The following is a 56,501-nucleotide window of genomic DNA, read 5'->3' on the forward strand; positions in this document are numbered from 1 at the left end:
GCCATCGGCTATATCAGCCCGGTCGAGATGGAGCTAAAATCGGCTTGATCCATGTCCACTTTTTTGGGGGAAGATCAGGATTGCTTCGCTGCGCTCGTAATGACGAGGAGAGGTCTGTCCTCTCGCGGAAACAGCATTTATGGCGGCGCGAAAGCGGCCTCCTCCACCGCACCGGATCCCTTGCATTTTAACGATTGGCTTGAAGGAAATTTCGCGTCTCGCGGCGCAGGGTCAATTGTTTCCATATGTGAGGATTTGTGGATGAGCGTTTCTACCGTTTCGCCGCCGCCGATCGCGATCGTGGTGCCAAGCTACGACACGACCAAGCAGCAGGACGATCAGATCAAGACCAAAGACAACGACCCGACCTATAAGCCGCCGCCGCCTGCGCCGCTGCCGCCGGGTCAGGGTACGCGGATCGATCAGCTCGCCTGATCAGCCGCGTCGAAGATGAAATGCCCGATCCGGTCGATCGGGCTTTTCGCGTGTCCGGCCGCAACTTCGCCGGATAGCGGGGCCAATATTGTGCGCGGCTACCCTGAGACCTGCGCATGATCGCAAGACTCCTGTTGCAGAGCACGATCACCACCGCCGCCATGGGCGCGCTGCTGTTCGCGTCCGCGGGCACCCTGCATTGGCCTTCGGCCTGGGTGTTCCTCGCGACCTCCGCCCTGCTCGGCCCGCTTTGCGGCTGGTGGCTTTACCGGGTCGACCCCGCACTGCTCGCCGAACGTCTGCGGCCGGTCCTGCAAAAGGACCAGCCCGCCGCCGACAAAATGTTCATGACCGTCTTCGTCGTCGCGATGCTGGTCTGGCTGGCGGCGATCGGGCTCGACCGGCGTACGCTGTCCTCCGACGTGCCGATGGCGCTGCAGATGCTCGGCTTCGCCCTGTTCCTGCTCTCGACGCTGTTCATCCTCTGGGTTTTCCGCGAGAACTCGTTCGCGGCGCCCGTGGTGAAGCTGCAGGCCGAGCGCGCGCAGCACGTGATCTCGACGGGGCCTTATGCCCATGTGCGCCATCCCATGTACAGCGGCATGATCCTGTTCTTCGCCGGCGTGCCGCTGCTTCTGGGCTCGTGGTGGGGACTTCTGATGGTGCCGCTATTCCTCGTCTTGTTTGCGATCCGCATTCGCATCGAGGAGCGCACGCTGCGCGAGGGCCTACCGGGCTATGCCGACTATGTGACGCGCGTGCGCTATCGCCTGCTGCCTGGCCTGTGGTGAGCGCGCGCATCACTCTGCTGTGCTTTAACCATCCAACTCGCGGTAGCGGCGGAAGATGCCCTGCTCGTTAAAGACAATGCGGCGCCCGCTATCGAGATAGGCCTTGATGTTCCGCCGCTCCGCGACGCGGTCGTGCAGGCCAACGAGGCCTGGGATATCTGTCTCGAACGCCTTCATCCGCTTCGGAAACGCATAGCGTAGTCCCGCGACGAGCTGGAACAGCGAGAGATCGACATAGGTCAGCCTGCGGCCCGTGACGTAGGCGCCGCCATTGTCCTCAAGGAGCTGCTCGAAATAGCCGAGATATTTCGGCACGCGCTCGCCCCAGAAGTCGGCGGTGCGCTTCTTTGCCGGCGGTTTCTGATCTTCGTAGTAGAGCGAGGGCCCGAGCGGATGATGGGTGTCGTGAATCTCGACCACGAAATCGGTGATCGTCAGTTGGAGCTGATGGACCCAGAGTTGACCGGCCTCCGACTTCGGGGCGAGGGCGTGGCGGGCGCCGAGATAGAGCAGGATGTTCGCGGTCTGGCCGATGACGAGCTTGCCGGCTTTGAGGAACGGCGGCGCAAAGGGCGGCGTGCCCTTGTGCGCGTCCATCATCTTCATCATCGCAGCTGTGCCGCGTGGGCCGCGCGCCACGTCGACGTATGCCGCGCCCGCCTCCTCCAGCGCCAGCCGCACATATTCACCGCGGCCCTGGATCTCGGGCCAATAATAGAGCTCGTATTTCATGGAAGGGGTCCGTGAGCGTGGAAGCGACAGGACCAATTTATCACGCGCGACAAGGTTCCGTAAGGATGAGGTGGAACGGCGGCACCACACGCTCCGTCATTGCGAGCGCAGCGAAGCAATCCAGACTGTCACCCTGGAGCGACTCTGGATTGCTTCGTCGCTGCGCTCCTCGCAATGACGGCAGCCTCAATTCGACGCGAAGCAATACAGCAGCCCGTCGCCGCCGGTGCTCTTCAGGTCGGCCTGCGAGCAGCCGCCATCAGGGCCGCGTGAGGGATGCGAGCTGTTCCACGATTTCGACGGCTCGTCATCGCGCAGGCCTTGACGATCGGCATGGCCCACGACCGCCGCGCCTTGCGTGCTCGACGTCCAGTTCTTGCAGGTCTTGTCGTCACCCGCGGGAAATGCGCTGCCGTCGGCTTGCGAACCCGTGAGGATGTCGTGCCGGTTCGGCGTGTCGCCGCGGCCGTTGATGACCTCGCCCTTCTCGCTGAGCGCGGTCTGCTTGGTCAGGTTGTTGGCCGCACCGTGCAATTCGGCAACGTCCTTGGCGATCACAGCGCCCTTGGCGTTCTGCCACGGTCCCTTGCCGATGCGGTCGCGCGCGTTGACGGCCGGCTTGCCGTCGGCGGCCTGCGTGGAGAGATAGGCGCGCCAGGTCTTACTGCCGGCGCCGCCGGCCTGGCCCAGCTTCTGGCACTGCGCATCGGCCCCCTCCAGGCCGCCGAGATCGGCGCCTCTGCCAGGACCATTGGACGTCACGAAGAACGTCATGTCGGCCGACTGCGCTCGCGCCGATGGCGCCGCAAGCAAGGCCGCAGCGAGCGCGAGGCCTGTAATCGTCGCGGATCTCTCGATACGGATCATCCTGTCCTCCCTTTGTGTTTTTGTTGGCCGCCAGATTTCAACCCGACGCCGGCCCGCTTATTCCAATGCCGCGATGCGAGACGCCCTGGTTTTTCATGTCGTCTGCGATCAGTTGGTCAGCGGGATCGCCGACGATTCCCAGCCGCTTCCCGACTGCCATGTCGATTAATTGCTTCCCGGGACAAGGGTGCCGGGCGAGCATACCAAATGGGCCGATCCTCAAGTGATCGTCCAGGGGAGGACGCGGGGGACTGTGGCGGGACCGTTCAGGGCGGTATCCGCGATCACATCGGGGCTGCGCAGGGCGCGGCGCAAGGGGGAGATCGTCATGCACCGGACCACCATCCGCCCAATCACGACAATTGCCGGCCGTGCCACCCTTTGCTGCCTTGCCATCGGTCTTGCCATCGGTCCGAACTGCGCCTTGGCCGCGGAACTGCTCAAAGCCCGACTTGCGCAAAACCTCGGACCGATCTCCGGCATTGCGATCGTCGCCAAATCGAAGGGAATCTTCGAAAAGAACGGACTGGACATCACAGTCTCGAACTTCACGTCCGGCAAGCAGTGCCTGGACACGGTGATCGGGGGCGGCGCCGACATCGCGACGACGGCCGAGGCGCCGGTCACCGCTTCGGCGATGGCAAACCAGCCCATCGCCTTCGTCGCCGGCATGGAATATTCCGACCTCAAGACGGTCGTCGCGGCCAGGGCCGGCGTCAAGACCAAGGCCGATCTTCGCGGCAAGCGAATCGCCTTCACTGCCGGCACCGGCAGCGAGGTTTACACGGCGACCTTGCTGAAGTCGGTGGGATTGACGCCCAAGGATGTCACCCTCGTCAACCTGCGGCCCCAGGAAATGCTGCCGGCACTTGCAGCCGGAAGCATCGACGCGATCGACACCTGGGAGCCCCACGTCGCCAACGCGAAGAAGGCCCTGGGCGAAGCCGTCGCTGAGCTCGATACAACGGGCACTTACTCCGAGACGTTCAACATCGTCGTCATGAGGCCCTATCTGGATGCCAACCCTGCGCTGGTCGAGAAGTTCATCGCCGCACTGATCGATGCCGAGGTCTGGATGAAGGAACACCCGGATGAAGCGATCACGACAGTGGCGGACGCGGTTGGAATGAAGCGGGACGAACTCGCGCCCATCTGGGCCGACTATGTTTACCGGGTGCGTCTCGACGACCGGCTGATCGAGATTCTCAAGACCCACTCCGCATGGCGCCTCGAGAGCGGCAACCATCCTCCGGGAGCGGCGATGCCCGACTTCAGCAAGGTCGTCGTCACCGAGCCACTGAAAAAGGTCGATCCCGCACGCGTCACCCTGTCGTGGAAATAGGCACCCGCGCGGCCATGCAGGAAGCCACTTCAGCGGGACGCGATATTGCCATCCTCACTGGCGGTCGCGCTCGGCGGCCGAATTCAGTTCGGCTTCGCCGTCTCAATATTCTGGTCGGGGCGCTTTCGCTTCCCTTGTTCATTGGGCTCTGGGAACTTGTCTCCCGTTCCGGAACCGTCAACATGGTGCTGTTTCCGCCGCCCACGGTGGTTGCTGCGGCCGTGCTTGAATGGATCCGAAGCGGACAGTTCTTTAGCGATCTGTTGGCCAGCCTCTTTCGCGTCACCACGGGATTCATCATAGGCGGCGCACTCGGCATCCTGCTCGGTGTTCTCACCGGCCAATTCCCCGTTATCTCGAGCTTGCTGTCCCCGCTATTCCATATCTTGCGGCCAATTCCGCCGATTGCGTTCGTGCCGATCGTCATCCTCTGGTTCGGCCTGTCGGAGGCGGGAAAATTGTTCCTCGTCGTATGGGGCGTATTCTTCACGGTATGGCTTTCGACTCACATCGGCGTGCAGAAGGTCGACCGTGGCCTGATTCGGGCGGCGTTGATGCTCGGCACGCCCCGACGGCAGATGCTGCAGGAGATCGTGCTGCTGGGCGCGCTTCCCTACATTGTGGTCGGGTTGCGCACCGCCGTCAGCATCTCCTTCTATACGCTTGTCGCGGCTGAACTGGCCGGCGCTTTCGCCGGCATCGTCTACAGGATCGAGATTGCGCAGCAGAATTTGCAAACGGGCCAGGTCATGGGCGGGCTCGCAGCGCTCGGGTTGATGTCGTTCATCGCCGACCGGCTGTTTGCGGCTCTTGCCGAACGTATCGTCTGGTGGCGCTGATGTCGGGATCTCGATCGGGCATGAAACTGGCGCTGGCAAGTTCGCCTGCCTCCGTCGAATCGGCGCGGAAACAACCGGCCATTCAAGTCTCGAACCTGAGCATCGTCTTCGACACCAAGCGCGGGCAAATGATTGCGGTCGATCGCGTTTCGTTTGACGTGGCGCCTGGCGAGTTCGTTTGCATCGCCGGGCCCTCCGGCTGCGGCAAGTCGACGGTGCTCAATACGATCGCCGGGCTGGAAGTGCCGTTCGAAGGCGAGATCCTGGTCGAGGGCGCGCCCGTCTACAGTCCGCGTCCCGATGTCGGCATGGTGTTCCAGCAGCCGCATCTCTTTCCCTGGAAGTCCGTCCGCAGCAACATCGCCCACGGCCCCCGGATGCTCGGGAAGTCCAAGACGGAAGCGTATGCCATCGCCGACGATCTGATCGCGATGGTTGGCCTCAAGCGTTTCGCCGACGCTTATCCGAACACGCTGTCCGGCGGCATGCAACAGCGCGTGGCGATCGCGCGAGCGCTGGCCAATCAGCCCCGTGTGCTGCTGATGGACGAGCCCTTCGGGGCGCTCGACGCGCAGACCCGCGCGGTGATGCAAGACAATCTGCTGGCGCTGCGCGACCGGATCAAGGCGACAATCGTATTCGTGACGCATGATATCGATGAAGCCATCGTGCTGGCCGACCGCGTTCTCATCATGAGCGCGGGACCCGGCCGCATCCTGCGCGAAGTCGCGGTCAAGCTGCCGCGCCCACGGTCGAGTTCTGTCATGGTCGAGCCAGCTTATCTGTCGCTCAAGAAGGATTGTCTCGACGTCATCCGCGCAGAAGGGTTGCGGGCGTTCAATCAGTCGGACGCGGACTGATGACGCGGAGCCCGCGGGTCTGAGGCGGACGCAGCGGGCTGGCATGGTTCTTGAATATTCGATGCCGGGTCTCACATGCGGAGCCGGCCATGCACAGGGCGAACAGCGCGATAGCGGCAGGTGTGATGCTCGCGGAGTCGGACGATCTCGTCAGACCGCTGCCCGGCTTGCTGGATGGTCTCAACCGGGCTGATTGCAATCGCTTGCGTGCGATCGGACGCGAAAAGATCCTGGAAGCCGGCCAACTGGTTTGGTCTCAGGGCGACGCACAGGCCGGGATCTACCTGATCAGCGAGGGACGCATACGCAGCTACTATGCTGCACCGTCGGGGCGCGAAGTCACGCTCGCCTATTGGTTTCCCGGCAACTTCGTCGGCGGGCCCGACATATTCGGGACGGGCCCGCACATGTGGACATCGGTTGCAGCCGAGCGCAGCCGGTTGACGTTCATGCCCGGACCGGCGCTGCGGCGGCTTGCGCTGGAATCGCCGACGATTGCCGTCGCCTTGCTGGATGCCCTCGCATTCAAGGCGCGATGCTATTCGGCGATGGCCCAGATGCTTGGGACGCGCTCGGTGACCGAGCGGCTGCACAGCCTGCTGATCTTCCTGTCGCACGTCTACGGCGTGAAGCGCGACAACGAGGTCGTCGTCGGCATGCCGTTCACCCACGGGGATCTCGCCAACCTCATCGGATCCACCCGCCAATGGGTGACCGTGCAACTCGCGCGGCTCCAGGACGAAGGCGTGATCAGATACGAAAGATCCGTGATTTCGATCCTGGATATTTCTACGCTCGGGCAGGCGATGGGATAATGTCCGCCCTTTAGCCGCCAGACTTCAATTCGAACGCCGATCCGTCTGCGCCGGCCTCGAACCGCCGCGCCAGTCCGATCAGCGCGCGATCGTGCCAGGCCGGCGCCAGCAGGGTCACGCCCATGGGCATGCCGTTTGGCAATTTCGCATTCGGAACGGCGACGCCGCAGAGATCGAGTAGATTGGCAAAGTACGAGTAGTAGCCCAGACGATTGTTGAGGGTGATCGGATCACGATGCATCTCCTCCAGTGTGAACGGCCGCGGTGCAGTCGGAACCACGAGAGCATCGATGCCGGCAAAGATTGCTTCGGCGTCGCGGCGAAGCCGGTGCAGCCGGTGAATGGCGCCAAACGTGTCGATCGCCGAATAGCCGGCGGCTGAGCCCAGCACGGTCCTCGTGACATCAAGCAGGGCGCCGGATTCGATGTCGATGAGAGAAGCGATGGCGGAGTGCCGCTCCGCGACCCAGGGACCGCTGAACATCAACTCCCCCGCTTGGCGGAATGGGGCAAAGTCCACCTCGATCGCCGTTCCTCCGATATGAGCAAGACGTTCGCAGGCGCTCTCGTAGAGTTCGCCGCATTCCGACATGCCGAAGCATTCGAGATCTGCTGGCGCAACGCGGCCGAACCGGAATGATGCCGCCGCCCCGTTGGCGGAGAAAAAGGTTCTGGGCAGGCGGCTGTAGGGATCTTCGAAATCAAACCCTTCGATGATGTCGAGGATTGCTTCGCCGTCGCTGACGGTATTGCAGAATACCGACACGCAATCGATCGTCGGACAATTCGGCACCAGGCCACGTGATGACACCAGCCCAACGGTCGGCTTGATTCCGACGATGTTGTTGAACCCGGCAGGTATGCGCCCCGAGCCGCCGGTATCGGTGCCGAGCGCAAAGGCGACGTGCCCCGCCGCCACGGCGACCGCGGAGCCGGAACTGGAACCGCCCGCAACATAGCGGGCATCGGCAACCGACGCGCAGGGGCCATGGGGCGAGCGCACGCCGGACAGGCCTGTGGCGAACTGATCGAGATTGGTCTTTCCGAGGCAAATTGCGCCGGCTGCGGTGAGGCGTTCGACGCTATGCGCGGAATGCCAGGGCGTGTAGCTGAACGCCGGACATGCGGCAGTGGTCGGCATTCCCGCAACGTCGATATTGTCCTTCACACCAAAGGGAATGCCGAGCAGCGGAAGATTTTCGCCCGTCCGCGCGCGCGCCACCAGCTTATGGCATTCTTCGAGTGCCTCCTGCCGTGGGCGAAGATAGATCCAGCAATTGCGGTCGCGCTCGGCCTCGATCCGGTCATACGCCGTTCCGATCGCCTCCAGCAGCAGGGACGAACTCCTGGCAATGCCTTCGTAGTTTGTCCTGAGGCGCGCGACACACTGGCTCACGGAATATCTCCTCATCCAACCGGCAGGCGCGAAATTGCGGCAGCTCTGCGCGGCCAACAAGCAATTAAGTGCTTCGCCCAAATGGCCGCCTGACCGAAACGCGCAGCTCAAACAAAAAGGGCGCCGTGCCGAAGCACGACGCCCTCGTTTGTCGCTATACGCGCGATCAGTTGGTCTGCTGGATCGCCGACAGTTCCCAGGCGCCGCCCGGACGTCGGGCAAAGGTCCAGACCTCGGTGGCCTCGCCCGGCTGCTCGCTGCCGGCGACAATGGCGCCGGTATTGCGGTCGAGCGTCTTGTCGGTGAGCGCGAAGCGCAGCGCCACCGTCGCGTAATCGGTCTCGCCTTCGCGCCAGGATTCCGCGAGGTCGCCCTGCAACAGCTTCACGCCGCTGACCTTGTTGACGACATTGCGCGCGCGGTTCTGGCCGAGGTCCTGCTCGAAATAGGAGACCATTTCCGGCGTCGCCAACGTGTGCAGCTTGGCCACGTCCTCATTCGACCACGCGGTCTGGACATCGCCGAGCAGGCGCTCGAACGCTTCATAGTCGTCCGGCTTGATCTCGAGCGGGGCGTTGTTGGCGCCGAAGCCGAAGCCGCCGCCAAGACCGCCACCAAGACCACCACGGTTATTCGCCTGCGGTCCCGGACCGGCACCGGCGTCAGCGTTGGCATAGGCCGCCTGCGGGGTGTGCCGGCGCTGCCACCAGGACATCGCCAGCCGAACCACGAGCACCACGAGCACGATCTGGATGACCAGGCCGATGATCGACGACAGGCCGCCGAGGCCGCCGAACAGGCCACCGCCGAACAGCATGCCGAGCAGGCCGGCGCCGAGGAACCCGGCCGCAAGGCCGCCCAGGAAACCGCCACCGCGGCCGAACAGGCCGCCACGCGCGGGTGCGGCGGCAGCCGAATTCATGCCTGCGCCCGGCTGGGTGTAGGTCCGATTGAACTGCGAGGTCGAGCCCGGCGCGGTCGTGGTCGACGGCGGGGCCGAATAGGTGCGCGAACCGCGCGAACCAGACGACATGCCGCCACCGACGCGCGCGTCGGCGGACGAGATCGCCAGCGCAGTCGGCAGCGCAAGCGCCAGCACGACGGCAATCGTCTTGAAGAGGCTGCGGGAGCGTTGCGAGAAATTCATGTTGGTTTCCCAGATCCCCGGCATGGGGACGTGCCCCTAAGATGGGCAGCCTTCCGTAAAAAGGAAGCCACTATCGGAACTTATGGCTGCGGCCCTCAGTCGCGGGGATGTGGCAAAAGCCCATCTTTGGCGGCAGCTTGGCCGGGCGTGCGAAGGAGCCGCGGTCGCGGGTTACCGGTCACTTGTGCGACGGGAGTTCCGGTTTCCCGTCGTCATGGCGTCGAGGCCCTCACCCCGCCTTCGCCATCGTCTCCTTCACGGCCGCCACGAGCTGGCTGAGCGTGAACGGCTTGGGCAGGAAGTCGAACTGCTGGCCTTCGGGCAGGCTCTTCTCGAATGCGTCTTCCGCGTAGCCGGAGACGAAGATGAACTTGATGTCGGGATTCTTCTCGCGCATCGCCTTGAGCAGTGTCGGGCCGTCCATCTCCGGCATCACGACGTCGGACACGACGAGATCGATTCCGCCGCTCTGCTCTTCCAGTACCTCCAGCGCCTCGACACCGTTCTCGGCCTCGACCACTGTGTAGCCGCGCGAGCGCAGACCGCGCGCGTTGAGCGCGCGCAGGCCCTCTTCGTCCTCGACCAGGAGGATGGTGCCCTGTCCGGTGAGATCGGTGCGGGGCTTGGCGTCCGTCACGGACCCGGCTTCCTTCGCGGCACCATTGCTGGCGCCAACGACCGGCGCCGGCTGCTCGACCTGCACCTCCGGCTCGGCATGATGGCGCGGCAGGAAGATCTGGAACGAGGTGCCCTGCCCCGGCTCGGAATCCACGTAAATGAAGCCACCGGTCTGCTTGACGATGCCGTAGACGGTGGAGAGCCCGAGGCCGGTGCCCTTGCCGACTTCCTTGGTCGAGAAGAACGGCTCGAAGATCTTGTCGCGGATATCGGCGGGGATGCCGGTACCGGTGTCGGCGACCTCGATCCGCACGTAATCCGCTGCCGGCATGCCCTTGTAGGCCAGCCTGGCCGCTTCCTCGGTGGTGACGTTGGCGGTGCGGATGATCAGCTTGCCGCCGTCGGGCATGGCATCGCGCGCGTTGACCGCGAGGTTGACGATGACCTGCTCGAACTGGGAGACGTCGACCTTGACCGGCCAGAGATCGCGGCCGTGGATGGTCTCGTGCTTGACCTTCTCGCCGATCAGGCGACGCAGCAGCATGGCGAGATCAGAGAGCGCGTCGCCGAGGTCGAGCACCTGCGGCCGCAGTGTCTGCCGCCGCGAGAACGCCAGCAACTGCCGCACCAGCGTGGCGGCCCGCGTCGCGTTCTGCTTGATCTGCATGATATCCTGGAACGACGGGTCGGTCGGCTTGTGCGCGTTCAGCAGGAAGTCGTTCGCCATCATGATGGCGGAGAGCACGTTGTTGAAGTCGTGGGCGATGCCACCGGCGAGCTGGCCGACGGTCTCCATCTTCTGCGACTGGTTGATCTGGTTCTCCAGCGCGCGCCGCTCGGTGGTCTCGAGCATGTGCACGATGGCGACTTCGGCGTCGTTCTCGGCCGCGTCCACGGGCGTGACGAAGAACTGGCCCCAGCGCTCTCTGGTTCCTTCGAGCGCCACTTCGACCGGCGCGACGTCGGCCTGGCCCTCCGCGGCCTGGTTGATGGCCGCGATCAAAAGATGCCGGTCGCGCGAATTGACCGCGCGGAAGATCGACTTGCTGGCGCTGTCGAGCCCTAGCGCCTGCCCGAGCTTGGCGTAGCGCGCATTGGCGCGCACGACGTTGCCGCCGCGGTCGACGGTGGCGATCGCCATCGGGGTATGGTCGAAGAAGCGCATGAAGCGCACTTCGGCGGCACGGTCCGGATCGCTGCGCTCGTCGCGGGCACGGCTGATCACCAGCGTGCGCGACGGGCCCGGCGCGCCGTCGGCGCCGAAGGCGAGCTTGTGATAGAGCCGCACCGGCATGGTCTTGCCGGTACGCATGCGCAGGTCGATGTCGAAGACCTCGGTCTTCACCTCGCCCGGCACCGACACGATCGCGGTCAGCAGCGAAGCGCCATCGCCGGAGACAATGTCGGTGAGCTTCAGCCCGCCCGAGCCGATCTCGGCAAGGTCGTAGTCGAGCCAGTTCGCCAGCGTCGCGTTGACATAAGCGAGCTCGCCGGCCGGATTGACCGAGAAAAAACCGCAGGGCGCGTGATCGAGATATTCGATCGCGTGCTGGAGTTCCTGGAACACGTCCTCCTGGCGCTCGCGGTCGCGGGTGATGTCGGCGATCGACCACACCGCATATCTCGTCTCGCGCTTGCCGGTGCCGAGAGGCCGCACCCGCATGCGTAGCCAGCGGCCCTGGCTGCCGTCATTGCCGGAGATGCGCACCTCTTCCTGCTGCCGCTTGCCTTCGCGCGCGGCTTTCAACAGGCGGAACACCGCCTCGGAGACGTCGGGGTTGCCGATGAAGACGCGCTCCACGGGACGCACGTCCTGTGGGCCGGCGGCGCCGGTCAGCGTCAGATAGGCCGCGTTGGAATAGACCACATGGCCGCGCGGGTCGGTCACGGCGAGGCCGTCAAAGGCGTGGTCGGCGATGCGCCCCATCACGGGATCGTCGAGATTGCGATCGACGAAGCGGATGATGCCGGCGGCGAAGGCGAACAGGTTGAACAGGCCGACCATCGCCAGCACGGCGAGGATGCCGAGGATATAGGGCTGGGCCTGCGCGCGCCCGAGCGTCATCAACCCGACGGCAACGGCGACGAGGCCGGCGGCCACCAGCAGCACCAGCGCAATGCTGCCCGAGCGCGGCGACGGCTCGTGCGCCGCAACGGGCTCGCGTGTGAGGTCGTGGTCGGTCTCGGCAGTCATCTCAAGCTGGCACAGCCTGTCGGCAGAGAATCAACGCGCTACACGGCGCGCAGGGTCCTCCCTGCCTGAATCGGACCCGCAGACGCAAGGGCAGCAGGGGCGAAAGGTACGCTGATTCCCAGATTACGGCCATTTCCAGTACTTTTCAGGGGTATTATTGCCGGCTGGCACCGAATCCGCTCTTCAGACGCATGACGTAGCCGATGACTTCGGCGACCGCATGGTAGTGCTCGGTCGGGATTTCCTCGTCGATCTCGACGGTGGCGTAGAGGGCGCGGGCGAGCGGCACGTTCTCGACGATCGGGATGTCGTGCTCGCGCGCGATCTCCCGGATCTTGAAAGCGAGGTTGTCGACGCCCTTGGCGACGCAGATCGGCGCCGACATGCCGCGCTCGTAGGACAGCGCGATCGAGTAGTGGGTCGGGTTGGTGATGATCACGGAAGCCTTGGGAACCGCCGCCATCATGCGCTTCTTGGAGCGCTGCTGGCGCAGCTGCCTGAGCTTGCCCTTGATGTGCGGGTCGCCTTCGGACTGCTTGAACTCTTCCTTGATCTCCTGGAGCGACATCTTCTGCCGCTGGAACCAGCTGCGATACTGGAAGAAATAGTCGCCGATGGCGATGATCGCGAGCGCCGCGACCACCGCGCCGAGCAGATGAATGGTCAGGCTGGTGGAGGCGCCGAGCAGGGCGGCCGGATCGAGCCTGACCATCGCCTCCATGCGATGCCGCTCCGGCCACAGGATCATGGTCATGACCGCGCCGAGCACGATCAGCTTGCCGAGACCCTTGAGGAAGTTCGCCGCCGCTTGCTTGCCGAAGATGCGCTTGAGGCCCTCGGCCGGCGACAGCTTGCTGAACTTGGGCTTGAGAGATTCGGCCGACCAGACCAGGCGGTGCTGCAGCACGTTGCCGGCAATTGCAGCCAGCACCAGCATCAGCAGCGGCACGCCCACCGCCGCGAGCACAGCGACTTCGATCTGCTGCATCAGGGCGAGCAGCGCCCTGCCGTCGGTCTTGATCATCCAGGAATTGGCGAGCAGGTTGCGCATCGGCGCCAATAGCCCGCTACCGACCGATCCTGAGAAGCTCGAGACCACCAGCGTGGCGCCCGCAATCATGAACCAGGTGTTGATCTCCTGACTCTTGGCGACGTCACCGCGTTCGAGCGCCTCTTCGAGACGTTTTTGCGTCGGGTCTTCTGTTTGACTCTCTGGATCGTTGTCTTCCGCCATCGATCACCCGGTCACTTGAGTGGCATCATCTGGTGCATGACACCGATGAAATAGTCGAGATAGGTACCCATCATCGCCGTGAGCACCACGGCGAGCACCAGGAAGCCGGCGAAGATCGAGAGCGGCACGCCGACGAAATAAACTTGCATCTGCGGCATCAGCCGCGCCAGCACGCCGAGCCCGATGTTGAAGACGAGGCCGAACACCAGGAACGGGCCGGAAAGTTGCAAGCCCAGGCGGAACGCGGCGGCAAAGGCGCGCGTCGCCAGCGCGGCGACATCGCCGCTCGACACGGTCTCGCCCGGCGCGAAGATCGTGTAGCTGTCGTTCAGTGCCGCGATCACCAGATGATGACTGTCGGTGGCGAACAGCAGCGTGACCCCCAATATCGTCAGGAAGTTGCCGACCAGCACGCCCTGCTGTCCCTGCGTCGGATCGACCGAGGTGACGAAGCCGAGCCCCATCTGCTGCGCGATCACGGCACCGGCAACCTGCAGCGCCGACAACGTCACCCGCGCGGTCGCCCCCAGCACGATGCCGATCACGATCTCATGCAGCATCAGGACCAGCAGCGGCGCGATCGAACCCATGTCGACCTGATAGGCGTTGCGATGCAGCGGCAGGATGATCAGCGTGAGCAGCAGCGCGATCGACAATTTGATCCGTGTCGGGATATTGGTCTCGCCCAGGCCCGGCAACAGCATCACCATCGCGCCGACCCGGGCAAAGGCGAGCATGAAGGAGGCGGCAAGCGCCGGCAGCAGCGAGACGTCGATGCGCATGATGGGCGCATAGTGCCTCAGCCGCCGATGATTCGCGACGATATCCGCAGCATGTGGGAATGCAGTGCGTCGGCCATGAACGGCAAGGCCAACAGCATTGTGGCAAAGATGGCCAGGATCTTCGGCACGTAGATCAGTGTCTGCTCCTGGATCTGCGTCAGCGCCTGGAACAGCGACACGACGACGCCGACCACGAGGCCGACCAACATCAGGGGCGACGACACGATCACGATGGTCCAGATCGCATCACGCGCGACGTCGAGTGTTTCCGGTCCGGTCATTGCACAATTCCCTTGTCTTATTCCTCGCCTCCCACCGCTCTTGCGAGCGATGCGAAGACCTATCCCCCGTCATTGCGAGCGTAGCGAAGCAATCCAGACTGCTGCTTCGGAAAGACTCTCTGGATTGCTTCGCTGCGCTCGCAATGACGATTGGGGCGGGCGCGAGCGCCAAAAATCAGATCGGCATCTTCATGATGTCTTCATAGGCCGCAATCACACGGTCGCGGACCGAGACCAGCGTCGACACGGCGACGTCGGTGTCTGCGACCGCCGTCACCACGTCCATCACATTGGCCTTGCCGGCGGCCATCGCCACCGTCTGCGCATCGGATTTTCGGCCGGACTCCAGGACGCTGCCGACAGTGTCTTTCAGAAGAGAGGCGAAGGACTGCCCGCTCGGCTCGTTGCCCTTGCTGGCACCGCTGTTCTCCAGCACGCGAGCGAGGTTTGCATAGGCGTTGGCGGCAATTGTCGGTGTTGCCATGGTTCAAATGTCCTGTTCAGCTCTTGAGGATGTCGAGGGTGCGCTGGATCATCCGGCGTGTCGCGCTGATGATGTTGAGATTGGCCTCGTACGACCGCTGCGCGTCGCGCATGTCGGTCATCTCGACCACCGAGTTTACGTTCGGATATTTGACGTTACCGGTCGCATCCGCCGCCGGATTGTTCGGCTCGTATTTGGTGCGGAAATTGGACTGGTCGGGCTTGATCCTGCCGAGGGTAACGACCTGCGCGTCGAGTGTACGGTCGAGCGCCGAGGAGAAGGTCGGCACCTTGCGCCGGTAAGGATCGCCGCCGGCGGTCTGCGACGTCGAATCCGCATTTGCGATGTTCTCCGAGATCACCCGCATGCGCCCAGCCTGCGCCCGCAGACCGGAGGTCGCGATCGCCATCGAGCGGGCAAAGTCGCTGCTGTCATTCGCCATGATGCGCTTCCTCTAGCTCTAGCCTTTGCCGATCGCGGTCTTGAGCAGATGCAGGCTCTTCGAATAGAGCGAGGTCACCGCCGCATAATCCATCTGGTTGCTGGCGGCCTTCATCATCTCCTCTTCGAGATTGACGGCGTTGCCCGCGGGGCGGGTCTCAAAACCCGCATTCTTGTTCTGGTCGAATCCGGAGGCCGCGCCTGACGGCGCCATGTGGGAACCGCTGGTGCGGGTGAGCGCCAAGGGGCCCATCGAACCCGTGACGGCACCGCTCTTGTCCAGCTTCGGCTCGACCAGGTCGCGCGGCCGGAATTTGGGCGTGTCGGAATTGGAGACGTTCTCGGAAAGGACGCGCTGGCGCTCCTGGTGCCATTGCATCTTGGTGCGAAGCGCCGATAGCACCGGAAGATCGTTGATGGACATCGTTGCGGCTCCTTCCGCCTCGCAGGACCCATGGGTCCGAAGCTAGGCAGAATTTGCCGCCTGTATGGTTAACAGCTGGTTAAGGAGGTCGCAGGCAGTTGTCCCCGCCGGGACACGAACGCGCACGCCCCGTGATTCTACGCCTCCAAAAGCGGCATTAACCCAACCGCTTGGCGGCGCATGCACAGGCCAAGAAGTCGTTTTGGATCGAGCGATTCATGGGTTATTAAGAGTTGGGGACGGCAAAACTTGCCGTGGGACGTTAAGAAATCGCAGTTTGGGGCAACGTAAGCCAGTGGTTGGCGCATCTGACCACGGGCCCGAGACAAGCGCCATTTGTCGGGGACAAGTATGCAAGGCAGTCCTATCACCTTCATCGTCGCGTTCATCGTCGTTCTGGCGTTGATCGGCGTCGCTGCATGGCTGGTTCGCCGATTCGCCACCAGCCGGCTCGGCGCCAACACCCAGCGCGGCCGGATGCCCCGGCTCGCCGTGATCGATGCCGCCGCAGTCGACGGCCGCCGCCGTCTGGTGCTGGTCCGGCGTGACAATGTCGAGCATCTTCTGATGATCGGCGGCCCCACGGACATCGTCGTCGAACCCAACATCGTGCGCGCAGCGCCCGGCCGCGACCAGCTCCCGCAGCGCTCCAACGCTGCCGAGCCGCCGCGTCTCGCGCCGATGCCTGATAGCAGCAGCTGGGCCGACGAAGTACCGCGGCCCGAGCTGCTCGATCATCCCGAGCCGCAAATGCCCGAGCCGCCACCGCGGCCCGCGCGCCCCTCCTTTGCCGACGAAGTGCGCCGGCCCGCTCCTGCGCTGGCCGAACGCCGCAACGAGCCGCCACTGGCCGGCTTCACCTCCGAGCCGATCGCGCCGCGCCCCGAGCGCGAGCTTCGTCCCGAACCTGTTCCGCCGCGCGTTGCGCGCAACGAACCCCCTCTGATGCCGCGTCCGCCGCGCCAGAGCGAGCCGGTGAAGGCGCCGCCAGTGCGCGCCGAGCGCGTCGCCGCACCACCTCCGCCCGTGCCGCAGGCTCCGCCCGTTCCTCCGCCGGCGCCCGCTCCTGCGGCGCCATCGAGCGCCGAGCAAAATCTCGCGGAGATGGCGCAGCGACTCGAAGCAGCACTCCGCCGCCCCGCCGGCGAGACGCTTGCCCCTCCGGTCGCCCCGGAGCCCCCGGCCGCTCCTCCGCGTGTGGCCCGCAGCGAGCCGCCGGCACCCCCGGCCCCTCCCGCAAAGCCGGCTCCGGAAAAGACCAGCTTTGAAAATCTCGAAGACGAGATGGCCTCGTTGCTCGGCCGTCCGAAGCCGTCTTCGTGAGGCTGCCGGCCCTCCCGCGTAGAGTTTTTCTTCTTTCTGTCCTGATCGGCGCGGCTTCGCTCGCGATGCCGGCGCATGCGCAGGATATCAGCATCAATCTCGGCGGAGGAGGCGCTGGCGGTGGCGGCGTCACCGAGCGCGCGATCCAGCTGATCGCGCTGCTGACGGTGCTGTCGATCGCACCGTCGATCCTGATCATGATGACGTCGTTCACGCGCATCGTGGTCGTGCTGTCGCTGCTGCGCACCGCGATGGGCACCGCGACCGCCCCGCCGAACTCGGTGATCATCGCGCTGGCGATGTTCCTCACCTTCTTCGTGATGGGACCCGTCCTGCAAAAATCCTACGACGAAGGCATCCGTCCGCTGGTCGCCAATCAGCTCGGCGTTGAAGACGCGCTTCAGCGCGCCTCCGTCCCCCTGCGCGGCTTCATGCAGAAGAACGTGCGCGAGAAGGACCTCAAGCTCTTCCTGGATCTCTCCGGCGAGCCGCCGCCGGCAACCCCCGACGAGCTCGGCTTACGCATCCTCGTCCCCGCCTTTATGATCTCGGAGCTGAAACGTGCCTTCGAGATCGGCTTTCTGCTGTTCCTTCCCTTCCTGATCATCGACCTCGTCGTCGCGTCCGTGCTGATGTCGATGGGCATGATGATGCTGCCGCCCGCAACCATCTCGCTGCCGTTCAAGCTGATCTTCTTCGTGCTCGTCGACGGCTGGTCGCTGGTGGCAGGGAGTCTGGTACAGAGTTACGGAGGTTAGCGGGCGCGTGCCCAGGGGCGAACTGCGGAGCCGGCCTTGCATCCCTCCCGCACTCGACTTGGCCCTGCTATCTCCCCGTCATTGCGAGGAGCTCTTGCGACGAAGCAATCCAGGCTGCCGCCGCGGACAGACGCTGGATTGCTTCGCTGCGCTCGCGATGACGGAGAATGGGGCGACCAGCAGCGCTTCGCGCGATACGGCAGCGCCCGCCCTCCCCCTACACGTCGTGCTGCTTGCTGAACTGATCGCCAATCAGCACCAGCATGCGGTGAGGTCGCATTGACCTGCATCACGCTGCCGAAAGCCTCACATGCATCTTGCTGCCTGTCGCCTCGGCGAAGCGCAGAAGCGTTTTGGTGCTGGGCAGGGTCTGGCCATTTTCGAGCCGGGCAATCGTAGATTGACTGGTGCCCATCCGAGCCGCGAGTTCCGCTTGCGAAAGACCAGCACGCAAGCGGGCCCTGAGCAGTTCGGCAGCGATCTCGAACTCGGGCGCCAGCGCGTCATACTCCGCCTTCACCTTCGGGTTGGCGAGCAGACGCGCCTTCAGCTTCTCAAAAGCGATCGTCATGAGACGTCCTTTGCTCTTCGCAGCGCGAGCTCGATCTCGGAACGCGGCGTCTTCTGTGTCTTTTTCACAAACGCGCGCACAACGATCACTCTGCGTCCGATCGCAGTCACGTATAATGCGCGGGCAATTCCATCGCGACCGGCCAAGCGCAGTTCCCAGAGCTTCCCCTCTAGATGTTTCACGTGTGGCTCGCTAAGGCTCTCCAGCCTGCTGAAGCGATGCGCTCTGCGAGCCGCAGAAAACGTGCCTGCATATCGGCCGGCAGAGCTGCAATCTCTGCGGCGACGGCCTCATCGAGAATTTCAACCCGCCAGGACACGGATCGACATTATCTCATTTTTGAGATTTTGAAAAGCGCAAAGAACCGACGCCGTGGCGGATCCGCTGTGCTGCTGGCTAACGATCTTGCAAACTACCGCGTCATCTTGATCTGCCGCACGACGGGAATCGTGGGCAACGAGCCGGTGTGGTCGGACTCGTCCTTGGCCTGCGGAGAGGCCGGCGCGCGGGCGGTGGCGTCGGGGAAGCGCTGCTTCATCTCGCGCAGGAAGCCGTCGAGCGTGTCGACACTGGCAGCCAGCTTCGCGATATCGGCAAACTCTGCGCTGGAGGCGCCGGTCGGTTTGCTCGCGATGTCGAAGGCGAGCCGATCGGCGCTCTCGCTCATCAGCGGCGCATATTTCTCGCGGAAGCGCGACATGCCGATCGAGTCGTCGGCGAGCGCATAACCGACAGCCGCGCGGATGATGTCGCTTTTCTCCACACTGTTGAGCGGCTTGAAGTCACGGAAGCGCTCGCCGTAATAAAGCTCGATCTGCTCGGCGGATTCACGCCAGCGCCGCGCCGCCCAGAAGATGTCCGAGCGCAGCCGCAGCACCTCGCGTCCTGTAACGTTGGAGACGATGTCGAGCGCGAGATCGTGGCGGCCGACGTCGCTCTGCGCACGCGCCTCCAGCAGCAGCCGTTGCTGCCTGAGCTCGCCCGAGAGGTCGCTGATACGGCTCGCGCGCAACGCCGTGATCGCCATGTCAGGTCTGCGGTTGGCGAGATAGATCATGGAAAGGCGCGCGGCGACTTGCGCACGCGCCGCGCCTTCGAGGCGGTGGTCGACCTGGTATTGCAGGAGCTCGGCGGCCTGGTCGAGCAGATCGATCGAGGCGAGCCGGTCCGAGAGGCGCCGGATCAGTTCGTCGCCGCGGCGGCCGATCGGCGTCAGCTCGCGGAACTCGTAGAACATCCCCAGCGCTTCGATCGGCGGCAGCTCGTCGCCCTTGGGTCCCAGGAAGATCTGCGTGAACAGGTCGGAGGCGAGGTCCTGCGCCTGGCGCGAGGCTTCCGCGTTCGGCTGCAGCTTTGTCGCGGTACGCGCCGCGGTGAGCGCATCCCGGTAGCGCCCGTTCTCGGCAAACATCTGCGACAACATCTGGAGCGTCTTGACCTCGATCGAGTCGCCGCGCCAGGTCATCGCGAGCGTTTCGAGCTCGCGCAGCGCGTCTTCCTTGCCGATCTCGTCGCGCTTCTGCCGCAGCGCGACTTCGAGCTGCTTGGCCTCGGCCGCGGCCGGCCGGTCGGACGAGCCGACCGCGAATTTGTAGTCGTCGAGCGCGTCCTTGTCGTGGCCGAGCGCTTCGGCGAGCCGGCCGCGCAGCACCGCGAAGCCGGGCGCTGCCTCGGGCGAGACGCCGACCACCTCGAGCTCGCTGCGGCGCTTGGAGGCACCGGCATAATCCTTCACCTCGAGCGAAGCGCGCATCGCCTCCATCGTTACGATGCGCTGGATGTCGAGCGGCAGCGAGGCGATGGCGAATTCGACGTTCTTGAACTTCTCGCGCGCGTCCGCCCATTTGCCCTGGCGCGCATAGGCGAGCGCCTTCCAAAGCTGAGAATCGTGACTGTTGCCGATCACGGGGTTGGCGAGGTCCTTCAGGCCCTGTGCCGGCCGGCCGATCAGGATGCTCGCGATCGCATGCATGATCAGCGCACCGCTCTCCTCCTTGTTGAGGGGATCGGCCAGCATCAATTCGGTGACGGCCTTGGCTTCGTGATACATCGCGCGCGACATGTAGAATTGCGCGAGGTCGAGCCGCGGCAGCGAACGCATCGCCGGTTCGACGTTGGAGATCGCCGTGATCAGCTCGTTCTGGCGCGCTATGAAATTTTCCGACTGGCCCTTGCGCCAGGCTTCGGGGCTGAAGACCGGCCGCACTGCGGTGGGCGCGCGCTCGGCCGAGATGTCGACCGGCGACAGCGTCAGCCCGCCCTTCTTGCCGAGGATGACCTTGTCGGCTCCCACCTCGACGCCGACCTCGTCGGAATTCGGCCGGATCGCGATGCCATGCGCGGACTCCAGCAGCGCGAGGTCAACGAGGTCCTGTCGCTTGATGAAGCCGCGCACCGGCCGCTGCGCGGTGACGACATAGAGCGTGTCGCCGGCATCGGGATCGGTAAGCTTGTGCAGGAGGCCCGGATTGGCAAAAGGAATCGCGATGTTGGCGAGCGCCGGGTCGGTAATGTTGCGCGAGATCATTAGCGGCAGCGGCGTCGCCTGGATTTTGTCGGCGAGGGTCAAGAGCCAGTTGGTCTGCTTGCCGACCTCCTCGCTCGTCAGCGAATAGACCAGGGGCCGGGTGAGACGGATGCGCACCGCCTGTCCCTTCTCGAGCGGGACGCGGCCGACCTCGCCGATCATCGCACCGCCCTTGGTGCGGATCGCCTCGACGTCGATCGGCTTCGCCGTATCGAACACCAGCCAGACGGTGTCGCCGCGGCGAAACGCTGCCGCAGGCGTTGCGACCTGAAGCGGGAAGGTCACGCGCAGGCCGTCGCTGTCGCGGCGGACATCGACGCTGGCAACACTCGGCTGTGGTGGCGCGGCGGGCGCCTCTGCCGGCGCAGCTTTGACGGCTTCCTTGACCGGCTCCTTGACGGGCTCCTTGGCAGCTTCCTTCACGACCTCTTGAGGCGCTTCGGCCATGACCGGCTTGGCAGGCGCGACCGCAGTTTCCGCAGCAGGGGGCGCAGGCTTCGACATTTCTTTGGGCGCTTGTGCAACTTCGGCCGCAGGAGCGGGCATGGATTTCGGCGCTTCAGAGGGCGGCATGGCGGCGGGCGCTTCCGCCTTCACCTCGGGTTTGACGTCGATCCTGGCTTCGCGCGCGATCGCCTCGGAGGTCGGCGGCGCGATCTCGCGCTGCGCGTCCTTCGGCTTCTCGGCCGCCGGCTTTTCGGGCCCAGGCGCCGGTCCATGAGCGGCGGGCTTGGCCTGCGCGATCGCAGCCTCGGCCGAATTGGCCATCTTGCCCTTGTCCGGCTGGAAGGAGATGTCGACGACGTAGTTCTTCTCGTCGCGGAAGGAATGCACGTCGGAATCGCCGATCAGAGCGATCTCGACACTGGTCTGGTCGATGTCGGCCTTCTGCTTGATCGAGGCGACGTTCGGCGGCGCTGCGACGACCGCGTCCGCCAGATCGAAATTCAGGTTGGCGTTGAAAGCGAGCGTGAGCTTCTGCTCGTTGAGCACGGAGGACACACCGACGCCGTCGGGCATCTCGAACACGAAGCGGACGAAGGTCGGCTGCACCGAGGCGCGCACGCGGATCTGCGGACGCTTCTTGCTCTCCGCCGCGGCGCGCTGGGCGCGCAGCGCCCGTTCGGCGACGCGCGCGCGCTCGGCGAGTTCCTTGACCACGTCCATCGGCAGGCTCGGCGGCGGTCCCTTCCACCCCTCCGGCAAGAGGTCGATGAAGGTTCGTTCGCCGGCATTCATGGTGTTGACGGTAACGCGCCGTGCCAGCGACAGGCGGATGGCGCCGCCATCGGGATCGCGGCGGGCGGAGTTGACGTAGTCGGGCGCGCCTTCCGGGACGCGGTCGACGGGCACGTCGACCGCCCGGTCGAAGCGGATGACGAGAATGGAGCCGGCCGTCGTCACCTCAGAGGGGACGTCCTCCCCGAGCTTGATCACGAGACGGGCAAAGCCGCCGCTGGCCGAGAAAGTCGCCTCGCCCCTGACAGCATCGGCCGCCCGGACAGGCGCCGTGAAGCCGATCAGCAGGCCGGCTGCCAGCAGCGGCGCCGCGCGGACATGACGCGACAGCCTCCGCGCCAGGGCGCGGGCTCGCGACACAAATCCAGCGGCAGCCTCTCGCGCCATTGGCGGCATTTCTTCCGGTTCGACGGTCCACGCCGGCATTGGTGCCGGCCCCTGCCCCAGACTGTAGATTTTGGCAATTAAGGACTTCTTAAGTATGAGCCCTCAATTCGGCTTTTGCGTCGGCTTGCCGTCGATCTTGGGCAGCTCGCCGGCCGAAGCGGACTGATCGCCGCCGCCATTGGCCCGGCGGGCCATCTCGACCGTCAGCCGCTCGGCGGCCTCCGGGGACATCAATCCCATGATGTCCGACATTTTTCGCGGCGCGATCTGCGAGGCGATCTCGATCAGCACGCCCATCTCGAGCCGGTCAAAGACCCGCGCGGCGTCCTTAGGCTTCATGCCCTCATACATGGTCACGAGGCCCTTCATGCGCTGGGCTTCGGCGGCCTTCTGCTCGGCCTGCGTCGCGGAGATACGGGTTTCTACCGCCTTCATCTCCTCGACCTTGTTTTCGATGCGCTTCTCGGCGGATTTCAACAGGCTCTCGCGGATGTCGATCTCGCGCTGGCGGGCCTCGATCTCCTGGCGGCGCGACTGCAAGCGTTCCAGGATCGCGCGCTCCGAGGCGGAGATCTGCGACTGGGCTTCCTCCTTGACGGCGGCGCCTTCGGACTTGGTGTCGGGTGCGGCCGGCTTCGGCGCCTCCTTCGGCGCGCCATGGGTCGAGCCCGTGATGTCGGGATCCTCACGGCTGGCCGGGAAGTTCAGATTCTCCTGCGCCCAGGACTTCTTGGTCTGGCTCGGCTTGTAGTCGAAGACATAGCCGCCGTTGATCACAAGACCCGTGACCTTCAGCGTGGCGAGGCCAGCGACGGCAACCAGCACGATCGGAATGACGCGGATGTTGCGAAAAGACTTCATACCCTGACTTTATGCGGCAAGACCGTTGGATCGTCGGCGCTCGGAGAAGGCTTCGGCCGCAGCCGCCACCGCCTTCGCCGACGAGGGCTTGGCTGCGGGCGCGGCGACCGTCTCCGGGTTCGTCACGGGGCGCGCGGCGATCGCGATCTTGGACAGGCGCCGCACCACGTTGTCGGCTTCGCCGAGCTGCTTGTAGAGCTGCTCGGACATCTGGGTCGCCGCAGCGAGCTGGCTGCCGAGGTTCTCGTTGACGTCGCGCACGGCGAGCTTCAGCCCGCCGATCGCGCGCTCGGCGATCTCGGTTGCGGTGATCAGCTCGCCGATGACCGCCTTCAGCGAATGCTCGTCCGCCTTCAGCCGCGTCAGTCGCTTGTTGAGCGTGACGCAGTAGACGATGGTCAGCATCAGCAGGATAGCCACCAGCGTCTCGATCGCCATTCCTAGGGAGTGGTTCATGGGGCCTCCATCATCTTGTTCTGCTCGTCGACCTTTTCGAACATCGCAAGTGTCGTACTTGGCTTGCGCAAGGGTTTCGTCACCCGTATCGCGACGCGATCGCCGACCCGGCCCATGCGTCCTTCGGTGATGGTGACGTCGCCGCAGCGAACGGTGACGTTGGCATCCGCGCGCATGTCCAGCGGCAGCGTGTCGCCGACCTTCAGCCGCATCAACTGCTTGAGCGGAATGTCGGCTTCGTAGAGCACGGCGTCGACGGAGATCTCGGCCTGGACGATCTCGGTGGCGAAATGGCCTTCCCAGATCTGGTCGCGGCCGAACTTTTCGCCCATGAACATCTGGAGCAGGACGCCCCGGATCGGCTCGATGGTCGCGTAAGGCAGCAACAGCTCGATGTTGCCGCCGCGATCTTCCATGTCGATGCGCAGGCGCACCAGGATCGCGGCGTTGGCAGGACGGCTGATCGCGGCGAAACGCGGGTTGGTCTCGAGCCGGTCGATGGTGAAGGTCACCGGCGACAGCGGCCGGAACGCCTGTTCGGCATCGGTCATGACGACTTCGACCAGCCGCTTGACCAACTCCGTCTCGATCGTGGTGTAGGGCCGGCCCTCGATGCGCAGCTGGCTCGAGCCGCGGCGGCCGCCGAGCAGCACGTCGATCATCGAGTAGATCAGGCTGGAATCGACCACGGCCATGCCGAAATTGTCCCACTCTTCGGCTTTGAAGACGGTGAGGACGGCGGGCAGCGGAATCGAGTTCATGTAGTCGCCGAAGCGCACCGAGGTGATGCGGTCGAGCGAGACTTCGACGTTGTCGGAGGTGAAATTGCGTAACGAGGTCGTCAGCAACCGCACCAGGCGGTCGAAGACGATTTCGAGCATCGGCAGACGCTCGTAGGAGACCATCGCCGAATCGATGATGGCGCGAATGCCGGAATGGTCGTCGAGCGTGACGTCGCCGACCGCGAAGCCGAGGAGGTTGTCGATCTCCTCCTGCGACAGCACCCGTTCGCCGGAATTCTTGCCGGCGCCGAGATCGCGGCTGCCATCCTCGACCATGGCCGCCCATTGCAGGGCCATGGTCTCCGATAGTTCATTTTCAGCAGCAGCCTTCGCGGCCTCGGCGGGATCCTCGGAATCAAGCGAGGCCTCCCATTGGGCGGCAATTGCATCCTGGTCTGGTTGGTCGGTGCCTGCCATGATCCCTAGCCCGTCATGCTCACTGGATCACGACTTCCTTGAACAGCACCGCGCTGACCTGGACCGGAGCGACCGCCGCGTTGACGCGCTTGGTCAACTCTTCCTTGAGGCGGAAGATGCCGGCGGAACCGTTGAGGTCAGAGGAGCGCAGCTCGCGCGCATAGGTCTGGAAGATGTCGGTGATGCGCGGCATCGTCGGCTTGATCGCCTCGACCTGCTTCTCTTCCTTCAGCTCCAGCACGATCTTGAGCTTCAGATATTGCACGCGCTCGCCCGGCGCGCCGGCGAGGTTGACCATGATGTCGGGAACCTCAACAAAAGCCGGCGGCTTCGGCGGAGGCGCCGCCTCGGCGTGATGCTCGTCGTCGCCGTGACGGAAAAAGAAGAACCAGGTCGCGGCGCCGCCGCCGAGAACGGCGAGCAGGCCCACCACCATGATCATCAGCTTGAACTTGTTCTTGGGCGGAGCGGCTTCCGCGCCCTCAGCGGCTCCGCCGCCTTCCGCTTCATTCTCTGCCATGATCGCCGCGCTCGCTCATCTCTCAAATGGGTCGAAAGAGCGAAGCTCCTGGCAGACAGTGACGCGATACAAATGCCCCAGCGCAGTGCTCCTCTTACGCGCAAACGCTACGGTAATAATGGTTAACGGAACCTTTCGATTGGGCCTTCACTAGGAAAAATCTGCCGGGCAAACATGGCTAACAGACCCTTTCTGCCGCCTCCCCGCGCCCTCGAAAAACAGACAAGAGACTGAAACAACACAATTTTCCAGCTTGGCACGAGTTTCGCTGAGAAAGGATCGAGACCCAGGGTTTGGGAGAACCCGAGGTCTCGTTCACGGGATCGGCCAGGGCGCTTGGGAGAGCGAGCTGGCAGATCTCACTCAGGGGAGATTTCCGATGCAGAACGCGCTTCTGATCGGGTTGTCGCGACAGATGACGTTGGAACGGCAGATGGATGTCATCGCCAACAACGTCGCCAACGCCAACACCAACGGCTTCAAGGCCGACCATTCGCTGTTCGAGGAGTACCTCAACTCGAACGCGCGTGAGGACAATTTCGTCGCCTCCGACCGCCGGGTCTCCTATGTGCAGGACCGCGGCACCTTCCGCGACGTCGGTCAGGGGCCGATGGAACCGACCAAGAATCCGCTCGACATGGCGATCAGCGGCAACGCCTATTTCGCGGTTCAGGCCAATGGCGCCGAGCGCTACACCCGCGACGGCAAATTCTCGCTCAACAACACCGGCCAGCTCGTCACCTCCGACGGCAACCTCGTGCTGGGCACCAGCGGCCCGATCACCTTCCAGCCGACCGACCACGATATCAACGTCGCGCCGGACGGTACCGTCACGGTGCTCGAGGGCACGGCCAAGAACGACTCGATCCGCGGCAAGATCCGCATGGCCTCGTTCGACGATCCGGCCAAGCTGACCAAGCTCGGCGCCAACCTTTACAACATCGGCTCCGCGGCTCCGCAGGCCGACACCAAGTCGACCGTGCAGCAGGGCTACGTCGAGAAGTCGAACGTGAACTCGGTCGGTGAGATGAGCCGCATGGTCGAAGTCATGCGCAGCTACACCGCCATCGCCAACCTGCTCCAGCAGCAGAGTGACATGCACAAGTCGGCGATCGAGAAGCTCGCCGACGTTCCGGCCTGATTGAGGGAGAACTGACATGCAGGCGCTTCACACCGCAGCAACCGGAATGGCGGCACAGGAACTCAACGTTCAGGTGATCTCCAACAACATCGCGAACCTGCGCACCACCGGCTTCAAGAAGCAGACCGCGGCGTTCCAGGACCTGATCTACGAACACGTCCGCCGCGTCGGCGCCCAGTCGTCCGACCAGGGCACCATCCTGCCGGTCGGCGTCGACATCGGCGGCGGCGTCAAGACCGTCGGCACGCCGCGCAGCATGACCCAGGGCACGCTGTCGCAGACCGGCAACGACCTCGACATGGCCATTACGGGCGAAGGCTTCTTCAAGATCCTGATGCCCGACGGCAGCTTCCAGTACACCCGCGACGGCACCTTCCAGATGGACAATCAGGGGCGCATCGTCACGGCGCAGGGCAACCCGGTGCAACCGACGATCACGATCCCGAACAACGCCTCGGGCCTCACCATCAACGTGCAGGGCCAGGTCTCGGTGACGCTGCCGGGTTCGTCGACCTCGGCCGTCCAGGGCCAGATCGGCCTGACCCGATTCATCAACAAGGCCGGCCTCCAGCCGGTCGGCAACAATCAGTTCACCGAGACGCCCTCCTCCGGCCCGCCGCAGGACGGCACCGCGAGCTCCGAGGGTTTCGGCAACATCACCCAGAGCAGCCTCGAGCAGGCCAATGTCGACGTCGTCTCGGAAATGAGCGACCTGATCGCCGCCCAGCGCGCCTACGAGATGAACGCCAAGGTGATCAGCGCCGCCGACCAGATGATGCAATCGACCACGGCGCTGTTCCGCTGAGGTGATGACGATGATCCGCACCACCCTCGCCACCATCTCCGCTCTCCTCGTGCTGGCGCTGCCCGCACGGGCCGCCGACGACTTCATCGCGACGCCGACGCTGCGCGCGAGCATCACCGTGACCTCGGACGTGGTGCGGGTCGGCGATCTCATCGACAACGCCGGCTCGGCCGCGCTGATCCCGCTCTACCGCTCGCCCGATCTCGGCACCACCGGTGCGCTGCCGGTCGCGCAAGTGCTGGCGGTGTTGCGCGCAAAGCAGGTGATCGGCGTGATGACCGGCGACCTCAAGGAGGTCCAGGTCACCCGTCTCGCTCGCACGCTCGTGAACAAGGACCTCGAAACCGCGGTCGCCTCGGCGCTCGAGCGCCGCTTCGGACTTGGCGACGCCGCCAACATCACCGTCACGTTCGACCGCGGCATTGCCGACATGCGGTTGGATGCCTCCAACACCGGCACGCTGCAGCCGGTCGCGACCCGCTACGACGCCCGCAGCGGCCGTTTCGACATCGCTTTCGAGATCAACAACGACAACAATCCGGCACCGACCAAGCTGCGTTTCACCGGCAACGCGATCGAGACGGTGGAAGTAGCCGTGCTGACGCGCGACATCGATCGTGTCGATCTCCTGAAGGCCTCCGACGTCGCCATGGAGCGCCGGCCGAAGGCCGAGGTCACGGGTGAGGCCGCCTCGCGCGATCGCACGCTCGGCATGCAACTCCGCCGGCCGATGCGGGCGGGCACTCCCATCCGCGTCGCCGACATCGTCAAGCCCGACTTCGTGCAGCGCGACCAGAACGTCACTGTTATTTATCAGGTCCCCGGAATCTACCTCACCACGCGCGGCAAGGCGATCGAGAGCGGCGCCGAGGGCGACACCATCAGCGTGCTCAATCTGCAGACCAAGCGCACGCTGAGCGGCGTCGTCACCGGCCGCGGCCAGGTGACGGTCCAGGGCGCCAGCCAGGCCGCGCCGATGCCGGCCGCGGTCGAGCAGACCTCCTCGCTCAAGCGCGACGAGGCGCCCGCCCCCGTCGATACCGCAGCCCTCGTCCGGAACCTGGTCCAGACCCCGGCATCCCCGGCCCAGATCGCACAAGCCCAGATCCCGCAAGTTCGCGTCTCGCAAGCTCCAGCCAAGTCAGAGTAAGTCATGTCCACGTTCAGTTCGGCTTTTCGTCTTCGTCGCATCGCGATCTCTGCCCTGCTGCTGGCGACTTGCGCGCTGGCGAGCGGCTGCTCCTCGATCGACCGCTTGTCGCAGATCGGCGAGCAGCCGAAATTATCGGCGATCGACAATCCGACGACGCAGCCCGGTTACAAGCCGGTGCAGATGCCGATGCCGAAGCCGGAAGTCGCCTCCTACAACCCGAACTCGCTGTGGCGCAACGGCAGCCGTGCCTTCTTCAAGGACCAGCGCGCCCACCAGGTCGGCGATCTCCTGACGGTGGCCGTGAACATCACCGACAAGGCCAATATCGAAAACGATACCCAGCGCAGCCGCACCAACAAGGAAGATTCCGGAATCACCGACTTCATCGGCGCCAAGACATTGGGCGCCCAAGCGCAGAAGGTGTTGCCCGGCCGCATCCTCACCGCCGACTCGACCGCGTCCAGCGAGGGCAAAGGAAGCGTGGACCGCAAGGAAGCGTTGCAGACCAACGTCGCGGCCGTCGTCACCCAGGTCCTGCCCAACGGCAACCTCGTGGTCGAAGGCAAGCAGGAGATCCGCGTCAACTACGAAATCCGCGAGCTCATCGTCGCCGGCATCGTCCGTCCCGAAGACATCCAGAGCGACAACACGATCGATTCCACCAAGATCGCGCAGGCCCGCATCGCCTACGGCGGCCGCGGCCAGATCATGGACGTGCAGCAGCCGCGCTACGGCCAGCAAGTCATGGACGTGCTGCTACCCTTCTAGCTTCTCCCGAGCTCCCACATCGTGTTCGCGAACCTAGGCGCGGACGACGATGTACGACGCGGCCCTCGCTAGCTCCCCTGGCGAGGGCCGCATGCATTTTGCGACGGCTGCATACAGCGCGTCGGGCACGCGCGATTGCAGCGACGCCGCTCCCCCCTATCCGCCCTCTCGACTGTCATCGCCCGCGAAGGCGGGCGATCCAGTATTTCGAGACGTCAGTGATGAACCGAGAAGCCGCGGCGTACTGGATTCCCCGCCTTCGCGGGGCATGACGACGTAGTGCCCGCAGCGCGCCCGCAGCGCCTACGTAAACTCCGCCTCCACCGTCCCCAGCCCGTCCAGCTCCATTCGCACCTTGTCGCCGGCTTTCAGCCACAGCGTCTTGACCAGGCTCCCCGTCAGCACGAGCTGTCCCGCGTGCAGACCCTTGCCCTCGGCGGCGAGATGGTTGGCGAGCCAGGCGAGTGCGTTGTGGGGATGGCCGAGCACGTCGGCGCCGGTGCCGTGGCTGACCTCTTCGCCGTTGACGATGGCGCGGCCTTTGACGGCCTTCAGGTCCGGCACCGACGAGCGCGGCACGACCTCACCCAGCACGCAGCCGGCGGCGAAGAAATCGTCGGCGATCAGCGTCGGCGCCCCCATCGTTTCCCACTTCACATAGCGGTCGTCGACGATCTCGATCGCGGGATGATAGGCCTCGACGGCTTCGCCGACCCATTCGGCCGTGAACGGCGCCTCGCCGGCGGCGAGATTGCGCTTCAGCCGCACCGCGATCTCGCATTCGACGCCGACGCGGACATAGTCGGCAGCCGCGAGCCGCACACCGCTGTCGTGGACGCCCTTCTGGAACACGCCGCCGCCGCAAGGATGCGGAATGCCGATGTATTCCTGCATCACCTGGCTGGTGCAGCCGATCTTGTAACCGACCAGCGGGCCGACATGCGGCAGCAGTAGATCGTGCAGCGCGCGCTGGACCTGATAGCCCTCGGCTTCATCGGCCGGAGGAACTTCGAGCGCCGCGAGCGGTGCATGGTTGCGGCGCGCCAGCGCGATCGCCTTTGCGGCTGCGAGAATTCTGTCCATCGGCGCCGCCTCCTACACACCACAATCGAGGGCGGCACTTCAGCATCCCCGCCGGGGCGTGACAAGCGCAAGAGACCCCACGGCAGCACGTCATCGCCAACCCAAGCTGGATGAGCTGCGAACGCTGATCGGGCACATCATGGCAAGCCACACGGGCTGTGCCGGCGTTTAAGGAAATATTGAGCTGGTCCGGGCTTTATCGGGATGCGCGCCTTGTAGCGTCGCATCAGGCCTGATTGCAGCAATGCGTGAAGCTGCTGGATCGGTGCCTCAGCATTCGAGTCGATGTCCTTGATGCGACTCGCAAAACCTCCCGCACCTGAAGTGAAGGCTGTTTCTCATCCGAACTCACGTGAGCTCGGAGGAGTTGAGTCTAGCCCATTGATCGCGATTCACTTTTCGCGATTGCGCTCGCGCGCCGAATGCGCGGTTGCAAGCGACAGGCAAAATGCTGATCACGGCGCGAAAAGGCGCGCCTTGCGTTCAAAAACAAAGAGCCGCATCGCTGCGGCTCGGAATCTATTCGTCGCGATAGACCTTCTCGCGTTTCTCGTGGCGCTCCTGCGCCTCCACCGAGAGCGTCGCGATGGGACGGGCCTCGAGCCGCTTCAACGAGATCGGCTCGCCGGTGTCCTCGCAATAGCCGTAGGTGTTGTCCTCGATACGCTGGAGCGCGGCGTCGATCTTGGCGATCAACTTACGCTGGCGGTCGCGGGCACGGAGTTCGATGGCGCGGTCGGTTTCGGACGATGCCCGATCGGCGAGATCGGGGTGGTTCACGTTCTCCTCCTGCAAGGCTTGCAGGGTGAGCTTGGACTCTTTGAGGATCTCATCCTTCCAAGCGAGGAGCTTCAACCGGAAGTACTCCTTCTGCCTGTCGTTCATGAAAGGCTCTTTTTCGGTCGGTCGGTAGTTTTTCAACTTTTCCAAGGGCGGCCTATCTGTCTAAGCAACGACTCGTACGCGGAACGGGGTCCGCTGAGCGGGGCGTTATATAGCGGCCTCCTGTGACAGACAATGTTTCCCTGATCGCCCGACCGGCGCCCCCAAGCCCTTGCACAGGAAAGGTTTATCCTGAGGGGCCCGGGAGCGGCCGACGGCCTAGTAGCCGACCGTGAAACGCTGCCTTTCATGGACCGGCCGCTCGATCTCGTCGGCGAGCGCGATGGCGTAATCCGCGAAGGTGATCCAGCTCTTCCCGTTCGCATCTGCGAGAAGCTGATCGGTCCCAAGCCGGAACTTGCCGGTGCGCTCGCCCTCGATGAACAGGGCCGACGGCGAGATGAAGGTCCAGTTCAGCTCCTTTTCCCGCCGTAGCAGGTCGAGAAAGGCCGAACCCGCCTCCGCCTCAGCCTTGTACTGAGCCGGAAAGCCGGGAGTTGTCACCAGTTTGACGCCCGGAGCGACCTCCAGGCTGCCGGCTCCGCCGACGACGAGGTAACGACCGACCTTGGAGTCCTTGGCCGCACCGATCAGCTTGAGCGCGTCACTGGCCAGGAAGTGCACGGAACTCACGGCGACGTCGTGCCCGGCCCACAGCTTGGCAAGGCCTGGCTGGTCGAGCACGTCCCCCTTGGTGGGGGTGACGTTCGGCAGGGCGGCGATCTGCTCAGGGTTGCGGGCGATGGCCGTAAGCGTGTGGCCGCGGCGGGACAGTTCCTTGGTGATCTCCGACCCGGCCCGGCCCGAGGCGCCGGCAACTGCGATTTTCATGGAAGGCTCCTTTGCTTCTGTGGTAACTACGGGTAACTAGATATCGCAAAGAGCGCTGGTGTTAAGAGAGCACTTTGTGCTTACCTGATTACGCAGGAGTAACCGGCGGCGGCCGGCAAATCAGCGGAATGGATCGTGAGGACCCGACGATGAAGCCAGACGTCTATGCAGCGAACTGCCCCACGCGACAGATCCTCGACCGCGTCGGTGATAAATGGGCGGTGCTGATCCTGCTGCTGCTGCGCGAGGAGCCGATGCGCTTCAATCAGTTGCGCCGGACGATTGAAGGCATTTCGCAGAAGATGCTGAGCCAGGTTCTCAAGTCGCTCGAGCGCGATGGATTGCTCAAGCGTCACGCCATCGCAACCGTGCCGGTAACCGTGGAATACTCGATCACGCAACTCGGCGTGACGCTCGCCGCAGCCGTCGATCCGCTGCGCGATTGGGCCGAACAGAATCTGAAAGACGTGCTCGCCGCCCAGCGCCGCTACGATTCGCAGTTGAAGGATGAAGCGGCGTAAGACGCTACGCCTGCCCGGCCTTGGCGAGCTCGACCTCGACGCGCAGCTCGATCTCGGACAGCACCGAATCCAGGCCGGGATCGCCGGAGGACGATTTCAGGTTCGCCGCAGCGTCACGCAGCCGCATCACGGTCGAGGCGTCGAGCTTGCCGGAGAGAAGTCCCATCTTGAGATCGTCGAGCACGTCGAGCGCGGTCTTTCCACGCACGACCGAGCGCTTGCGACGCTCGACCGGATCCTCCTCGATGCCTTGCAGCGCCAGCAGCCCGTCGATGTTGGCGGCGGCCTTCGGCGCCGCGGCGCCCCGCGTCTCCGGCGCCGACGAGGTGTCGGGCAACACGAAGGTGCCGGAGCTCGTCCGCCTGGCCTGGCTGGCCGGCGTTCCAAGCGTGGTGCCCTTCGGTCCGTAGATGCGCATCGGAAGCAATCCGGGTGATCGATGTGCCACATTCGCCGTTTTATGGTTAACGGCCCGTAAACAGCCCGGCAAAATCTGCCGACAGGCGGCAGTTTCGCTCCTCAGAGACAACACAGGCTGAGGTCGCTCGAAACAGATTTATTCAACCTATTCAGCTACCTACCCCCGCTGCCCCGACTTGGCACAGCGCTCGCAAGGACAGCGTCGGACCAGCTCGTCATGGGAGTGTCGCGATGGTTCTTTGATTTGAGGAGCCTCGGGGAGCAGAGGATGCCAAGCGTTCGTTGGGTGAGACTTGTGGGGGTGGCCTGCGCCGCGCTGTCAGCGCTGGTGCTTTCGGCCAATTCTGCAAGCGCGACATCGCGCATCAAGGATCTCGCCAACATCGAAGGCGTGCGGCAGAACCAGCTCATCGGCTATGGCCTCGTCGTCGGCCTCAACGGCACCGGCGACACCCTCAACAATATCCCCTTCACCAAGCAGTCGCTGCAAGCGATGCTCGAGCGCATGGGCGTCAACATCCGCGGCGCCACCATCCGCACCGGCAACGTCGCCGCCGTGATGGTGACAGGCAATCTGCCGGCCTTCGCCACCCAGGGCACGCGCATGGACGTCACCGTCTCCGCGCTCGGCGACGCCAAGAATCTCCAGGGCGGCACCCTGCTCGTCACCCCACTCCTCGGTGCCGACGGCAACGTCTATTCGGTCGCACAGGGCTCGCTCGCGATATCCGGCTTCCAGGCCGAGGGTGAGGCGGCGAAAATCGTGCGTGGCGTGCCGACCGTCGGACGCATCGTCAACGGTGCCATCATCGAGCGGGAGATCGAGTTCGCGCTCAATCGCCTGCCGAACGTCCGTCTTGCGCTGCGCAATGCCGACTTCACCACGGCCAAGCGGATCGCCGCCGCGATCAACGACTATCTCGGCGTCAAGACCGCCGAGCCGATCGACCCATCGACCGTGCAGCTTGCGATCCCACCGGAGTTCAAGGGCAACGTCGTCGCCTTTCTCACCGAGATCGAGCAGCTCCAGGTCGATCCGGATCTCGCCGCCAAGATCATCATCGACGAACGCAGCGGCATCATCGTGATGGGCCGCGACGTCCGCGTCGCCACCGTTGCGGTCGCACAGGGCAACCTCACCGTCACGATCTCCGAGAGCCCGCAGGTCAGCCAGCCCAACCCGCTGTCGCGGGGGCGGACCGTGGTCGCGCCGCGCAGCAGCGTCAGCGTCACCGAGGACGGCAAGAAGTTCGCCGTCGTCAAGGACGGCGTCTCGCTTCAGCAGCTCGTCGACGGCCTCAACGGCCTCGGCATCGGCCCGCGCGATCTCATCAGCATCCTGCAGGCGATCAAGGCCGCCGGTGCGATCGAAGCCGACATCGAGGTGATGTGATGCAGGCCGGCATGGTCAACACCGCACGCGTCGCCAGCTCCGCCTTCTCGGTGGAGAGCCGCAACGGCCGGCCGGACTTCGATCTCGCCGCGGCACTGCAAAAGGTCTCGCCGAAGCAGCAGGTCAAGGCGCAGAAGATCGCCACCGACTTCGAGGCGATGTTCCTCAACAGCATGTTCTCGCAGATGACCTCGGGTCTGAAGGGCGAAGGCCCGTTCGGCGACACCCCTGGCACCGGCGTGTGGCGCTCAATGCTGACCGAGCAATATTCCAAGAACTTCGCCAACGCCGGCGGCGTCGGCATCGCCACCGACGTCTATCGCACCCTGATCATGCAGCAGGCAAAAACGATCCGCACGGCATAAGGTCAAACGAGATGAACCACTTCAACGCCTCGCGTCAGCCGGTGCAAGCGCAGCGCCCGAACACCGCATCCGGCAGCGCCGAGGCGCGCAAGATCGCCGAGCAGTTGATGGATGCGATGAGTGCCCTGCTCGGCCTGATCGAGCGCGAGACCGAGCTGGTACGTGCCGGCCAAGTCCGCGAGGCGATGACCCTCGAGAGCAAGAAGCAGGAACTGTCGCGAAACTATGTCGGCGCCGTCACCCAGTTGAAGGCGAACCAGGCCCAGCTCGCCAAATCCGCGCCCGAGCTGCTCTCGACGCTGCATCGGCACCATGATGCATTCCGCGCGATGCTCCAGGTCAACCTCACCGTGCTCGCAACCGCTCACGCGGTGTCGGAGAGCGTCGTGCGCGGCGTCAACGCCGAGATCCAGAAGCGCAACGTGCCGAACACCTACACGGCCGCGGGACGCCGCGCCACGCCGGGCCCGCGCCACATCACGCCGCTCGCGGTCAGCCGCTCGCTCTGAGCGCGCGCAATAACAAATGACAATTTTACGAAAAACCGCGGGGCAACATCGTCGCGCGGTTAGGCACGTTTCCTTACCGGATGTTCAATCCCGGTGTTCCATGGTTGCGTATTGAGAGGGGTTGGGATTTGACTCACGTGAGGCAACCAGGAGGCTGCCATGAGTACAGATTTCAGCATCAGGCCGGTGGGGATACCGGTTGCCGTGCAGATCGTAACGACGTCGAATGCGGCGGCGAAGGAGGCCGTGCAAACCGATCTGCCCGTGAGCCAGACAGTGGCCGCTGGCGATGCGAGCGCGCCTGCACGCAATGATTTGCGAAGCAACGAGAACATCTCACGCCAGGTCGTGTTCGACCAGGCGGCGGCGTCGTTCGTCTTCCAGGTCGTCAACGACAGGACCGACGCGGTGGTGAACCAGTTCCCCGACGAAGCAATGCTGCGCCGGCGGGCCTATTTCCATGCGCAGGATTTGAAATCCGAGCCCTCGCGTCCGGCCAGCACGGACCGCAGCGCCTGACCATCAGGCGTCGAGCGTCGGAACGGCAACATCGAGATCGCTCGAACGGTCGCGGGACCGGTGACGACGTTGTTGATCTGCGCCTTGCCGCTATCCGTCACTTGAACTTGATATTGCCGCCGCGGAACGAGCCGTGCTCGATCACGGACGGCCGGACAGACCAGCGGCGATATTGCGGTTGATCTCGATCAGGGGACGGAAGTGATCGAACTGCGGGCTCATCTGCAGCGCGGCGGTCTGGCTCAGCACGAACACGCTGATGTTGGCGATCTTCTGCCGGACCTCGATCGGCTGCGGATTGTTCTCGCGCATGGCCTCGCCCAGAAAGATCGTCCAGAGCTTGCGATTGAACATCAGGGCCTGCGTGGTCTGCTCGCTGAACGGCTCGGCGCTGTTGATCGCATCCTGAAGCTTGTTCGCGGCCTTGAGCAGGGTCTGCGCTTCGATGTCGCGAGGAGATGCGGTGGTCGTTGCAACACGCGCGTAGGCCGAGGCAGCGGAATTCGACATCAATCACACCCTGGAGGTTACCTAGCCCGTTGAACGCGCTTAAGGATTTCTTTCCCGACCCTAGGCAGCACCGCTTAAGATTTGCTTACATGTGTGCTTGGAAGCACTCCGGATTATTACGGGTCTCGGAGTTCTTCGTCATCGTGAAGCTAGACGCGCATGTGCACGCTGTAAACACGTCACGCGCGGTGTGCGTCGATCTCAGCTAATCCTGCCTTAGCGATCTCCGTAAAATGAACGGCGGAGCCTTAGCCCCGCCGCGAAATCGATGAGCGAGCTTGCGCCGCGAAATTAGCGGAGCAGCTGCAGCACGCTCTGTTGCGACTGGTTGGCCAGCGACAGCGCGGACACCGCGATCGACTGGCGGGTCGACAGCGCCTGGCTGTTGGCCGCTTCCTCGTTGGTGTCGGCGAGCGTCAGGTTGGACGAGCCGGTCTGCAGAACGTTGATCAGGTTCTTGGAGAAGTCCTGACGCACCTGCACGATCGACAGGTTGGAGCCGAGCGCAGAACCTTCCGAGCGCAGCGTACTCGAGGCCGCGTTCAGGCTGGTCAGCACCCTGTTGGTGGCGCCGTTGTCGATGAAGTCGATACCGTTGACGAGGTTGCTGAGGCCGAGGCCCGCCGCGTTGAAGACCACGCCGTTGATGCCGAGCGTGGAGCTGCCGGTCTCGTTGAAGATCAGCTTCAGCGTGTCGCCGTTGAGCAGGTTCACGCCGTTGAATGAGGCATCCTGCGACGTCGTATCGATCTGCGCCAGGATGTTGTTGAACTGGTTGACCAGGTTTGAGCGCGCCGTCTGCGCGACCGGATCCTGGATCGGCGGCTGGGCGGTCGTGAAAGCGATCACACCCGTGATGGTGCCGGCGACCGCGCCCCCGGCAGTTATCGAGCCCAGCGTCGAAGAGGCATACTCGTTGACGGTGGTGATCGTGAGCACGCCGTTGGCGTCGATCGTCGCCGTCAGGTGGTTCGCCTGCAGCTGAGAGTTCAGTTGATCAAGCGTCTTGACAGTCCCGTTGGTGCCATCGCCAAAGGTCACGTTGACCGGCGTGCCGCCGTTGAACGAGGTAAAGGTCAAGGTCTTGCCCGAGATGCTGCCCGCTCCGGGCGCGCGGCCCGCGGTGAAGGCCGTGCCGGTGCCGGTCGGACCGGTCAGTCCGAACGAGGACAACGCATTGCCGGTTCCCGTGATCGACAGATCCGCCGTGGTGCCGGTGCTGAGCTTGAGCGCGCCGTTGACGACGGTGGACAGAGACGAACCGCTGGCCGCAACCACGGCGGCGCCGCTGACGATGCCGGCACCCGACGCCAGGTCGATCGCGTTCAGCGAATCCTGAACGCTGGCGCCCTGGAGATAGACGACGGAGTTGCCGTTGTTGTCGGTTACGATGTTGCCGATCTTGGTGGAGCCCGTCGGAGCGGCAGCAGGAACCGCAGCGTTCTTGAACGAGACGGTCTTGCCATCAACGTTCAGCGTGGAGCCGTCATTGATGAGCGTGCCCAGCGTCGTGGGGCTCGTCAGACGCGCCTTGCTCACATTGACATTGCCGGAGCCGGTCGCGGTCGTAAGGCCAAGCGCCTTGAGGAAGTCGGCCTTGCCGGTGATGCTGAGGTCGGCGCCCGTGCCGGTGGTGAGGGTAAGCTGGCCGCCGGCGATGGAGGCGACGGCGCCCGACGAGAGCGATAATGTCGCGGTGCCGCCGGTGATGGCTGCCTTTTGCACGCCGGTCGCGAGATCGATCGCGTCCATCACGTCCTGGACTTTTGCAGCCGGGACGGCGCTTGTCCCGAGGTAAACGGTGGAATTGCCATTGCCGTCGGTGACAACGTTGTTGTTCCTGCCGGAACCGGCGGGAACGCTGGCCGCCGCAGGTGCAGCGCCGGCCCTGAAGGTGATGGTCTTGCCGTCGACGATCACGACATCGCCGTCCGTCGGTGCACCATTGGCCGCAATGGTGCTAGCGCTGGACGGACCGAGAAGGGTGAGGTTTGCAGCAAGGCTTGCCGGAGTGGGGACACCGTCGGGAGCGGCAAGCCCCGTCAGGGATTGCGAAATGCCGCCGAGCGTGGTCGTGCCCGTAATCGGAGTCGTACCGCCAGCAGTACCGTCGGTGACGACGTTGCCGGTTGCGGTGGCGTAGGTGTAGCTCGTGGTGCCGCGCAGATCCGCCGGCGTCGCGCCCGGAATCGTCGTCGTGATGTTCGACTTGGTCGAATAGCCGACCGTGGTCTGCAGCGCCTGGTTCGCGATCGACTTGGCGCTGTCGATCAGCTTTTGCAGCGAGGTGATGCCGGTGTTGGCGGCCTGCAGCACCTGCACACCGTTGTTGATGCCGTCGAGCAGGTTGCTGATGTCGCTCGCCCGGTTGTCCAACCCTTGCGCGGTGAAGAAGTTGGTGGGGTTGTCGAGCGCCGTGTTGACCTTCTTGCCGGTCGAGAGGCGCTGCTGTGTCGTGGCCAGCAGGTCGGCCGTCGACTGCAGTGACAACAGGTTCTGGCGAACGGACGCCGAGAGAACGATGTTGGACATTGGCTGGTCTTCCTCTTGAACCGGGTACGAATCGGGGCTCGCGATCTGGAAAGCGGGCTTTTGTCCACTTTTAGGGGCTGTCCTTTAAAGTATGGTTAACGACGGTTTAAGGGATACGGTTAATGCCGAGTTAGCGCCCCCTTCCCGGCCCCGGCTGCACGTTCTGCACGGTCTCCGCACACGCAAAAAAGCGGCGGAGCCGAAGCCCCGCCGCCATATTTATCTTGTGATTTCAGTTGCTTATTAACGGAGCAGCTGAAGCACGCTCTGCTGCGAGGTGTTGGCCAGCGACAGCGCGGAGACCGCGATCGACTGGCGGGTCGACAACGCCTGGCTGTTGGCCGCTTCCTCGTTGGTGTCGGCCAGCGTCAGGTTGGACGAGCCGGTCTGGAGCACGTTGATCAGGTTCTTGTTGAAGTCCTGACGCACCTGCACCACCGACAGGTTCGAACCGAGGGTCGAGGCTTGCGAGCGTAGCGTGCTCGAGGCCGCGTTGAGACTGGTGAGCACCCGGTTGGTCGCCGCGTTGTCGATGAAGTCGGTGCCCCGTACCAGCGAGGCCAGACCCAGCCCCTTCGAGTTGAAGGTCACACCGGTGATGCTCAGGCTCGACTTCGCGGTCTCGTCGAACACCAGCTTGAGCTGATCGCCGTTCAGCAGGTTCACGCCGTTGAAGGACGAGTCGACCGAGGTCGTGTCGATCTGCGACAGGATGTTGTTGTACTGCGACACCAGGTTGGAACGGCTCGCCTGGGCAACAGCATCGACCGTCGGCGCGGTCGCGTTGGTCCAGGTCAGGGCCGTCGTGATCGTGCCGCCGATTGCGCCGCCAGCGACAGCCGATCCGATCGTCGAGGATGCGTAGTCGTTGATCGCGGAGACCGTGAGCAGGCCGTTGGCGTCGATCGTGGCGGCCAGGTTGTCGGCCTGAAGCGCCGTGTTGAGCTGATCGAGCGTCTTGACCGTGCCACCGGTGCCGTCGCCGAAGGTGACGTTGACCGCCGTGCCGCCGTTGAAGGAGGCGAAGGTCAAGGTCTTGCCCGAGACGCCGCCGGCCGACGCCGAGCGGCTCGCCGAGAAGGCCGTGCCGGTGCCGGTGGAGCCGGTGAGGCCGAGCACGGACAAGGCATTGCCCGAGCCGGTGATCGACAGATCCGAGTTCGCGCCAGTCGAGATGTGGAGCGAACCGGCAACAAGCGAGGACGCGGTCTGGCCACTGGCCGTCGCCAAGGTCGCGGCACCCGAAGCGATGGTTGCTGCCTGCACGCCGGTGGCGAGATCGACCGCGCTCAGGATGTCGGCGACGGTGCCCTTGTTGAGGTACACGGTCGAGTTGCCGCTGCCGTCGGTGACGACGTTACCGGTGACGCCGGATCCCGTCGGCACGTTGGCCGCAAGCGGCGTGCCGCCGTTCTTGAACGTGATGGTCTTGCCGTTGACGTTCAGGGTCGATCCGTCGGTGATCAGCGAACCAAGGCTGGTCGAGATGGTTGTTCGGGCGGCCGTCAGGGTCGCGTTGCCGGAGCCGGTCGCGGTGGTCAGCCCGAGCGCCTTCAACAGGTCAGCCTTGCCGATGACGCTGAGATCGGCGCCGGTCGAGCTGTCCAGCGTGATCTTGCCGGCGGTGATGGAAGCCGCGGTCTGGCTGGTGTTGTTGGCGTTGATGGTGGCAACGCCGGCCGCGATCGTGGCACCGCGGGTGCCTGCCGCAAGATCGATCGCCTTCAGGACGTCGCCGACCGTCGCGGTCGAGTTCGTCGCATTGCTGCCGAGATAGATAATCGAGTTGCCACTGCCGTCAGTCGCGACGCTGCTGGTACCACCGCTATCCAAGCCGTAGCCGGTCGGCAGGCTATTGGTGGACCCCGTGACGCCCGGCGCATCACCGGACTTGAAGGTGATGGAGTGGCCGTCGACGGTGAGGGTCGTGCCGTCGGTGAACTGGGTGACGCCAATCAGGCCCAGACCGCTCTTTGCAGCAGTCGAACCGTCGCCGTAGAGCAGCGTGCTCGTGGTGATGGCCGCCGCACCGCCGCCGTTGTTGTCGTTGACCGCGGTGGTTCCGACATAGGCAGCGGCCGTACCGCCGAGCGTGGTCGTACCGGTTGCCGCCGTGGCGCCGCCGGCAGCGCCGGAGAACAGCACGTTGGATTGCGCGGTCGCACTGGTGTAGGTCGTGGTGCCGCGCAGATCGGAAGCGGTCGCACCCGCAATCGTGGTCGAGACGTTCGACTTGCTGGAGTAGCCGACGGTGGTCTGCAGCGCCTGGTTAGCGATCGACTTGGCGGAGTCGAGCAACTTCGACAGCGAGGTGATGCCGGTGTTGGCGGCCTGGAGCACCTGCACGCCGTTGGCAATGCCATCGAGCAGATTGTTGATGTCGCTGGCGCGGTTGTCGAGCGACTGTGCCGTGAAGAAGTTGGTGGGGTTGTCGAGCGCCGAGTTCACCTTCTTGCCAGTCGAGAGGCGGGACTGGGTGGTGGCGAGGAGGTCGGCGGTGGACTGGAGCGAGAGCAGGTTCTGGCGAACCGACGCAGAGAGAACAATACCGGACATAACTCTTACCCTTCTGGTTTACGCGTCTTCGTTCGATCGCTTCGGATCGAGTGACGCGCACAGCCTGAGGGGACATGGCTAACAAAAGGTGAAACCCGTTCCCGCAGCGTAAGCGCCGGTTCACCATAAGGCTGCGGACGCACGCCGAGATCGGCGACGATCGATCTGAAACTCCTCGCCTTTTTGCGGCGTTTGCTCCCCGTTAACCATAACCAACAGTTACTTTTTCGGTGCGGCCGGACCACTCCTCGATCGGACCGCGCAAAAGAAAACGGCGGGGCCGAAGCCCCGCCGCCATGACTTGATTGCGATGTCAGCCGCTATTAGCGGAGCAGCTGGAGCACGCTCTGCTGCGACTGGTTGGCCAGCGACAGCGCGGAGACCGCGATCGACTGACGGGTCGACAGCGCCTGGCTGTTGGCCGCTTCCTCGTTGGTGTCGGCCAGCGTCAGGTTGGACGAACCGGTCTGCAGCACGTTGATCAGGTTCTTGTTGAAGTCCTGACGCACCTGCACGATGGAGAGGTTCGAACCGAGGGTCGAAGCTTCCGACCGCAGAGTGCTCGAGGCCGAGTTCAGATTGGTGAGCACCTTGTTGGTCGCGGAGTTGTCGATGAAGTCGGTTCCCTGCACCAGGCCGGCCAGACCCAGGCCCTTCGAGTTGAAGGTCACGCCGGTGATGTTGAGGTTGGACTTGCCGGTCTCGTCGAACACCAGCTTGAGCTGGTCGCCGTTGAGCAGGTTGACGCCGTTGAACGAAGCGTCCAGCGAGGTCGTGTCGATCTGCGTCAGGATGTTGTTGTACTGGGACACCAGGTTGGTACGGGTGGCCTGGGCAACAGCATCCGCAACCGGCGCAGTCGCGTTCGAGAAGGTCAGCGCCGTGGTGAGCGTGCCGCCGATGGTACCGCCAGCAGCGGCAGATCCGATCGTCGACGACGCAAAGTCGTTGGTCGCCGAAACCGTCAGCCTACCGTTGGCGTCGATCGTGGCCGACAGGTTGTTGGCCTGAAGAGCCGTGTTGAGCTGATCGAGCGTCTTGACCGTGCCGCCAGTGCCGTCGCCGAAGGTGACGTTGACCGCCGTGCCGCCGTTGAAGGCGGAGAAGGTCAAGGTCTTGCCCGAAACGCCGCCCGACGCCGCAGAACGGCTTGCCGTGAAGGCGGTGCCGGTGCCGGTCGCACCGGTCAGGCCGAGCGAGGACAGCGCATTGCCCGTGCCGGTGATCGACAGGTCCGAGTTGGCGCCGGTCGAGACGTGCAGCGAACCGGCGACCAGGGAGGACGCGGTCTGGCCGGCTGCGGTGGTCAGCGTCGCCGCACCGCTGGCGTTGGCCGCGCTCTGCACGCCGGTGGCGAGGTCGACCGCGGTCAGGATGTCGGCGACGGTGCCCTTGTTGAGGTACACGGTCGAGTTGCCGCTGCCGTCGGTGACGACGTTGCCGGTGACGCCAGAGCCGGTCGGCACGTTGGCCGCAGCCGGCGTACCGCCGTTCTTGAACGTGATGGTCTTGCCGTTGACGTTCAGGGTCGAACCGTCGGTGATCAGCGAACCAAGGCCGGTCGAGACGGTTGTGCGGGCCGCACCGATGGTGGTGTTGCCGGAGCCGGTCGCGGTGGTCAGACCGAGCGCCTTCAACACGTCCGCCTTGCCGGTGACGCTGAGATCGGCGCCGGTCGAGCTGTCCAGCGTGATCTTGCCGGCGGTGATGGAAGCCGCGGTCTGGCTGGTGTTGTTGGCGTTGATGGTGGCAACGCCGGCCGCGATCGTGGCACCGCGGGTGCCCGCCGCAAGGTCGACCGCCTTCAGGATGTCGCCGACCGTCGCGGTCGAGTTGGTCGTATCGCTGCCGAGATAGATAATCGAGTTGCCACTGCCGTCAGTCGCGACGCTGCCGGTACCACCGCTATCCACGCCGTAGCCGGTCGGCAGGCTATTGGTGGACCCCGTGACGCCCGGCGCATCGCCGGACTTGAAGGTGATGGAGTGGCCGTCGACGGTGAGGGTCGTGCCGTCGGTGAACTGGGTGACGCCAATCAGGCCCAGACCGCTCTTTGCAGCAGTCGAACCGTCGCCGTAGAGCAGCGTGCTCGTGGTGATGGCCGCCGCACCGCCGCCGTTGTTGTCGTTGACCGCAGCGGTTCCGATATAGGCAGCGGCCGTACCGCCAAGCGTGGTCGTACCGGTTGCCGCCGTGACGCCGCCGGCAGCGCCGGAGAACAGCACGTTGGATTGCGCGGTCGCGCTGGTGTAGGTCGTGGTACCGCGCAGGTCGGAAGAAGTCGCGCCCGCGATCGTGGTCGAGACGTTCGACTTGGTCGAATAGCCGACCGTTGTCTGGAGCGCCTGGTTGGCGATCGACTTGGCAGAGTCCAGCAGCTTCTGGAGCGAGGTGATGCCGGTGTTGGCGGCCTGCAGCACCTGCACGCCGTTGGCAATACCATCGAGCAGATTGTTGATGTCGCTGGCGCGGTTGTCGAGCGACTGTGCCGTGAAGAAGTTGGTGGGGTTGTCGAGCGCCGAGTTCACCTTCTTGCCAGTCGACAAACGGGACTGGGTGGTGGCGAGCAGATCGGCGGTGGACTGGAGGGAGAGCAGGTTCTGGCGAACCGAGGAGGAGAGAACGATACCGGACATACTGTTACCTTTCTGGTAGCTACGCGTCCTGTCTGACCGAAATTGATCAAACGACCGGCGGACGGTTGCGTCCAAGCCTCTAACAATCCGTGAAATGAAACTCCGGGTTTGTCTGCGTCGCGCCTTCGAAGCCCGGTCCGAAATCCCCAGTCCGAAATTTCGATGGAATCAACGCATTGAAATCATTCATGTTCCCGCGACGACGGCCGGCGTTTACAACCCGTTAACCACATTGAGCAAGGATCGGACCCAAATCAGAGCCGGCAGCCGTCAGCGGGGGCACGCACGAGGCTCGTTACAAAAGGGTTGATGGAGAACAGGCATGGCTCTCAAGGTCGAGCTCAAACCACACGAACGCATCATCGTCGGCAATTCCGTGATCACCAACACGGACCAGCGCGCGCGGCTCCTGATCGACGGCGAGAATGTGCCGATTCTGCGCGAGCGCGACATCCTCACGCCGGAGACCGCCGATACGCCGGCCAAGCTCGTCTATCTGGCGGTGCAGCTCATGTACATCTCGCCGGACCCGCAGACCCAGCACGGCACCTATTTCAACCTCGTGCGTGACATTGTCACCGCGGTGCCGAGCTCCTGGCCGATCATCGAGGGCATCAACAACAACATCATGAGCGGCGACCTCTACCGGGCGCTCAAGGAGGCTCGCAAGCTGATCGCTTATGAAGACAAGCTGCGCGACCAGTACGAAGCCAGTCATCCCAAGAGCGACGTCAGCTCGGCCGCCTGAGCACTTCGCGACACCCAAAACAAAACCGCCCCGGACCAGGTCCGGGGCGGTTTTGTTTTGAAGGATCCGCTATCACTGTGCCGCGAGCGGCGGCGCTTCAACCTCGATCACTCCCCCGCTCCGTCGTCCGCCGAATTCCAGCACCGCTGCGATCAGCGCATCGATGTCGGTCTCTTCGGTGCGGTGATTGACGATCGCGGCGCGGATCGCAAACCTGCCGTCCAGCGTCGTGCTCGATGGCGCCGCGATACCGGACTCCTGGATGTCGGCGACGATCTCGCGATTGACCTCGTCGGCAGCGCGGTAGCGGAAGCAGACGATGTTGAGATTGACCGGTGCCAGCAACTCCAGCCGCGGCTCGGCGAGAACGCGCGTCTCCAGATATTTCGCCAGCGCGCAGCTTCGCGCGATCACCGCACCGAGCCGATTTGTGCCGAACGTCTTCAGCGTGAACCATGTCTTCAGCGCGCGGAAGCCACGCGACAGATCGGGGCCGAGATCGCAGGGCCAGACCGCGCCCGCCGCAAGCCCCCTCGCCTCGCGGCGCAGATAGGCCGCCGGCTGCGCAAAGGCCTGCCGGTGCTGCTCGCCGTCCCGCACCAGCAGGAAGCCGGCGTCGTAAGGCACCTGCCCCCATTTGTGGAAGTCGAGCGCAATGGAATCCGCAAGCTCGATGCCGCCGAGCAGCGGCGCAAGCTCGGGCGAGAAGATCGCGAGCGCACCGAAGGCGCCGTCGACGTGAAACCAAATTCCTTCTTCGCGGCACAGTTCTGCGATCGCCTTGAGATCGTCGACCGCGCCGATGTCGACCGTACCTGCGGAGGCAACGACGAGGAAGGGCTTGAAGCCGACATCGCGATCGATCGCGATCTGCGCACGCAGCGCGGCAACGTCCATGCGATGATCGGCATCGACGCCGACCTTGCGCAGTGCATCGGTGCCGAGCCCGGCGATGTCCATCGCCCTCGAGACGCAGCCATGCGCGGCCTGCGATGTATAGGCGGTGAGAAGCGCACCGTCATTGCCGATGCCGTACTGCCGCGCCAGCGTGCCGAGCGCGCTCGTACGTGCCACCAGCACTGCCATCAGATTCGCCATCGACGTGCCCGTGACGAAGATGCCGCTCGCGCTTTCCGGGAAGGCGAACAGGCGGCGCATCCAGTCGACGACCTGGCGCTCCACCTCGATCGGCATGTGGTCGCGGCCGCCGAGATTGGCGTTGAGGCCTGCCGCGAGCATTTCCGCGACCACGCCGACCGCGGTGCCGCCGCCATGCACCCAGCCCATGAAACCGGCATGGACGTTGCCGGTCGCATAGGGCGCAACATGTTCGGAGAAGTCGCGATAGACGTCGGCGAGATCGCTTGCCTCCCGCGGCACGTCGGCCTTGAATGCCGCGCGAACGCCGTCGGGGATCGGCTGCCACACCGGACGCGCGCGAATGTTGGCGATGCCATCGATCGTCTCGTCAAGCATGCGATGGGCGAGCGCGCGAAATTCGCTCCAGTCCTGCGGATCGAGCGAAGTGTGCGTGACAGAGCTTTGGGTGTTGCGGATGATCTCGTTCATGCTGCACTCTCCTCACCCGCTCTTGCGTGCCGCGACAACATCGCCGTGAATGCCGCGAAGATCTTGCGCATCTGCGGCGGCTTGTACGGAAACACGGCCGGCGGATCCATGTTGTGCACGACTGCGGTGTTGTCGGCTTCGAACACCAGCAGCTCGCGCTTCTGGTTCTCGGCGCAATCGACGATGAAGTAATCGAGACCGACGCGCCTGCTCATTTCGTCGAGCGCGATTTTGTGGCGCGCCGCGAATGCATGGTCGAATTCAAGCATGAAGGCGGCTTCCTCGGCCCGCTTCTCCTCGCTGAACGCCATGAAGGCGTTGAGATACCAGATGTCCCAGCGATCGGCGATCGCCATGTGACAGGCATAGGGTTTGCCGTCGACCATGGCGAGACGGTATTTGCGGTAGAGCCCGTCCGGACTCGCATAGTCGACGAAACGTGCGACGAAGAAGTCCTGCTCCTGTCGCTCGGCGAGATAGGCAGCGAGCGCCCCAGCATCGTCGAGCTTCGCGAGACCGACGCCGGCATGCGTACCGCGCGGCCGCACGATCATCGGAAAGCGCAGTTCGCCCGTGATCTCCTCGCAAACGATCTTGCCTTGCGAAAGCTCCGACAATTGCGCGCGCGTCGCGGGCGCGGTCACGGGAATGTCGAGGCCGGGCACGCCTGCCAGCAGACGATACAGCTTGTCGCGATCGAGATTGCCGATGAGATCGGGACGATTGAGCAGCGGTCGCGGCCAGTGTGGCGCGGCCTTCTCGATCAGCGCGAGCGCCTCTCGGCACTCCTCGGAATCGGATGCGATCACAATAGCGACGTCGTGCTCGGGCAGAGTCTCCGGCAGGCCGATGCCCTTGACCACGTAGAGCGTCAACAGCTCGATGTCGGAGTCTTCAAGCAGGAAATCGATCGGCGTGTTGCCGCCCATGTCGATATCAGCGGCGAGCGCGAGCACGCGCAGCCGGGGTTTTGGAGCAGCGCAAGGCGTACGAAACAATTGGTGGAAGGAGAGCACCTCGGTCTGGATCACCAGCCCGGCCTCCTTCTCGCCGAGAAGCTGGGCAATCAGCGAGAGATCGAGGCCTTCGCCGGCCTCGGCCGTCCCCTCCTCGATCCGCGCCAGCAGCCGCTCGCGCAACGGATGCAGGTCGCCGCCCTCGAAGGCGCGGCGCGTCAACTGGGCAAAGCCGATGCGATCGGCATGGTTCGGCGCGGTCACGCCGCTCGGCGCGGAAACTGGATGTTGCATCTCACACCTCGAACGCAGACTTTGCCGGCGCGGCCACGACCGCGCCACGGTCAAGCAATAACTCGATCTTCACCAGCACATGGGCGATGCGATCGAGAACGTGTTGCAGATTGCGTTGCGCCTGCATCGTATCCGGCGTCCATGCCTCGGTCACCAATCGTGCGCCGACGCAGAGGCGCAACACGGCCTGCGGCGCGCCGTCCTGCCGCTCCAGTCGGACCGGCTGGCCGACGAGACAGCGCTGGGCGGCTACTTGCCGATCCGCCGCGCTGCCGCTGATCTCCTCGGCCATGTCGCGCGCCAGCGCCCGATGCACGGCGCTGGTCTCGGCGATCGAGACCGGCTTGCCGCCGCGCAGCAGCGTGAACGGAAAGATCGTGGCTTGCGCGAATTCTTCGTCGTCCGCGACGGACTTCTCGATCGCAGCGGGAACGGCACGAAGCGACGGCGACAACGCGATCATGCTGTCGATGCCGACTGCAAGCTCGGCCAGCATTCTGGCGCGGAAAGCCCCGGGCACGGCGTAGTAGCTGCCGATCTCGGCCAACGCGGCCTCCCAGCGCAACCATTGACCGAAATTCGGCCGGCGCTCGAAGCGCGAGCGTAGCGTCGTCCACGCCACCGGCCAGTCGCAGCGGCCGGCATAGTCGAAGATGCCAGGCGCGATCCCGCCAATCCGGTCGATCGACCGCGACAGGCCTTTCGGCAGCAGCAGCGCACCGCTGAAGGCAGGTCCGCCGAAGAATTTCGAGCCGGTGATCAGCACCATGTAACCGCGGTCGAGATAGGCGCGCAGCCGCCGGCGGCCGATGCGCGCCTGACAGGCATCGACGACGATTTGAACCTTGCGCGGCCAGCGCCGCGCGATCTCATCGAGACAGGCCTCGCTTGGGGCGCGCCAACCGAGTTTTGACGAATCCATGATCTGCAACAAAACGCGGCGGCCTTGCGCGAGGCTGGTCTCGACCGCGCGCAGCACCGCGGCATCGGCATCGGTACGCATCGCAATGCCGGCCACCATGTCGATCAGCGGCACCGCAATGCTATCGCCGGCCAGCCCCGTCACCGCGCCGTCCTTGCGCACGACAATGCCGCCTGCTGTCATCGTGCTGAAATGGTGGCCGCGTGCAGTATGCGGCGTTCCGCTGCCGGTCTGGTCGGCGCCGACCACGATCGTCACCGGCGCCGCGCCGAGCACCGCGCGGGCCACGAACAGGGCGTGAAGCTGGGAGTCCGTGCCGGACGGCGAGAACACGACGTCGATGCGCGACGAGAGCGCAAGGTGGCCGCGTAGCTCCTCGCGCATGTCCTCGCAGCGGGCGTCGAAGGCGATTTCGACCTCGTCGAACAAACATTTGTGCATCAGCTCTTCGCGCGCCAGCGCAGCGCAGTCGTAGGCCATCTGCGAGATCGTCGACGCAGTCGAGGAAGCAAAATTCCAGAGCTCCGGCTCCGGCGAAGCCGCGCAACCATAGGCGTTGACACGGTCGTTCGGATCGAGCGCCAGCCGCGGATCTCCGCCGGAGGCGAGCAGCGTATCCAGCGGTGTGAAGAGGTCGCGCAGGCGATAGCGCGAGCCGCCGTCGGACGCGCGCTCGCTGGCTGACAGACGGGATGCGCCGGCGCTCATCCCGAAAGGCTCACGCCGCATCGGCCGCCGCCGCGGGCGCCGCTGCGAATTGCGAGGTGATGTCGCCGTGGAACACCGACGGTCCGACGTGATCGAGCGAGCTCTCGATATCGGCCCAAATCTCGCCGCCGATGTTCGTCCAGCGCTTGCAGAAGGCGAAGTCCTCGGACAGATAGGTGCCGGTCGCCGCATCGATCGTGCATTCGAACAAGGCAAACCGGTTCTGGCTCCCCGCCAGGGTATCGTGCGAATGCTCGCGGAAGAATTGCAGGGCCGCATAGTCCGGATGGCGGCACATCGTTTCCAGCACGTGGCGCCGGATCATCAGGAAGCCGGTGCCGGCGTAGCGCACGGGCGTAAAGCCGTTGACCACGACAATGCGGTCGGGGTCTTCGATTTCGAGTACGTAGTCGAGCGAGGCGGCCGGCACGTCGGTGCGGCCGGCCTCGAATGCCCGCTTCGCCTTGTCCCAGTTGACCCGCTTGATCGGATAGCAGCCCGCGACGACGTCCGCGCCGCACTCGATCAGCCGGAACACCTGCTCGGGCTTGAACCCGATATCTGCATCGATGAACAGGAAATGGGTCGCCTTGGGATCGTCCAGAAACATCGCGGCTAGATTGGCCCGCGCGCGGGTGATCAGCGCGTCACCGTCGCGCAGCAGCACCTTGAGCTCGAGATTGGGCACGCCATGCACGGCGCGCTGGAGCGCGAAGATCGAACTCGCATAGATGCTCGACACCTGCCCGCCAAAGCAGGGCGTCGCCACCACCAGCTGCATCGTGTCCGACATTGACGGCTCCGCCTCGCTCCAATCCTCACCAAGAGGTAAAGAGGCATGGTTAACGGCGCCTTAACGCATCCTTACAGGAACTTGACGAGCGAGAGCTGCGAGAGGTTCGAGGTCACCTGGTAGGACGCCTGCAGCGCGTTCTGGAGCGACAGGATCTCGCTCGCGACCTGGTCCGGCGAGGCCGATTCCGCCTGGTCGATGATGGTCTGGAGCTGCGCCTTGGCCTGGGTCTGGCGCGTGCCTGCGTCCTTCATCGTGTTTTGGGCCATCGCGAGGTCGGTCTGGATGTCCTCGATGCTCTGCTGGCCGGGCTGCTTGGTCAGGGCCTGCGCCACCCGCACGCTCAGCGCGGCGACCTGCCCGCCTGAATACTGCCCGGTCGGCGAGGTCGAGAACGTCCCGAACACGGCGACCGCCTGCAGCTCCTTGCGGATCGCGTCCTCGTTCGCCTGCGCGCCATACTGCACCGTGACGGAATCGTCGACCCGGGCCATTGCGGTGGAGCGCGGCGAGCCGGGGCCGTCATTGCCCAGGTACCATTGCACGGTGGTGGCCGAGCCGTTCACCAGCGTCGTCGCCGAGCCGAGGGGGGAAGAGCCGACGCGCAGCGGAGCCTTTGCCGCCGTGACCGGGGAGGTCGTGAAGCCGAGCGCCGAGAATGCCGTGCTGTTCGAGCTCGTGATGTTGAGGCTCCCGGGATCGTCCGTGTTGATCGTGATCACGCCGCCATGGATGGTCGACGGCTTCGTGGTGCCGGTGATCTGATCGATCTTGCCAAGCAGAGTTGTGATGTTGTCGGTAATGTTGATCTGGTTTGGGCCGGCGGCGCCCGAGGCGACAAAGGTCAGTGTCTGACCGTTCACCGTGATCGTATCGGGGTTAACAGCAGGCGGACCCGCCGACCCCGCCTGGAACGCCGCTGAGAGGACCTCCGGGCCGCCAGCGGTCGCAGTGCCGCTCAGCACAGTTGAACCGGTGATTGGAGGCGTCGACGGCACGTTGCCGCGCGTCACGCTGCTGAGACCGAGCGCTGTGGCCGCCGAGCCGCCGGTGATCGCCACGTCGGTGCCCGTGCCGGTCGCGATCTGGATATTGCCGCTGGCGCTCAGAGTCACGTTAGCGGCGGGGATGCCGGCGGCCGTCGCGATCGCATTCAAGATATCAGACACGTTCGCGGCGCTGCCCGAAGCCAATCCGATCGTGGTATTGCCGCTAGCCGTCGTGACAGTGGTGACATTAGGGTCGAAGGTGATCGTGTGGGCGCCGCTCGCGCCGGTGATGGTCAGGGTGGTACCGGTCGGAACGTTGGCGAGCGCGTTGAGAATGGTCCCGTTGAGATGGGGTGTCGCCGAAGAATCGAGCGACGTGGTCGTAGACGCAACCGCCAATGCGCTGTCCTGCAACGCGACCGAGCCCGTCCCGGTCGTCGAGGTATAGGAGCGCAGATTGCCGGTGGCCGCCACATTCGCGGTGGCGGATCCCGCCGTATTGAAGAAATTGTCACCGGCCGTGACAGCGGACGCCGCCACCAGCGAGGTGCCGGCAAGCTTCTTGATCGCGGTGTTCAGTGCGGTGTTGAGGTTGGTCGCCGTGTTGTTCGGATTGACCGGGACGCTTGCATCGATGGCAAAGCTGCCGACAGGCGTCGGCGTCGCGGTCGACGCCGTCAGGTCGATCTGCTCGGTCGAGCCATCGGGCAGCGTGAACTGCACGCTGAGCTTGTCGCCATTTTTCGGGTTGACGCCGTTGAGGTCGACCGAGAACGACACCGGCGAGCCGCTCGGGCCGGTGACCGTCGCGCCGGTCAGCGTCGAGGAGACCGCGGCGATCTTCAGGCCGAATGGCGATACGGCGGCGTCCTCAGAGACCTTCACCGAGCTCGGCGTCGGCTGCGGCGTCGCCAGCACCAGCCGGCCCATGCCGTTGGCGCCGAGGTCGGCGGCCTGGCGCTCCGCCATGACGGTCTTGAAGCCCGCCTGCGTCGTGGTGCCGTTGATGATGTCGCCGGCATTCGCGACCGACTGCGTGTTGAAGGCGGTTCCGGAGAACAGATAGCGGTTGCCAGACTGCGTGTTGAGAACGCCGACCATCGAGCCGAATTGCGCAGCCGCAGTGTTCTGCGCAACCGTCTGGCCGTTGACGTTGAGATCCTGCGCGGTGTTAGCCGAGCCCGTCTGCACCGTGTTGCGGATCGTGGTCAGCGACTGCAACGCGGTATTGGCGAGGTTGATGCTGACGTTGACGTTGGTCATCGTGTCGGTATAGGCGGCGATGTTGGAGAGCTGCGCGCGCCCGGCGATCGCAAAGCCCTCGTTGGTGCCCATCCCGGAATAGTTCTGCGACAGCTTGCCGGTCGAGAGCTGCGTCGACAAGTCGGTGAGCTGCTGGTTGATGTTGCGGATCTGCGAGCCGAGAACCGACGAGGAATAGTTGATGCTGCCGATCGACATGTTTCAGAGCCCTGTTACTTGTTACACTTGAGCCTGGAGCAGCGTATTCATCATGCTCTGCACCACCGACATCACGTGGGCGTTGGCGGCATAGGCATTCTGCAGCTGGATCAGGTTCGACATCTCCGAGTCCAGGTTGACGCTGGAGGTCGAGTTGAACTTGGCCTGCAGCGTCGAGACCACGACGCTCTGGCCCTGCTGGAGCGCGGTCGCCTGGGTCGCAGCGTTGCCCTGAACGCTCAGGAACTGCTGGAGGTAGTTCGAGACGCTCCCGGTGAAGGGCTGGCTCGCCGAGCCCAGACCGGATTGCGGCGAATAGGAGAACACCGCCGAGGTGAGCTGCGAATAGAGATAGTCCGAGCGCGTGGTGTCGCCGGTGGGCGTCACCGGCGAGGTGTTGTAGACCGACAGCCTGGTCGGGTCGGTGGCGAGCTGCGTATTCACGGCGATGCGTCCGGCAAGGCCGGTCATCTGCGAACCCGATGCCGTGATCGCGCCGGTGTAGAGCGCCTGCCCGCCATCGGTGAACAGCGGCAGTTGCGGATTGCCCGAGGTCAGCGACGAGATCGTCTTGGTGATCGAGGCCGAATTGACCTTGGCGAGGCCGCTGTTGTCGTCGGTCACCCGCAATGTGGTGGCCGTCGCCGGCGACGGGGCGGCGGCGAACGACAGATGCGAGCCGGCAAGCGCGGTGTTGAGCGCCGAGGCGATCGCGCTCATGCCGCCGGAGAAGTTCACCCCGATCTGCATCGGATTGGCGTTGGTGGGGTTCTGCAGCGGCAGCGCCGCCGGATCAGTCACGTTGACCAGCGTGACCTGTCGCTTCGTGTTGGTGGTCGTGTCGGTGTAGCTGAAGTTGACGCTGTTGCCCGGCGCCGCCCCGGCAAGGTCGAGATCGAAGCCGGCCGGCGGGCCGGTGACCGTGCTGCCGGCCGTGGTCTTGTCCGACAACGCGCTCGACATCGTTGCGGCGAACTGGTCGATCTGGTTCTGCGCCTGCACCAGCGTCTGGTCGCGCAGCTTCAGATCGGCCGCGATCTGGCCCGAAGACACCACGCTGTTGGCGACGACGTCGACCGAGGATCCGTTCGGGAGCTTGATGTTGAACGCGCCGACGCCGGATTTGGCCGGATCGATGTTGTAGAGCGAAGTCGCCGACAGCGCACCGGCGGACGCAAAGGTGAATTGCGAGGCCAGCCCGGCGCCGACCAGCTGGATACCGGTGGTGGTGTAAATGTTGGCCTGATTGGACCCGTCGACGGTGACGTGGACGTCGACATATTTCGACAGGTTATTGATGGCCTGGTCGCGCTGGTCCATCAACGTCGCAGCCGAGGGGTCGTGTTCCGACAGGCCCTGGAGTCTGGAGTTGATGTCGGCGACTTGCTGCATCGCCGCGTTGGCAGCTATCGCCGAGGTGCTGAGATCCTGCTCGACGTTGGAGCGCAGCGACTGGATGCCCTTGGTGGTGAGGTTGAGCTGCTGCGCCAGCGTCTGCGCGGCGCCGAGCGCAACCGTTTGCGCCGACGACGAGCCCGCGTTGGTCGACAACGCCTGCAGCGCCGTGGTGAAACTGTTCAGCGCGGTTTCGAGCGTACCGCTGTTGCCGGGCGTGCCATAGACATTCTGAAGCTGCTTCAGAATGTTGGCCATCTGGTCGGCGTAGCCGCCGCCGCCGGTCTCGGTGCGCAGCTGCTTCTGCACATAGGTGTCGAGCTCGCGGCTGACGCCGGTCGTCGTCACCGTCGAGCCGAAGTCGCCGGTGGTGACCTCGATCTGGTTCGGCGTCTGGACGACGTAACCCGGCGTCTGCGAGTTGGCGACGTTCGAGGAAACGATCGAGAGCGCAGCCTGATTGGCACGCAGACCGCTCATCGCACTGGCGAGGGCTGAACTCAAACCCATGTTGACTTGCCGCCTTTGGTTACGTCACGCCCCAATCAGCGCAACACGTTCAAGAGGTCCTGCACCATCGTATTCGCCGTCGTGATCACCTTCGTGTTGGCCGAATAGGCCTGCTGGGTCACGATCAGCTTGGTGAATTCGTCGGCGATGTCGGTGTTCGAGCCTTCCAGCGACGAGCCGCTGATCGAACCGGAAGCGCCATCGATCGCGGCGCCGGACTGTTCGGTCGCTGAGTAAGCGCCGCCGTCCTGCGCCTTCAGGTAGTTGGTGCCGTTGAAGTGCGACAACGAGACCTGTGCGAGGTCGAGGTTTTGGCCGTTGGAGAAAGTCCCGACCACGAGGCCGTTGTTGTTGACGGCGACCGAGCGAAGCTGACCGGCGGCATAGCCGTTCTGGGTGATGGTGTTGATGGTGACCGCGCCGCTGGTGCTGGCATATTGCGTCAGTCCGCCCGAGGAGATATTGAAAGAGACCGAGCCCAGCGATTGGCCGCTGACGCTGACGTTGTTGATGGTGATACCCGAGCCGCTCGGCGAGGTCAGCGAGCCGTCGGCGGCAAAGGTGAAGGCCTGGCCGGTATTGACCCAGCCGACGGTCGTGCCGGTCGCATTCGGGTCGGTCTGGTAGAACATGTTCCAGCTATCGGCATGGCCCGCGCCCAGCGAGGCGCTGTCGGTCTTGGCCCAGCGCAATTGCAGGTTCACCGGCGTGCCGGCCGCGTTGTAGGCGGTCACCGCGCCACCGCTGATCGATTCCTTGGTGAAGGTGGCGATGTCATTGCCGATCACGCCGCCGGTACCGGCAACGCCACCACCGTCACGATTCTTGGCGATGGTCGAGGTGAAGCCGAGCGCGGCGAAGGCTGCGCTGTTGGAGCTCGCCACCGAGAGGTTGGAAGCTGTGCCGGTGTTCAGCGTGATCACGCCGCCACTGCTGACCGACGACCCCGTTGCACCGGCGAGAGCGTCGATCTTGCCGAGCAGCATCGTGATGTTATCCGTGATATTGATCTGGTTCGGGCCTGATGCGCCGGAGGCCATGAATGTCAGCGTCTGACCATTGACAGTGATCGTGTCGGGAGGAACCACGGGCGGACCTACTGACCCCGCCTGGAAGCCCGATGTGAGCACCTCGGCGCCGCCGGCCGCCGCCGCGCCGCTCAGCACGGTGGCGCCCGAGATCGCGGGCGAGGACAGCACGTTGCCGCCGCGCGTTACGCTGCTGATGCCAAGCGCCGTGGCCGCCTGGCCGCTACCAACCGGTACGTCGGTGCTGGTGCCGCTGGAGATCACGATGTTGCCGCTGGCGTTGAGCGAGGCGCTAACGCCGGGGCCGCCGGCCAACTGGATAGCGGTGATGATGTCGGACACCTTTGTGGTCGTACCCACGCCGAGACCAATCGCGGTACCGCCAAGGCCGTCGGGCGTGCTGGTCAAGCTGCCATCGAAGACGATATTGTGACCGTTGACGACCAGTGTCTGGCCGACCAGCTGGGTGAGAGTGGTGGAGGCGAGATGGGTGCCGGCGGCGCTATTCAAAGACGTGTTCGTGGATGCCACGGCGGAGGAGTTGTTTTGGAGCGCAACTGCGCCCGTCGCGGTGGTCGACGAGTAGGGTGAACGGATATTGCCGGTTGCAGCAGCCCCGGACGTTGTCGCGTTTGCATACGGCGGAGGCGGCGTGCCGACCGGCAGCGGGTTGGCCGCGAAGTCCGACGGGTTCAGTCCGCCGGCCGCCAGCAGCGTCTTGGTTGCCGCCGTCGTGCTCGCCACGGTGTTCGGCTGGGTCGGCAGGTTCGCCGCGTACTGGATCGAGGTGGTCGCCTGCGCCGGGATGAAGTTGTTCTGGAATTTCAGGACTGTCGCGACGTTGCCTTGCGGGTTGCCCGTCTTCGGGTCGACCGTGACGCCCATCAAATAGTAGCCGGCGCCGTTGACCAGATTGCCGTTGGCATTGAGCTGGAAGTCGCCGCGGCGGGTGTAATAAGTGACGCCGCTGAACACCGGCGC

At 64.4% G+C, this 56,501-nt stretch carries 51 protein-coding genes (1 of these 51 running past the window's edge); 18 read left to right on the forward strand and 33 right to left on the reverse strand.

Translation table 11 applies throughout. From position 1 onward, the window contains the following. Positions 1-261 precede the first annotated feature (261 nt). A complete protein-coding gene (locus AC0L3A_RS22010; protein WP_007612258.1) occupies positions 262-435 on the forward strand; it encodes a hypothetical protein in 174 nt (57 codons plus the stop codon). A 116-nt stretch (positions 436-551) separates the two neighbouring features. Then, the gene (locus tag AC0L3A_RS22015) at positions 552-1,226 is read left to right on the forward strand and encodes a methyltransferase family protein (RefSeq protein ID WP_473255183.1); all 675 of its coding nucleotides are present in this window, start codon (positions 552-554) and stop codon (positions 1,224-1,226) included. A 24-nt stretch (positions 1,227-1,250) separates the two neighbouring features. Here the strand turns inward: AC0L3A_RS22015 and AC0L3A_RS22020 are convergent, their stop codons facing one another. Continuing rightward, positions 1,251-1,958 (reverse strand): glutathione S-transferase, encoded by a 708-nt coding sequence (locus AC0L3A_RS22020; protein ID WP_473255184.1) that lies wholly within the window; start codon positions 1,956-1,958, stop codon positions 1,251-1,253. 186 nt (positions 1,959-2,144) lie between these two features. Further along, a complete protein-coding gene (locus AC0L3A_RS22025; protein WP_473255185.1) occupies positions 2,145-2,825 on the reverse strand; it encodes a lectin in 681 nt (226 codons plus the stop codon). 328 nt (positions 2,826-3,153) lie between these two features. Here AC0L3A_RS22025 and AC0L3A_RS22030 point away from each other — a divergent pair, with 328 nt between their 5' ends. The 4 genes from AC0L3A_RS22030 (at position 3,154) to AC0L3A_RS22045 (ending at position 6,681) form a co-directional block, all read left to right on the forward strand. Continuing rightward, the gene (locus tag AC0L3A_RS22030) at positions 3,154-4,167 is read left to right on the forward strand and encodes an NrtA/SsuA/CpmA family ABC transporter substrate-binding protein (RefSeq protein WP_473255186.1); all 1,014 of its coding nucleotides are present in this window, start codon (positions 3,154-3,156) and stop codon (positions 4,165-4,167) included. 182 nt (positions 4,168-4,349) lie between these two features. Then, positions 4,350-5,006, forward strand: coding sequence for an ABC transporter permease (locus AC0L3A_RS22035; protein ID WP_240543214.1), 657 nt, complete (start codon positions 4,350-4,352; stop codon positions 5,004-5,006). 20 nt (positions 5,007-5,026) lie between these two features. Further along, a complete protein-coding gene (locus AC0L3A_RS22040; protein WP_007602161.1) occupies positions 5,027-5,866 on the forward strand; it encodes an ABC transporter ATP-binding protein in 840 nt (279 codons plus the stop codon). 89 nt (positions 5,867-5,955) lie between these two features. Beyond that, positions 5,956-6,681, forward strand: a complete 726-nt coding sequence (locus AC0L3A_RS22045; protein ID WP_354159229.1) for a Crp/Fnr family transcriptional regulator — start codon at positions 5,956-5,958, stop codon at positions 6,679-6,681. A 10-nt stretch (positions 6,682-6,691) separates the two neighbouring features. Here AC0L3A_RS22045 and atzF read toward each other — a convergent pair whose 3' ends face one another. From atzF to flgB, 9 genes are all read right to left on the reverse strand, one after another. Then, positions 6,692-8,077, reverse strand: coding sequence for an allophanate hydrolase (atzF, locus tag AC0L3A_RS22050; RefSeq protein WP_473255187.1), 1,386 nt, complete (start codon positions 8,075-8,077; stop codon positions 6,692-6,694). Between the two features lie 166 nt (positions 8,078-8,243). Next, positions 8,244-9,248 (reverse strand): Tim44 domain-containing protein, encoded by a 1,005-nt coding sequence (locus tag AC0L3A_RS22055; RefSeq protein ID WP_219685044.1) that lies wholly within the window; start codon positions 9,246-9,248, stop codon positions 8,244-8,246. A gap of 205 nt (positions 9,249-9,453) precedes the next feature. Beyond that, on the reverse strand, positions 9,454-12,036 hold the full coding sequence (cckA, locus tag AC0L3A_RS22060) for a cell cycle histidine kinase CckA (protein WP_473255188.1): 2,583 nt from the start codon (positions 12,034-12,036) through the stop codon (positions 9,454-9,456). 154 nt (positions 12,037-12,190) lie between these two features. Next, positions 12,191-13,270: a flagellar biosynthesis protein FlhB gene (flhB, locus tag AC0L3A_RS22065; protein ID WP_007602156.1), complete on the reverse strand. Its 1,080-nt coding sequence runs from the start codon at positions 13,268-13,270 to the stop codon at positions 12,191-12,193. Between the two features lie 11 nt (positions 13,271-13,281). Beyond that, positions 13,282-14,052: a flagellar biosynthetic protein FliR gene (gene fliR / locus AC0L3A_RS22070; protein ID WP_007602155.1), complete on the reverse strand. Its 771-nt coding sequence runs from the start codon at positions 14,050-14,052 to the stop codon at positions 13,282-13,284. Positions 14,053-14,069: 17 nt separating this feature from the next. After that, a complete protein-coding gene (gene fliQ, locus AC0L3A_RS22075; RefSeq protein WP_007602153.1) occupies positions 14,070-14,333 on the reverse strand; it encodes a flagellar biosynthesis protein FliQ in 264 nt (87 codons plus the stop codon). 175 nt (positions 14,334-14,508) lie between these two features. After that, positions 14,509-14,817: a flagellar hook-basal body complex protein FliE gene (fliE, locus tag AC0L3A_RS22080; protein WP_473255189.1), complete on the reverse strand. Its 309-nt coding sequence runs from the start codon at positions 14,815-14,817 to the stop codon at positions 14,509-14,511. 16 nt (positions 14,818-14,833) lie between these two features. After that, the gene (flgC, locus tag AC0L3A_RS22085) at positions 14,834-15,259 is read right to left on the reverse strand and encodes a flagellar basal body rod protein FlgC (RefSeq protein WP_007602149.1); all 426 of its coding nucleotides are present in this window, start codon (positions 15,257-15,259) and stop codon (positions 14,834-14,836) included. A gap of 18 nt (positions 15,260-15,277) precedes the next feature. Continuing rightward, entirely contained in the window at positions 15,278-15,682 is a 405-nt protein-coding gene (flgB, locus tag AC0L3A_RS22090; RefSeq protein ID WP_007602147.1) for a flagellar basal body rod protein FlgB, read from the reverse strand. Between the two features lie 351 nt (positions 15,683-16,033). Between flgB and AC0L3A_RS22095 the strand changes: the two genes are divergently transcribed. Together AC0L3A_RS22095 and fliP are read left to right on the forward strand one after the other, a co-directional pair. Next, entirely contained in the window at positions 16,034-17,005 is a 972-nt protein-coding gene (locus AC0L3A_RS22095) for a flagellar biosynthetic protein FliO (protein ID WP_007602146.1), read from the forward strand. Next, entirely contained in the window at positions 17,002-17,763 is a 762-nt protein-coding gene (gene fliP / locus AC0L3A_RS22100) for a flagellar type III secretion system pore protein FliP (RefSeq protein ID WP_035994574.1), read from the forward strand. The genes AC0L3A_RS22095 and fliP overlap by 4 nt, the downstream gene beginning before the upstream one ends. Positions 17,764-18,052: 289 nt before the next feature. Here fliP and AC0L3A_RS22105 read toward each other — a convergent pair whose 3' ends face one another. The 7 genes from AC0L3A_RS22105 to fliL form a co-directional block, all read right to left on the reverse strand. Next, positions 18,053-18,334 carry a helix-turn-helix domain-containing protein gene (locus tag AC0L3A_RS22105; protein ID WP_354202257.1) on the reverse strand — a complete coding sequence of 94 codons (282 nt, stop codon included), beginning with the start codon at positions 18,332-18,334 and terminating at the stop codon, positions 18,053-18,055. Beyond that, positions 18,331-18,516 carry a type II toxin-antitoxin system RelE/ParE family toxin gene (locus tag AC0L3A_RS22110; RefSeq protein ID WP_354202256.1) on the reverse strand — a complete coding sequence of 62 codons (186 nt, stop codon included), beginning with the start codon at positions 18,514-18,516 and terminating at the stop codon, positions 18,331-18,333. The genes AC0L3A_RS22105 and AC0L3A_RS22110 overlap by 4 nt, the downstream gene beginning before the upstream one ends. A 230-nt stretch (positions 18,517-18,746) precedes the next feature. Then, positions 18,747-22,526, reverse strand: coding sequence for a tetratricopeptide repeat protein (locus AC0L3A_RS22115; protein ID WP_473255190.1), 3,780 nt, complete (start codon positions 22,524-22,526; stop codon positions 18,747-18,749). A gap of 63 nt (positions 22,527-22,589) precedes the next feature. Continuing rightward, the gene (locus tag AC0L3A_RS22120; RefSeq protein ID WP_219685048.1) at positions 22,590-23,348 is read right to left on the reverse strand and encodes a MotE family protein; all 759 of its coding nucleotides are present in this window, start codon (positions 23,346-23,348) and stop codon (positions 22,590-22,592) included. Positions 23,349-23,357: 9 nt separating this feature from the next. Further along, entirely contained in the window at positions 23,358-23,804 is a 447-nt protein-coding gene (locus AC0L3A_RS22125) for a DUF6468 domain-containing protein (protein WP_026233172.1), read from the reverse strand. Next, on the reverse strand, positions 23,801-25,003 hold the full coding sequence (fliM, locus tag AC0L3A_RS22130) for a flagellar motor switch protein FliM (protein ID WP_007602134.1): 1,203 nt from the start codon (positions 25,001-25,003) through the stop codon (positions 23,801-23,803). Before fliM ends, AC0L3A_RS22125 begins: the two co-directional genes overlap by 4 nt. 19 nt (positions 25,004-25,022) lie before the next feature. Next, positions 25,023-25,523, reverse strand: coding sequence for a flagellar basal body-associated protein FliL (gene fliL, locus AC0L3A_RS22135; RefSeq protein ID WP_007602133.1), 501 nt, complete (start codon positions 25,521-25,523; stop codon positions 25,023-25,025). Positions 25,524-25,902: 379 nt separating this feature from the next. Between fliL and flgF the strand changes: the two genes are divergently transcribed. The 4 genes from flgF to flgH are packed head-to-tail and all read left to right on the forward strand — an operon-like array spanning position 25,903 to position 29,390. Continuing rightward, on the forward strand, positions 25,903-26,664 hold the full coding sequence (flgF, locus tag AC0L3A_RS22140; protein ID WP_007602132.1) for a flagellar basal-body rod protein FlgF: 762 nt from the start codon (positions 25,903-25,905) through the stop codon (positions 26,662-26,664). 16 nt (positions 26,665-26,680) lie between these two features. Then, the gene (flgG, locus tag AC0L3A_RS22145; protein ID WP_219685050.1) at positions 26,681-27,469 is read left to right on the forward strand and encodes a flagellar basal-body rod protein FlgG; all 789 of its coding nucleotides are present in this window, start codon (positions 26,681-26,683) and stop codon (positions 27,467-27,469) included. 10 nt (positions 27,470-27,479) lie between these two features. Then, a complete protein-coding gene (gene flgA / locus AC0L3A_RS22150; RefSeq protein WP_473255191.1) occupies positions 27,480-28,619 on the forward strand; it encodes a flagellar basal body P-ring formation chaperone FlgA in 1,140 nt (379 codons plus the stop codon). A 3-nt stretch (positions 28,620-28,622) separates the two neighbouring features. Beyond that, positions 28,623-29,390, forward strand: coding sequence for a flagellar basal body L-ring protein FlgH (gene flgH / locus AC0L3A_RS22155; protein ID WP_027518924.1), 768 nt, complete (start codon positions 28,623-28,625; stop codon positions 29,388-29,390). 303 nt (positions 29,391-29,693) lie between these two features. On the opposite strand, the gene AC0L3A_RS22160 is transcribed toward flgH, so the two are convergent. From AC0L3A_RS22160 to AC0L3A_RS22170, 3 genes are all read right to left on the reverse strand, one after another. Further along, on the reverse strand, positions 29,694-30,473 hold the full coding sequence (locus AC0L3A_RS22160) for a 2-keto-4-pentenoate hydratase (RefSeq protein ID WP_473255192.1): 780 nt from the start codon (positions 30,471-30,473) through the stop codon (positions 29,694-29,696). Positions 30,474-30,992: 519 nt separating this feature from the next. Continuing rightward, a complete protein-coding gene (gene dksA / locus AC0L3A_RS22165) occupies positions 30,993-31,358 on the reverse strand; it encodes an RNA polymerase-binding protein DksA (RefSeq protein ID WP_008554760.1) in 366 nt (121 codons plus the stop codon). A 216-nt stretch (positions 31,359-31,574) separates the two neighbouring features. Then, the gene (locus AC0L3A_RS22170; protein WP_473255193.1) at positions 31,575-32,186 is read right to left on the reverse strand and encodes an NAD(P)-dependent oxidoreductase; all 612 of its coding nucleotides are present in this window, start codon (positions 32,184-32,186) and stop codon (positions 31,575-31,577) included. A 149-nt stretch (positions 32,187-32,335) separates the two neighbouring features. Between AC0L3A_RS22170 and AC0L3A_RS22175 the strand changes: the two genes are divergently transcribed. Beyond that, positions 32,336-32,707, forward strand: a complete 372-nt coding sequence (locus AC0L3A_RS22175; protein ID WP_007602122.1) for a winged helix-turn-helix transcriptional regulator — start codon at positions 32,336-32,338, stop codon at positions 32,705-32,707. 4 nt (positions 32,708-32,711) lie between these two features. On the opposite strand, the gene AC0L3A_RS22180 is transcribed toward AC0L3A_RS22175, so the two are convergent. Next, entirely contained in the window at positions 32,712-33,125 is a 414-nt protein-coding gene (locus tag AC0L3A_RS22180) for a flagellar assembly protein FliX (protein ID WP_473255194.1), read from the reverse strand. A gap of 270 nt (positions 33,126-33,395) precedes the next feature. Here AC0L3A_RS22180 and AC0L3A_RS22185 point away from each other — a divergent pair, with 270 nt between their 5' ends. The 4 genes from AC0L3A_RS22185 (at position 33,396) to AC0L3A_RS22200 (ending at position 35,913) form a co-directional block, all read left to right on the forward strand. Next, positions 33,396-34,520 (forward strand): flagellar basal body P-ring protein FlgI, encoded by a 1,125-nt coding sequence (locus AC0L3A_RS22185; protein ID WP_219685064.1) that lies wholly within the window; start codon positions 33,396-33,398, stop codon positions 34,518-34,520. Further along, the gene (flgJ, locus tag AC0L3A_RS22190; RefSeq protein WP_007602116.1) at positions 34,520-34,885 is read left to right on the forward strand and encodes a flagellar assembly peptidoglycan hydrolase FlgJ; all 366 of its coding nucleotides are present in this window, start codon (positions 34,520-34,522) and stop codon (positions 34,883-34,885) included. Before AC0L3A_RS22185 ends, flgJ begins: the two co-directional genes overlap by 1 nt. Before the next feature lie 11 nt (positions 34,886-34,896). Then, a complete protein-coding gene (locus AC0L3A_RS22195; protein WP_007602115.1) occupies positions 34,897-35,394 on the forward strand; it encodes a hypothetical protein in 498 nt (165 codons plus the stop codon). A gap of 159 nt (positions 35,395-35,553) precedes the next feature. Further along, a complete protein-coding gene (locus AC0L3A_RS22200; RefSeq protein WP_473255195.1) occupies positions 35,554-35,913 on the forward strand; it encodes a hypothetical protein in 360 nt (119 codons plus the stop codon). Positions 35,914-36,054: 141 nt separating this feature from the next. On the opposite strand, the gene flaF is transcribed toward AC0L3A_RS22200, so the two are convergent. The 4 genes from flaF to AC0L3A_RS22220 form a co-directional block, all read right to left on the reverse strand. Beyond that, positions 36,055-36,423 (reverse strand): flagellar biosynthesis regulator FlaF, encoded by a 369-nt coding sequence (gene flaF / locus AC0L3A_RS22205; RefSeq protein ID WP_007602113.1) that lies wholly within the window; start codon positions 36,421-36,423, stop codon positions 36,055-36,057. A 291-nt stretch (positions 36,424-36,714) separates the two neighbouring features. Next, entirely contained in the window at positions 36,715-38,955 is a 2,241-nt protein-coding gene (locus tag AC0L3A_RS22210) for a DUF1522 domain-containing protein (protein ID WP_007602112.1), read from the reverse strand. 243 nt (positions 38,956-39,198) lie between these two features. After that, positions 39,199-41,511, reverse strand: a complete 2,313-nt coding sequence (locus tag AC0L3A_RS22215) for a DUF1522 domain-containing protein (RefSeq protein ID WP_473255196.1) — start codon at positions 41,509-41,511, stop codon at positions 39,199-39,201. A gap of 323 nt (positions 41,512-41,834) precedes the next feature. Beyond that, complete coding sequence (locus tag AC0L3A_RS22220) at positions 41,835-44,147, reverse strand: DUF1522 domain-containing protein (protein ID WP_007602110.1); 2,313 nt, start codon at positions 44,145-44,147, stop codon at positions 41,835-41,837. A 322-nt stretch (positions 44,148-44,469) separates the two neighbouring features. Between AC0L3A_RS22220 and flbT the strand changes: the two genes are divergently transcribed. Beyond that, the gene (flbT, locus tag AC0L3A_RS22225) at positions 44,470-44,895 is read left to right on the forward strand and encodes a flagellar biosynthesis repressor FlbT (RefSeq protein WP_007602109.1); all 426 of its coding nucleotides are present in this window, start codon (positions 44,470-44,472) and stop codon (positions 44,893-44,895) included. Positions 44,896-44,967: 72 nt separating this feature from the next. Here the strand turns inward: flbT and AC0L3A_RS22230 are convergent, their stop codons facing one another. The 7 genes from AC0L3A_RS22230 to AC0L3A_RS22260 all read right to left on the reverse strand — a co-directional run. Then, positions 44,968-46,464: a pyridoxal phosphate-dependent decarboxylase family protein gene (locus tag AC0L3A_RS22230; RefSeq protein ID WP_007602106.1), complete on the reverse strand. Its 1,497-nt coding sequence runs from the start codon at positions 46,462-46,464 to the stop codon at positions 44,968-44,970. Continuing rightward, a complete protein-coding gene (locus tag AC0L3A_RS22235; RefSeq protein ID WP_354128034.1) occupies positions 46,461-47,714 on the reverse strand; it encodes an ATP-grasp domain-containing protein in 1,254 nt (417 codons plus the stop codon). Before AC0L3A_RS22235 ends, AC0L3A_RS22230 begins: the two co-directional genes overlap by 4 nt. Before the next feature lies 1 nt (position 47,715). Then, positions 47,716-49,365, reverse strand: coding sequence for a sugar phosphate isomerase family (locus AC0L3A_RS22240; protein ID WP_473255197.1), 1,650 nt, complete (start codon positions 49,363-49,365; stop codon positions 47,716-47,718). After that, on the reverse strand, positions 49,355-50,137 hold the full coding sequence (locus AC0L3A_RS22245) for a hypothetical protein (protein ID WP_007602100.1): 783 nt from the start codon (positions 50,135-50,137) through the stop codon (positions 49,355-49,357). Before AC0L3A_RS22245 ends, AC0L3A_RS22240 begins: the two co-directional genes overlap by 11 nt. A 71-nt stretch (positions 50,138-50,208) precedes the next feature. Next, positions 50,209-52,587 (reverse strand): flagellar hook associated protein, encoded by a 2,379-nt coding sequence (locus AC0L3A_RS22250; protein WP_473255198.1) that lies wholly within the window; start codon positions 52,585-52,587, stop codon positions 50,209-50,211. A gap of 21 nt (positions 52,588-52,608) precedes the next feature. Then, positions 52,609-54,492 (reverse strand): flagellar hook-associated protein FlgK, encoded by a 1,884-nt coding sequence (gene flgK, locus AC0L3A_RS22255; protein ID WP_007602097.1) that lies wholly within the window; start codon positions 54,490-54,492, stop codon positions 52,609-52,611. Positions 54,493-54,527: 35 nt separating this feature from the next. After that, positions 54,528-56,501, reverse strand: the 3' portion of a protein-coding gene (locus AC0L3A_RS22260) for a flagellar hook-basal body complex protein (protein WP_007602095.1). Its footprint extends 309 nt past the window's final position; only the last 1,974 of its 2,283 coding nucleotides appear in the window; its start codon lies off the right edge, out of view; it ends in the stop codon at positions 54,528-54,530.

The organism is Bradyrhizobium sp. MI1.3 (genome assembly GCF_055811695.1).

Excerpts from the sequence above, each read along its gene's own strand:
- AC0L3A_RS22010 (WP_007612258.1), top strand. The coding sequence starts at position 262 with ATGAGCGTTTCTACCGTTTCGCCGCCGCCGATCGCGATCGTGGTGCCA.
- AC0L3A_RS22015 (WP_473255183.1), top strand. The coding sequence starts at position 552 with ATGATCGCAAGACTCCTGTTGCAGAGCACGATCACCACCGCCGCCATG.
- AC0L3A_RS22020 (WP_473255184.1), bottom strand. The coding sequence starts at position 1,958 with ATGAAATACGAGCTCTATTATTGGCCCGAGATCCAGGGCCGCGGTGAA.
- AC0L3A_RS22025 (WP_473255185.1), bottom strand. The coding sequence starts at position 2,825 with ATGATCCGTATCGAGAGATCCGCGACGATTACAGGCCTCGCGCTCGCT.
- AC0L3A_RS22030 (WP_473255186.1), top strand. The coding sequence starts at position 3,154 with ATGCACCGGACCACCATCCGCCCAATCACGACAATTGCCGGCCGTGCC.
- AC0L3A_RS22035 (WP_240543214.1), top strand. The coding sequence starts at position 4,350 with ATGGTGCTGTTTCCGCCGCCCACGGTGGTTGCTGCGGCCGTGCTTGAA.
- AC0L3A_RS22040 (WP_007602161.1), top strand. The coding sequence starts at position 5,027 with ATGAAACTGGCGCTGGCAAGTTCGCCTGCCTCCGTCGAATCGGCGCGG.
- AC0L3A_RS22045 (WP_354159229.1), top strand. The coding sequence starts at position 5,956 with ATGCACAGGGCGAACAGCGCGATAGCGGCAGGTGTGATGCTCGCGGAG.
- AC0L3A_RS22055 (WP_219685044.1), bottom strand. The coding sequence starts at position 9,248 with ATGCCGGGGATCTGGGAAACCAACATGAATTTCTCGCAACGCTCCCGC.
- cckA (WP_473255188.1), bottom strand. The coding sequence starts at position 12,036 with ATGACTGCCGAGACCGACCACGACCTCACACGCGAGCCCGTTGCGGCG.
- flhB (WP_007602156.1), bottom strand. The coding sequence starts at position 13,270 with ATGGCGGAAGACAACGATCCAGAGAGTCAAACAGAAGACCCGACGCAA.
- fliR (WP_007602155.1), bottom strand. The coding sequence starts at position 14,052 with ATGCGCATCGACGTCTCGCTGCTGCCGGCGCTTGCCGCCTCCTTCATG.
- fliQ (WP_007602153.1), bottom strand. The coding sequence starts at position 14,333 with ATGACCGGACCGGAAACACTCGACGTCGCGCGTGATGCGATCTGGACC.
- fliE (WP_473255189.1), bottom strand. The coding sequence starts at position 14,817 with ATGGCAACACCGACAATTGCCGCCAACGCCTATGCAAACCTCGCTCGC.
- flgC (WP_007602149.1), bottom strand. The coding sequence starts at position 15,259 with ATGGCGAATGACAGCAGCGACTTTGCCCGCTCGATGGCGATCGCGACC.
- flgB (WP_007602147.1), bottom strand. The coding sequence starts at position 15,682 with ATGTCCATCAACGATCTTCCGGTGCTATCGGCGCTTCGCACCAAGATG.
- AC0L3A_RS22095 (WP_007602146.1), top strand. The coding sequence starts at position 16,034 with ATGCAAGGCAGTCCTATCACCTTCATCGTCGCGTTCATCGTCGTTCTG.
- AC0L3A_RS22105 (WP_354202257.1), bottom strand. The coding sequence starts at position 18,334 with ATGACGATCGCTTTTGAGAAGCTGAAGGCGCGTCTGCTCGCCAACCCG.
- AC0L3A_RS22115 (WP_473255190.1), bottom strand. The coding sequence starts at position 22,526 with ATGCCGGCGTGGACCGTCGAACCGGAAGAAATGCCGCCAATGGCGCGA.
- AC0L3A_RS22120 (WP_219685048.1), bottom strand. The coding sequence starts at position 23,348 with ATGAAGTCTTTTCGCAACATCCGCGTCATTCCGATCGTGCTGGTTGCC.
- AC0L3A_RS22125 (WP_026233172.1), bottom strand. The coding sequence starts at position 23,804 with ATGAACCACTCCCTAGGAATGGCGATCGAGACGCTGGTGGCTATCCTG.
- fliM (WP_007602134.1), bottom strand. The coding sequence starts at position 25,003 with ATGGCAGGCACCGACCAACCAGACCAGGATGCAATTGCCGCCCAATGG.
- fliL (WP_007602133.1), bottom strand. The coding sequence starts at position 25,523 with ATGGCAGAGAATGAAGCGGAAGGCGGCGGAGCCGCTGAGGGCGCGGAA.
- flgF (WP_007602132.1), top strand. The coding sequence starts at position 25,903 with ATGCAGAACGCGCTTCTGATCGGGTTGTCGCGACAGATGACGTTGGAA.
- flgG (WP_219685050.1), top strand. The coding sequence starts at position 26,681 with ATGCAGGCGCTTCACACCGCAGCAACCGGAATGGCGGCACAGGAACTC.
- flgA (WP_473255191.1), top strand. The coding sequence starts at position 27,480 with ATGATCCGCACCACCCTCGCCACCATCTCCGCTCTCCTCGTGCTGGCG.
- flgH (WP_027518924.1), top strand. The coding sequence starts at position 28,623 with ATGTCCACGTTCAGTTCGGCTTTTCGTCTTCGTCGCATCGCGATCTCT.
- AC0L3A_RS22160 (WP_473255192.1), bottom strand. The coding sequence starts at position 30,473 with ATGGACAGAATTCTCGCAGCCGCAAAGGCGATCGCGCTGGCGCGCCGC.
- dksA (WP_008554760.1), bottom strand. The coding sequence starts at position 31,358 with ATGAACGACAGGCAGAAGGAGTACTTCCGGTTGAAGCTCCTCGCTTGG.
- AC0L3A_RS22170 (WP_473255193.1), bottom strand. The coding sequence starts at position 32,186 with ATGAAAATCGCAGTTGCCGGCGCCTCGGGCCGGGCCGGGTCGGAGATC.
- AC0L3A_RS22175 (WP_007602122.1), top strand. The coding sequence starts at position 32,336 with ATGAAGCCAGACGTCTATGCAGCGAACTGCCCCACGCGACAGATCCTC.
- AC0L3A_RS22180 (WP_473255194.1), bottom strand. The coding sequence starts at position 33,125 with ATGCGCATCTACGGACCGAAGGGCACCACGCTTGGAACGCCGGCCAGC.
- AC0L3A_RS22185 (WP_219685064.1), top strand. The coding sequence starts at position 33,396 with ATGCCAAGCGTTCGTTGGGTGAGACTTGTGGGGGTGGCCTGCGCCGCG.
- flgJ (WP_007602116.1), top strand. The coding sequence starts at position 34,520 with ATGCAGGCCGGCATGGTCAACACCGCACGCGTCGCCAGCTCCGCCTTC.
- AC0L3A_RS22195 (WP_007602115.1), top strand. The coding sequence starts at position 34,897 with ATGAACCACTTCAACGCCTCGCGTCAGCCGGTGCAAGCGCAGCGCCCG.
- AC0L3A_RS22200 (WP_473255195.1), top strand. The coding sequence starts at position 35,554 with ATGAGTACAGATTTCAGCATCAGGCCGGTGGGGATACCGGTTGCCGTG.
- flaF (WP_007602113.1), bottom strand. The coding sequence starts at position 36,423 with ATGTCGAATTCCGCTGCCTCGGCCTACGCGCGTGTTGCAACGACCACC.
- AC0L3A_RS22210 (WP_007602112.1), bottom strand. The coding sequence starts at position 38,955 with ATGTCCAACATCGTTCTCTCGGCGTCCGTTCGCCAGAACCTGTTGTCA.
- AC0L3A_RS22215 (WP_473255196.1), bottom strand. The coding sequence starts at position 41,511 with ATGTCCGGTATTGTTCTCTCTGCGTCGGTTCGCCAGAACCTGCTCTCG.
- AC0L3A_RS22220 (WP_007602110.1), bottom strand. The coding sequence starts at position 44,147 with ATGTCCGGTATCGTTCTCTCCTCCTCGGTTCGCCAGAACCTGCTCTCC.
- flbT (WP_007602109.1), top strand. The coding sequence starts at position 44,470 with ATGGCTCTCAAGGTCGAGCTCAAACCACACGAACGCATCATCGTCGGC.
- AC0L3A_RS22230 (WP_007602106.1), bottom strand. The coding sequence starts at position 46,464 with ATGAACGAGATCATCCGCAACACCCAAAGCTCTGTCACGCACACTTCG.
- AC0L3A_RS22235 (WP_354128034.1), bottom strand. The coding sequence starts at position 47,714 with ATGCAACATCCAGTTTCCGCGCCGAGCGGCGTGACCGCGCCGAACCAT.
- AC0L3A_RS22240 (WP_473255197.1), bottom strand. The coding sequence starts at position 49,365 with ATGCGGCGTGAGCCTTTCGGGATGAGCGCCGGCGCATCCCGTCTGTCA.
- AC0L3A_RS22245 (WP_007602100.1), bottom strand. The coding sequence starts at position 50,137 with ATGTCGGACACGATGCAGCTGGTGGTGGCGACGCCCTGCTTTGGCGGG.
- AC0L3A_RS22250 (WP_473255198.1), bottom strand. The coding sequence starts at position 52,587 with ATGTCGATCGGCAGCATCAACTATTCCTCGTCGGTTCTCGGCTCGCAG.
- flgK (WP_007602097.1), bottom strand. The coding sequence starts at position 54,492 with ATGGGTTTGAGTTCAGCCCTCGCCAGTGCGATGAGCGGTCTGCGTGCC.